Source organism: Exiguobacterium sp. K1 (genome assembly GCF_033721435.1).
In the GTDB taxonomy this organism is placed as follows: Bacteria; Bacillota; Bacilli; order Exiguobacteriales; family Exiguobacteriaceae; genus Exiguobacterium_A; species Exiguobacterium_A artemiae.
Genome location: NZ_JAOTIT010000004.1, coordinates 57672 through 115342, shown reverse-complemented (window position 1 = coordinate 115342; position 57671 = coordinate 57672). Strand labels below are relative to the sequence as shown.

Below are 57671 nucleotides of genomic sequence, written 5' to 3'. Positions count from 1 at the left end.
GGATTCAATTGCACCCGTTTGCCGGATGATGCCAAACACACCACCAACCAAAAAGATGTAAAAGATAATGGCGGCACCTGCCTCCATCCCTTTTGGAATGGCTTCAAACAAACCGAAGAGGTTAACGGGTGCAGATTCAACCGCACGATACGTCCCATCAATGACGACCGTTTGTCCGTCCTGCTTTTCGCGGTCAAACTGACCGGCCGGTAATGTATACGTCAAGATGACTGCAATCAGTAAAATTCCCATGATAATCGCGTACGTGTGAGGCATCTTGAAGAAGGAGCGCTCCGAAGCATCTGCCTGTGGTTTTCGTTCATTCATCCATTTGCCTCCTGACATACCTTTAATTTTTTAAGTCTCTTAAGTTTTTAAGTCTCTTAAGAGATAATGCCCTATTTATGGAAAAAATAACAGTCTATTTCGTCATTTAATTTTTTTGTAATATATTAAATCGATAAGAAAAACAAAAAAACCCGACCGCAGTCAGGTTTTTCGGATGTGATTTACGCGTTAAATGATTGAACGTCAAGCGGTTTCGCAAGCGCTGTTTGTGCAAATGCCACGAACTGCCCGAAATGTGCACTTGTATTGTGCGTTTCGATGGCTGCCTGATCTTCCCATTTCTCAATCATCATGAAGACATTTTCATCTTCCGTGCTTTGGAACAGGTCATAGCTGATGTTGCCCGCTTCCAAGCGTGATCCTTCGATCAACGTTTTAGTAGCTTCTAAAAACTCTTGACGTTTTGCTGGTTGTACTTCTAATTTTGCTTCAATGGCGATCATTGGAAAGCCTCCTCTAAAATTTCATTAACTCAAGTATCGTAGCACCTTCCTTTCCCATTCTCCATTAAGATGCTTGGACGATTAAGGAAGTTATATTTCGGGTAAAAAAATGTATCATTTTTACATCAGAGAGGAGTTCATTTTATGAACGTCGAGACTTTTTATTTTGAGGATGACGGCGAAATCCCCAACAATCCTAATTTACCTGTACTTATTTATCGACATGTTTTTGACGATCCTTCTTCTATTGAAGAGACGTTTCATACCCACAACTGGCAGAACAGCTGGGTGGACGGGATTTTTGATTTTCACCATTATCACAGTGTCGCCCACGAAGTCATCGGTATTCTCGAAGGACATGCGAGCATTCAATTAGGCGGACCGCTCGGAAAAACCTTTACGTTGACGGCCGGCGATGTCGTTATCCTTCCTGCCGGTACGGGCCACAGGGCTTTACACACAAGCCGGAAGTTTCAAGTCGTTGGTGCCTATCCTAAGGGACAGGACTACGATACCTTAACCGGTGATCCGTGTGAACGACCGGATAACCTGAAGCGGATTGCCCAGGTTGAACATCCCGAGACAGATCCTGTTTATGGCCAACATGGACCGTTACTCGAGCACTGGTAATGGCGTCTGCTTTCCTTTAATCGGAAAGCAGACGTTTTTTTCTGTTACATCAGTGGTAAACCCTACTATTGTGCTTTTTAAAGGAGGAATTGAGATGAATGAGACAGAACGGACCGTCATACTGGCGGCACTGAAACAAAAGACCGTCACGCTTCCGGATCAGACACATGTCCGGGCACTTGGTCAAGGAACATGGCGGATGGGAGAAGATCAAAGTAAACGCCAAGCTGAAATCGAAGCGTTGCATGTCGGACTCGACAGTGGGATGGAATTGATCGATACAGCGGAAATGTACGGGGAAGGAGCTTCCGAACAACTGATTCGCGAGGTACTGAAAGAACGACGTGACGATGTGTTTCTCGTCTCGAAAGTCTACCCGCATAATGCCGGCGGCGAAAAATTACGGGCTGCATGCGAACAGTCGCTCAAAAATCTCGGAACGGATTACCTTGATCTCTACCTCTTGCACTGGCGCGGCAGCATTCCGCTTCAGGAAACGGTCGACGGGTTGGAGCAGTTAAAGGCAGAAGGGAAAATCCGCCGCTGGGGAGTCTCAAACTTCGACGTCTCTGATATGAAGGAACTGTTGTCACTTCGTAACGGCGATCAGTGTGCCGTCAACCAGGTACTGTATCACCTCGGTTCACGCGGCATCGAATACGAATTGATGCCGCTGTTAAAACAACACGGCATTCCTGTCATGGCGTACTGCCCGCTCGCGGAAGGCGGCGATTTACGGGAACAACTGCTGGATCATCCGACCGTCGAACTTCTTGCAGAAGAACACGGCGTCAAACCGGCACAGATTTTACTCGCCTGGGCGATTCGCAGCGGTGATGTCATCGCGATCCCGAAAGCCGGACAGACCCAGCATGTTGAAGAAAACGGAAAAGCGGTGCTCGTCGAGTTGACCGATGAAGAGTATGCGGCACTGGATGAAGCTTTCCCGGCACCAACCAAAAAAGAACCACTCGATATCGTCTAAGGAGGAAACAGTCATGAACAAATCAGTCAAACTTGGAAAATCCAATTTAACAGTCAACCCCATCGGTCTTGGAACGAATGCCGTCGGTGGACACAACCTTTACCCGAACCTCGATGAGCAAGCCGGTCGTGATCTCGTCCGTGTCGCTTTGATGAACGGCATTAACTTCCTCGACACGGCTTATATTTATGGTCCGGAACGTTCGGAAGAATTGGTCGGCGAAGTGTGGAGCGAAACCGTGGAACGTGAAGAAGTCATTCTCGCGACAAAAGGAGCCCACCAACTGGTTGACGGAAAAGTTGTCATGAACAACTCACCCGAATTTTTGAAACAAGCGGTCGAAGACAGTCTGAAACGTCTGCGGACAGATTACATCGATTTGTATTACATTCACTTCCCGGATGAGACGACACCAAAAGATGAGGCTGTTGCGGCACTTGCTGAGCTGAAAGCCGAAGGGAAAATTCGGGCAATCGGTGTCTCAAACTTCTCGCTCGAGCAATTAAAAGAAGCCAATAAGGACGGTCATGTCGACGTCTATCAAGGCGAGTATAATCTCTTTAAGCGTGATGCCGAAAAAGAGATTTTACCGTACATCCGCGAACACGGTATTTCATTCGTCCCGTACTTCCCGCTTGCTGCCGGTCTGCTTGCCGGAAAATACGATGCCGAAACGAAATTTGATGATCTTCGGAAAAATGATCCACTGTTCCAGGAAGATGTCTTTAAAGATAATCTGGCAAAAGTCGACTTGTTGCGCCCGATTGCAGAGGCAAAAGATGCCGAAGTCGCGCATATCGTCCTCGCCTGGTATTTGGCACAGGACGGCATCGATGCCATCATTCCGGGGGCGAAACGGGCCGAACAGGTCACGGATACAATCCGGACACTCGATGTCGAACTAACGGAAGACGAAATTCGTCAAATCGATCAAATCTTCAGCTGAGACCAAAACACCACGCCAGAAGGACATGGCGTGGTGTTGCTTTGAGCAGATTAAGCGAAAATCTTCGGGAAGGCTCGTATGATAAAGAAACAGGAGGCGATTACTATGAAACATCATTTTCACCTGACAGCGGACTGGCCCGGCAACCGCAATGACGTCGGACAAATCGAGACCGGCGAATTAAAAACGAAGATTTCGATTCCGGACGCAATGGACGGTCCCGGTGTCGGTACCAATCCGGACGAAATGTTACTTGGCGCGGCAGCAACCTGTTACATCATCACACTTGCTGCGATGCTGGAACGGAATGACATTCCGAAAGTGTCCCTGACGATGGAATCGGAAGGAATCGTCGACGTCACGAACGGTGTCTTTACGTATGATGCGATCGTTCACCGCCCGACACTGATTCTGCCGGCAGAGACCACCGAAGCGAACCTGACAAAAGCACGCCGTCTGGCTGAAAAAGCAGAAGGATCGTGTATGATTACGCGGGCACTCGCGGGTAATGTGAAGGTTTCGTTAGAGGCGGTCGTGGAGTTGGAAGCCTGAGGATTCTTTTCGATGTATGCTGATACAGTACGACTTCATTTCTTTATTGAAATGAGGTCTTTTATTTTTGATTAGATTCTTGCTGCACAATTTTCAGTTCCTTCGTATACTGAACTTAGTTTGGAATTTACTGGAGGTCATCAGATGTCATCGTTTCAAGAAAAATTACGCAGTCAAAACACTGAATCTCATCCTTTTGAAAAAAGCTCTCCGATTCAGCCGGCAGATTATACCGCCGAATTACTGACACACTTAAATGAGCTCTTCTATAAATCGATTGTTGAACTTCAACGCAATCAACTGACCGGGGAAATGATTGAAACCACAAACCGTTGGCTCTCTGCATTAGATGAGCCGCTTTTGGTTGCGCCCTTGCATCGTGAATTAACATCTTCTACTACGACATCTGTATATTATGAAAAATCATTAAGAGCATGGGATTTAATTGCACCGGGACAGGAAAATCAGGAAAAACTGTTGCATCACTTGATCGATGAATTATCAACAGCCCAATCCGCCGACTGGATGGTCAGCTTTACACGCCATTCCGGAATCCAAGCACTCGTCCCTTCATTTCAAGAAGCGGAACGAATCAATAAACCGATTCGTATTTTAACTTCATTTTATATGAACATTACAGAAGCCAAGGCATTACGTACCCTGATGCAGTTTAAAAATATCGAGATTAAAATTTACGAACCGATCAAAAAAAATCAGGCTTTCCATCCAAAAGCTTATTTATTTACGCGGGAAACTAATTTACATAGTGCAATTATCGGTTCATCCAATTTATCAAAGTCTGCTTTAACCAACGGACTGGAGTGGAATGTTCGAATTCCCCATTCTCCTCTCACGTCTTTAGTTTCTCAAGCGCAAACTCTGTTTAATAATCTCTGGAACAGTAACGAAGCCATTCCCTGCACCTCGGTAATTTTAGATCAATATGAACAACACCATTTAGACGCTCCGAAAATCAAACAGTTTATCGTCAATGACCGCGTTGCAGAGCCTCCTGTTGAATACGAAGTAATTCAGCCAAATGAGATGCAGCTTCCGGCTTTGGAACAATTACACCGTTTACGGTTAAAACAACAAACAAAAGCCATGGTCATTGCAGCAACGGGAACAGGAAAAACTTATTTGGCTGCCTTTGATGTGAAACAGTTTGATGCCAAACGTGTTCTATTCGTTGCCCATCGTGGAAAACTGTTATCTCAAGCTGAAGAAACATTCAAAAAGATTTTCACAGATGGCGATGCTACTTTTGGTCGTTATCAAGCAAATCAAAAAGATCTTGATAAACAATTTATCTTTGCGACAATCCAAACGTTTTCAAAAGAAATTCATCTGGAGCAGTTCGATCCAAACACATTTGATTACATTATCATTGATGAGTTCCATCATGCCGCTTCAGAATCGTATCAAAAAATTCTCAACTACTTTACGCCACAGTTTTTACTCGGCATTACAGCAACGCCGGAACGAATGGACGGTCTCAACATCTTTAAGTTAGTGGACCACAATATCGCGTATGAAATTCGATTATATGATGCTCTGGCCCAAGACTTATTAACACCGTTCCATTACTTTGGTATTCAAGATGATGAAGCGATTGATTATGAAGCCATTCCACAAAAAAACGGTTTATACATTGAAAAAGATTTAGTGGAAGCACTCGAACGTTCATCTCGAACAGAGTATATTCTTGAGATGATGACTAAGTTTGGTCACAGCGGCGCAAATCAAGTCGGTCTCGGCTTTTGTGTCAATATTGATCATGCCGAATACATGGCTGCTGAGTTTAACAAGCACCAGATCGAGTCATTGGCTATCACAAGTAAACAAACGGAAGCAGAACGGGAATACGCCATTCAACGGCTGGAAGATGACCGGGATCCGCTATCGTTTATCTTTACCGTTGATCTTTTCAATGAAGGTGTCGATATCCCTAAAATCAACGTCATGCTGTTTTTACGTCCTACGGAATCGCCGACGATTTTTATCCAGCAACTCGGTCGCGGTCTACGGAAACATGAATCAAAAGAGTACGTCACCATTTTAGACTTTATCGGCAACAGTCAACGCGCTTTTGTGGCACCGCTTGTGTTATCCGGCCAACAATCTTTCCATTCGATTGACCGTTATCATGTCGCAAACGCGGTTCAAAACCATTTCCCGATTTTGCCTGAAGGTTCCTTGGCAATTTTGGATCGTGTGACAGAGTCCTTTATCATTGAACAAATGAAAAAAATCGAGTTTTCGGCCAGTAAACAGTTACGTGAAAGCTACCAGCGTCTGATAACTATGATTGGCGACACTCCATCCTTAAACGATTTGGTGACGCATCCGGACGCCCCCGCAATCGAAACGATTATTCAACAGTGGAAAAGTGTCCTGCGGTTAAAACAGCTGGAGAAAGTGGCGACTGATGAAGAACTGGCTCTGTTGCTTAATCCGGATACACGACGTGTGCTCCAACATATCGAAAGTTGGTTCCCGATTCGCGAACCGTTCAGCTTATTGATGATTCAATTACTTCTCAATCAACAAACGATTTCAGCTGATGATGTCATTCAAGCGACTGCCACTCGCTTTGCCGTTTCACCAGAGGTCTTGGCACATCGTTTATCTTTGATTCAGCATCTATTTAATCGCTGGTCTACGTCTTTAACACATGATCGGATTGTATTGCTTGTTGAATCTGTTGCCGGTGAATATACATTCTCGGAAGAAGTGACACGTATTTTAGCTTCGTCGCCAACACTAGTCGACTATTTGCAGGAGCTGATTCACGCTGGGCTTCACTCCTTTGAGCAACTTTCTGGAGGAGAAAACTGGTTGACCGGTTCTCAATCGTTTATTTCGAGAATGACGTACAGCCGGGCTGTCATCCAACGGTTATTACAATCTCCAAGCCAGGAAGGATCCTGGCGCGAAGGAGTCGCTCAAGCCGGGAATGATTATGTATTATTCGTCAACTTACACAAAAATGAATCGATTGAAGATCAATTAAATTACCAAGACTACTTTATCGATAAAGACCATTTCCACTGGCAATCGCAAAGTATCGCTACAGCAACCGGGAAATCTGGTGAACTTTACCACCAACATGAAGCACGCGGAATCAAAATTCATCTCTTTATTCGAAAAGCTGACAAGGAACAAGGTCGCTCCCTGCCCTTTACATACTTCGGTGAACTGATTCACAAAAGCAGTCACGGATCAAAACCGATTAATGTGGAGTGGATTTTAAAAGAACCTTTAACAAGCGAAGAATTTATTTCGTGGAAAAAGCTTTCATGATTTTTTTAACAGCCGGAATGTCTGCCGGAGCCCAGTCTAAAGAATCCAACTGTTTGACGGGTACCCATCGTAATTCGGCATGTTCCAGTGCTTGAGGTTCACCTGATACAACCGTCGATTGAAAAGTCGATAACTCAACAATTACTTTGTCGTATTCATACCGCGTCGTTTCGATGTGATTACCTACTTGAATCGTACAATTTAACTCTTCCAGAATTTCGCGGCGGAGAGACTCTTCCGGACGTTCACCCGGTTCGATTTTCCCGCCCGGAAACTCCCATAAGTTCGGTAATGACATGACAGGACTGCGAAGAGCACACAGAATTTCGTTTTTTGAATTATTCACTACTGCACCTACAACGGAAATTGTCTTTTTTGACATGCTGTTCATCCTCTCTTTAGTCAATCATTTATGTTTATCCTAAACTACGACTCATGAAAAAGGATCACTTCTTTCATGCGACTCCTACAGGAAAAAGCGCAGGAATCTGCGCTGTCAGAGACAAATAAGACCCGATGCTCGATTCCATGGAATTGAGCATTCTGGCTTATGTCTCGCCTGAGGAAAGCGCATGGAAAAGAGGTGACTCTTTTTTTACAAAAGTTATCCACACCAACAGCTATTTGCCTCAATCATTTTTTATTCAAATTATCCACATGTGGATAACTTTCCATATGCTATACTTTTACTACTTATCCACAACTAGAAATGAGGAAATCGTGTGCCACGTGAAATTTATCCGGTTGTCGTTAAAACGACAGCCCTTGAACAAATTAAAGACGGACAACCGCTTCTGTATAAAGAACTGTTCCAAAAAACCAACCATCTTAAAGAAGCCGGTGCCTTGCTCCGGTTGACAACAGAAGATAAAGAATACCTTGCAACCGGTTATTTTGGCAAGCAGGAAAAAGGGATCGGTTGGTTACTGACGACTGATGAACTGCAAGACATCGACGAAACCTTCTTCAAAGAAAAAATCGAGGCTGCCCTCGATCGTCGAAATGATTTTTTTGAGAATGATTTAATTGATACGTTCCGTGTGTTCAACGGTTCAGGAGACGGAATCGGCGGTCTGACGATCGATTGTTTTGATCACCATTATCTGATTACGTTTGAAAACGAAGGTATCTACTCGTTTAAAGCCGATATCATATCGGCGCTCGAATCACTTATCCATTTTAAGAGCATTTATGAAAAACGGGCTTTCCAGATTGATGGACAACCGGTCAAAGGTGACGATTTCTTAGCCGGTGAACGCGGTGATTTCCCGGAAGTCTTGCAGGAAAACGGAATCCCTCTGCTGTATCATCTCGATGCCGGCATGCGCACCGGTCTTGATATTCAGCAGCGTGAACTCCGTTCCGTCGTCAAAGAACATGCTGCAGACCGGCGTGTCCTGAATCTGTTTTCTGACACCGGTACGTTAACAGCGGCTGCCCTGCTCGGTGGTGCAACCGAGACGACAAGCGTTGATTTTTCAACACGGAGCCGTAACAAGACCATCGAACAATTGGAATTGCATCAACTCGATCCCGCAACACAGACCATTCTTGTGCAAGATGCTTTTGACTATATCAATCAAGCCGACAAAAAAACACGCTTTGATTTCGTCATCGTTCATCCGCCGATTCTTGTCAAAACACAGGCTCGTCATTTCCGGGCTGAGGTCGACTTACCCGCTTTGATTCAACAAACGATCCACATGACCCATCGTGGCGGTTTATTGCTGATCACGACAGACTGTCCTTTATTTGACCAAGACCGCTTCATGAAGATGGTCGATCAAGCATTTAAAAAATTACGTCAAACATACGAAATCATTTGGGAAAGTACTCCTTTAGAAGACTTCCCGGAACATGCTTCTTTAAAAGAAACAGCTTCAAAATCTATGTTGGTCCGTCGTAAATAAGCATATGATTCATGATTCTGCTGATGATTTTTTCATCAGCAGATTTTTTTTGGGATTAAAAGGAAAAGTAAAATGAATATCGAATCATTATTCTTAGGAAAATGAGCTTCCCTTTAAAGGACACTTATCTTTCCGAAATGTGACCGCTGATCAAAGGTTTGATAGGCAGCGTTCAATGCATCAAGCTGACGCGGCACCTGCTCTTCGATGACAAGATCGATGACTCCATCCGCGACGAGTTGTGCGACTTCCGCCAGATGCTGCTGTTGACGTATCATTTCTTCCTTTTTCCCTTTCAGTAATGGAAGAGCAACGAAAACAGCTTCGAGCGTCAGTGCTTTACTGTGCATCGGTGTCAAATCCTGTGTCGTCCGGGTGGCGATTGAAATAATTTTCCCGCGTTCCTTCGCAAGGATGAACGACTCCTGCAAATGACCTCCGCCGACGGTATCAACGATGACATCGAATCCATCATGACCAAGACGCGCTAATAATTGTTCGGCTGACTCATCCCGATACCGGTGCGGGCGAATGCCGTGTTCTTCTAACCACGTTGCCTTCTCATCACTTGAAGCACTCGCTGTCACGTCACATCCATAATGTTTAGCCAATTGTCCGACAAGGTGACCGACTCCCCCCGTCCCACCTGCTACATACAAGCGCATCCCCGGATGAACGGCTGCCCGTTCTTTCAGTACTTCCATCGCGGTCAAACTGATGACCGGCAGACAACCTGCTGTAGCAATGTCCAGATTCTCCGGTCTGAGTACAGCCATCTGTTCCGGAACCAACATTTGATCTGCCAGTGCTCCGGACCGGTTACCGAGTCCGCCGCCAAATGCGATGACGTGATCGCCGATAGAAAAAGACGTCACACTCTCTCCGATTTCAATGATCGTCCCCGTAACATCTCCCTGGAGAATTCCAGTTACAGGAGCTGCCGCCACATGACCAAAAAACATTTTGGTATCCAGTGGATTCAAGCTCGTTCCTTCCACGTTAATTTTCAAATCATATTTTCCTAATTGTTCGAGTGTGACGTCTTTTTCTGTTAACGTAGCGTCTTTTCCGTACTGTTCGACGACATATGCTTTCATAAAAAATCCCCCTTTTTTCAAATCAGCTTATCTTGTTTCAGAATACTCTAACATTCACACTTCATGCTATGATGAAGCTACCTTAACTCAGAAAGGACGTTTTTTCTTTGAAACATGATTTGATTCGTCGCTTGACTACATATGCGAAAATCGATACACAGTCTGACTATGCCAGTACGACCGTCCCGACAACCGACGGACAATGGACGCTCGCCCGTCTGCTTGTTGAAGAACTGAAGGAAATCGGCATGAGTGATGTGACCGTCGATGCAAACGGATATGTCATGGCGACTCTTCCTGCCAATACGAATGCGGACATTCCGACAATCGGATTTTTAGCCCACCTGGATACGGCGACTGATTTCACAGGAACAAACGTCAATCCGCAAATCGTCGAAGGATATGACGGGGAAGACCTGGTGCTTAACCCAACGATTCCTGTCATCCTGTCCCCAAAGGATTTCCCTGCACTTAAAAACTATGTCGGGCATACGTTGATGACGACAGATGGCACGACATTGCTCGGCGCAGACAATAAGGCCGGAATCGCCGAGATCATGACTGCGATGCATCATCTTCTCACGCACCCGGAAATCAAACATGGCCGGATTCGTGTCGCCTTCACACCTGATGAAGAAATCGGACGTGGTCCGCATCATTTTGACGTCGCTGCTTTTGATGCAAAATTTGCATATACGGTCGACGGCGGTCCGCTCGGTGAACTTGAATATGAAAGTTTCAACGCAGCTGCCGCCGAAATCGTTTTCCATGGTACGAACGTCCACCCGGGTACGGCAAAGGATAAGATGGTCAATTCGCAAAAACACGCGATGGCTTTCCAAAACCGGTTACCGGGCGATGAAGCACCTGAATTCACAGACGGTTTCGAAGGATTCTTCCATTTAATTTCGTTTGAAGGTTCGGTCGAAAAAACGACTGTCCATTACATTATCCGTGATTTCGACCGGACTAAATTCGAAGCCCGGAAACACTTTTTGACGGCTTTAGTCGAAGAATGGAACAAGAAATACGGGGCAGGCAGCGTCGAAATCAAACTGAACGATCAATATTACAACATGCGCGAGAAAATCGAGCCGCATATGGAAATCGTTGATATCGCACATGCGGCGATGGAATCACTCAGTATTACACCGATCATTAAGCCGATTCGCGGCGGTACGGACGGTTCGCAACTGTCGTACATGGGACTCCCGACACCGAACATCTTCACAGGTGGCGAAAACTACCACGGGAAGTTTGAATTCATCTCCGTCGACAACATGGTCAAAGCGACAGAAGTCGTAGTAGCGATTGCCGAGCGATTTGCTCAGTCAGCAAAATAAGACGGTATAACAAAAGCAGATTCTCGACATGAGAATCTGCTTTTGTTGTGCTCCATATTTTTTTGTTCAGACGATAGATAAACTTTATTAAAAAATTACAGTTCACTTATTTTTCTTCTGTTGTTGTTTGTTGATCCGGAATCGGTAATTGGACCATACTGCCTGATCCGCTGACCAACGGTGATTTTCCGTCCCACTTCTTGACGGCTTCGTACTGAATCATCTCTTCGGTTAATGTTTTCTGTAATTCTTTTTGGGCTTTCGCCAGCCCCTGCGCTTCGATTAAACGCGCATCCGCTGCTCCCTTTGCTTCTACGCGCAGGCGTTCTGCTTCTGCTTTCGCAATCGCAAGATCCGTCTTCTTTTTGTCGAGCTCTTGTGACGCTTTGACACGCGCATCAATCGCTTCCTGCGTTTTAGCATCCGGTTTCGGTGCTCCAAGTGCCACGTCTTCGATGATGAAACCAATCTTTTTGACGTCTTCGGCAAACTGTGTCTGAATGTTCGTCGAAACCGTTCCCGATTGCTCCCCGAATAATTCAAGGACCGTGACTTTCGAAATTTGTTCGCGTGATGCGTCATAGAGACGTTGTTTTAAGTAACCCGCTGCAATTTCATCAATCTCAATCGGACCAAACTTATTAAAGACTTCCGTCACCTGATCGGGTGAGACCGAAAAACTGTACGTAAAGTCGACGACGATATTCTTTCCGTCCTTTGTCGCCAGTGTCATATTATCGAGCGATTTCGTCTGTGTCCGGATCGGATATTCGGTGACACGTGTGATCGGCGACACGATGTGCCAGCCTTGCGACAGGGTCTCGTCCTGGACACCGCTTGACGGTTTATAGACGACCCCGACCTGTCCGGGTTCGATTTGTTCGACGATGAATGGTGTCATCGCAAGAAGTGCGACGACGATTACACCTGCGATGATCATTGACGGCCTGATACGTTTTTTCGGTTTGATTTCTCTCATTTTGAGTCTCCTTTATCAATTTTATCTTGGATATACTTATACAGTTCAATGGCCAGCAAGACGATCAGTGCAAAAAATAATAACGTAAAAAGTGTTGCCATGCCGTCCTCCTCCTTCATGAATGTTCTACCTACTCTTACGCTTCCTGTTGGAAAATGTTTCATTTTGTTTAAAACCACGGTTGCTAAATTTTGCAATCCGGTCTAAGATGTAAAGAACTTTGTCCTTGAAACGAGACGTATCATTTTGTGGTACACTCGTAACAGCACATCACACACTAGAAACGAGGGTTCATCTCTATATGATTACAGTACAAAACGTCGGTCTCCGCTTTGCGGACCGTAAATTATTCGAAGACGTCAACATCAAGTTCACACCGGGCAACTGCTACGGTCTCATCGGTGCAAACGGTGCCGGTAAATCAACATTCCTTAAAATTCTTGCCGGTGATATCGAAGCCCAGCAAGGAGACGTCATCATCACGCCGGGCGAACGCCTTGGTGTCCTTCGCCAGAACCACTATGAATATGAAGAGTTCCAAGTCATCGAAACCGTCATGATGGGTCATAAGCGTCTTTATGAAGTCATGAAAGAAAAAGATGCTATCTATATGAAAGAAAACTTCTCGGACGAAGACGGCATGCGTGCTGCCGAGCTCGAAGGTGAGTTCGCAGAAATGAACGGATGGGAAGCAGAGTCGGAAGCGGCGATGCTCTTACAAGGTCTCGGCATTAAAGAGAATCTGCATACGAAAACAATGGCTGAACTGACAGGCGGAGAGAAAGTTAAAGTCTTGCTTGCTCAAGCATTGTTCGGTAAACCAGACATTCTGTTACTCGATGAGCCTACCAACGGTCTTGACTTGAAAGCCGTTAAATGGCTTGAAGAATTCTTGATTGGGTTTGAAAATACGGTCATCGTCATTTCCCACGACCGTCACTTCCTCAACAATGTTTGTACGCATATGGCCGATCTCGATTACGGGAAAATCCAACTGTATATCGGAAACTATGATTTCTGGTACGAATCAAGTCAGCTTGCTTCACGTATGGCAGGCGACCAAAACAAGAAAAAAGAAGAAAAAATCAAAGAACTTCAAGCCTTCATCGCCCGTTTCAGCTCGAACGCTTCCAAAGCGAAACAAGCAACATCACGGAAAAAGTTGCTTGATAAAATCACACTTGATGACATCCGTCCGTCTTCACGCCGTTATCCGTTCGTCGGCTTCACGCCGGAACGTGAAATCGGAAACGATCTGTTGATCGTCGACGGCATTTCGAAAACAATCGATGGTGTCAAAGTTCTTGATAATGTCCGTTTCTCGTTAAACAAAACGGATAAAGCCGTCTTCATCAGCCAAAATGACATCGCGATCACGACACTCTTCAAAATCCTGATGGGTGAGATGGAAGCGGACAGCGGAACATTCAAATGGGGCGTCACGACATCACAGTCGTACCTACCAAAAGATAACTCTGCTTTCTTCGAAGGCTCGGATAAAACGATTCTCGATTGGTTGCGCCAGTATTCGCCGGCCGATGAGAGCGATACGTTCCTCCGTGGTTTCCTCGGCCGGATGCTCTTCTCCGGTGAAGAAGTCATGAAAAAAGCGTCTGTTTTATCCGGGGGAGAAAAAGTCCGTTGTATGTTATCCAAAGCGATGCTCAGCGGCTCAAACGTTCTTGTCCTCGACGATCCGACGAACCACTTGGATCTCGAATCGATCACAGCGCTTAACGATGGATTGATTGCTTACAAAGGTGCGATGCTCTTCAGCTCGCATGACCATCAGTTCGTCGAAACGATTGCAAACCGCATCATCGAATTGACACCAAACGGTATCGTCGATAAAGAAACGACATACGATGAATACCTCAACAATGAGTCTGTTCAACAACAGTTATCAGCGTTGTACGCAACAAACTAATTCCATCAACAAGAGACCGGTCCTAGCGGATCAGGTCTCTTGTTTTGTAAACTGAAGATATACAGACCAAACAAAGGAGGAAGTCATGTGCGGCATCGTGCCTGTGCAGCTCTAATCGAAGACGGTCAGATTCTGATGGTCCGGATTGAGACTAAAAAGCAAAGTTTTTGGACCTTACCGGGCGGCGGCCTCAACACCGGTGAAACATTCGAACAGGCCGTTGTTCGGGAAGTCGAGGAAGAGATTCACTTGAACGTCCGCGTCATCCGACCGTTGTATACGAAAACCGATTCGTTCGGAACAGAGGTATGCTTTCTCGTCGAACGTGTTGATGCCGCATCCCCTTTACTCGGACACGATCCGGAACGACCGCTTCATCAGCAGATCCTGACCGGGATGGACTGGCGTTCTCTTGCTGAGATGAAAGAGGATATACAAGTTTCCGAAGTATTGACTGCTTTGAATAAGACACCGTCTCTCCTTTTGTAAATGAAAGATTAACCAAGTGAAATGAAACTGTCCTGTTATGTTTACATCCTCTTCATAATCAACTGATTAAATGAGAAAGTAGCAAGATAACAAACAACTTGGAGGAACTTATCATGAAACGAACACTTATCGTCGGTCTATCCGCAGCTGTCCTGTCATCGAGCCTGATTCCAACATTCGCTGATGCCCATACATCCCGTGCAGCACGCGATATCAAGAAAGTTGAGTTTCTATCGATGGATGCACCCAATACAGTTAATGAAATGGTTAAAACCTACACAGAAGCGAAAGTGAAAGTCACGTACCAAAACGGAAAAACGGAAATCAAGCCGCTCGATTACAATCAATTGTTCTTATCACAGGATAAAATCGTCGAAAATAAAGGCGCCATGATTGCTGCCGGAACACCCATCGATGTCAACGGTGATCCGATCATCGACCGGAGCGTTCCCGATAAGCCGGAAGCCTTCGTCTCTGACGCACCGGATTCAAACAGTCTGCTTGAAGTCCATGGGAAAAAATATATGGTCTCACACTTTGAATATGATTCAATCAACAACGCTGGAAACGAGGTCAAGGGATTACCGGCCTCGATGACGTTGACAGAAGTCGTACAGGATAAAAAGACAGGGAAACTGGCTGTCAAAAAAGCAAGCAAAATCGATTTCAAGAACGTTAACGGTCTCTGGACACCATGTAACGGTTCAACGACACCATGGGGAACACATCTCGGTTCGGAGGAATATGAACCGGATGCCCGGGCTTTCGAGTCGGATCCGACCTCTTCTGCTTATAAAGAAGTCAATGCCTTCGCAGAACGTTACTTCGGAACAAAAGAAAAAGCGAATCCTTATTTCTACGGCTTCACACCGGAAATCTCGGTTGACCGCAAAGGAAAATCATCGGTCGTCAAGCACTACAGTACCGGTCGTTTCTCACACGAAATGATGCAGATTCTCCCGGATCAGAAAACGGCCATCTTTGGCGATGACGGTAACAACACGATGATGTTCATGTACGTCGCCGATAAAAAGAAAGACTTCTCACAAGGAACGCTCTACGCTGCCAAGTTTAATCAAACGAAAGCAACCGAAGGCGGTGCCGGCGATCTCGAATGGATCAAGCTCGGACATGCATCCGATAAAGAAGTGCAACGTCTCATCGACAAAGGAACAAAGTTTAGTGACATTTTTGAGACAGCCGATGTTCCAACACCAGGATTTAAAGCAGTCAAGACAGCTGCCAGCAAAAAGGTCGAGTATCTGAAGCTGAAACCAGGCAAGGAAAAAGAAGCGGCCTTCCTCGAATCCCGTCGTTACGGTGCTTTACTCGGGGCAACGTCTGAGTTCAACAAGATGGAAGGCATCACGGTGAACGCACAAGACAAAAAAGCCTATATCGCACTCTCTTATGTTTCCGGCAGTACGGAAAAACAAGATGGTGCCGTTCAGGATGATATTCAGCTGGAAAAACGCGAATCCGGTGCGACGTTTGAAATCGACCTCGGTCGCGCTAAAGGCATCAACAGCCGCTATGTCCCGACGAATATGCAAGCCCTCGTCATCGGTGAGGATTTAGCGAAGCCGGATGCCTACGGCAACACAGCGAATCCGAATCTTGTTTCAAATCCGGATAACCTGGCCTATTCCGCAACATCGAACACACTCTTCATCGGTGAAGACAGCTCGTTGCACACGAATAACTTCGTCTGGGCATACAACTTGAAAACGAAGAAGCTCTCACGGATTCTGTCCGTTCCGGTTGGGGCTGAAGCGACAGGACTCCGGTCACTCGATCGTGTCGGCGGATACAGCTATCTGCTCAGTAACTATCAGCATCCGGGTGAAGGATTAAACGGAAAGCAGATTACAGCCGTTGATCCGAAGAAACTCGAACAAGCGATGCAAGAAGGCATCGGCATTCAAAAAACAGGTGGTGTAGGTTACTTGTCCGGTCTCCCGACAGGTCAGAAATCGTATTCTCACCGGTAACTCACAATAAGAACTTAACAAAAAGCAGGCAGTGGATATTTTTCATCCGCTCCTTGCTTTTTTAGTCTTGCGATTCAAGACGGTTTTTCAATTATGTGCGCAACTGACCGGCTTCCTGCTCCACACGTCGGAGCAATTCCTGCACGATTTTTTCTGTTTCCCGTTCGCCGCCAAGCGAAAGCAGGCTTCGTCCGACGAAATTAGCGCCTTCGTTTTTCCCGGTATAAATCAGCTGACAACTTGTTTCGTCAAGCCGCTTTAACGTAAACGTCATTTCGAGTTTAAAGATTTTGGCCAGCGTAAAACCAATCGTATTTTGCTTAAAATCCGGTTGATTCGTATAGGCAAGATCCGTCACGATGTACGTCTCCAGCCGATTTCCTTGCATATACGTTTGCCGGTACGTCGAACCGACGACACCCGGTTTCCGTTCAATCACTTCATGCTGGACGACACCCGGAATCAGGCGTTGCAACCGGTCATGATCAAAGATATGCCAGGCTTTTTCGATTGGGACATCCAATCTTTTTTCTTCATGCCACGTTACCATCCGAACCCCTCCCTTTACTGAAAAATACCCTGATGTGTGCAGTTCTAACTTCTGGCTGCACCCATACAGGGTATTTGGCTTATTTTAATCGGTTTTTGCGAATCATTTTACCGTTTGACGTTCCAGTGCCGCACCGAGAAACTTCGCCAGTTCGAGCATACCGAACTTACCGGCCGCCGCTTCTGCATCCGAGTTGTAGTTCGTGTTCGTATTGACGTCATACGTGTAAATCGTCCCGTCCGCATCCTTGATGAACTCAATCCCGGCGACCGCAATCTGGTTCGCCTGCAGAAATGCTTCATACTTTTGAATGATCGGATCATCAAATCCGTCGACGACTTTAAACTTCATCGGTGTTTGTGGTGCTTCTTCCCCAACCGGGCAGAACAGGTCGTCAATGACACACGCATCTGCCGGGCACAATTCGAATCCTTCCGACGTATCGACTTGGACCGCGTAGACAAACTTCCCGCCGACGAATTCACAGCGTGTAATATACGGCTCCGGTGCCTGAATATATTCCTGGATCAATGTGATACCGTCGACCGGCTCATCAAACGTCGGACCGTCAAGATACGTCTCAAGTGCCTCAATCGAATGGAACAACTGGACACCAAGCCCTTTTCCGGCGCGGTTGTGTTTGGTGATGAACGAAGACACCCCGATATTTTTCGCCGCTTCGACGATTTGATCGCGTCCGACGGCAGCCGTCGTTTTCGGCACCCGGATTCCGGCTTTGCGAAGTGCCGTATACTGATTGATTTTACTGACTTCAAGACGCAGGGCACGTGTTCCGTTGAAGACGGTCCGGTCATGTTCTTCGAGCCATGCCAGGACCCCTTCCGTCAGTTCCGGTGCATAACGGTGACCGCGGGTATGCGACGATGCACTCATCCGGCTGTAAAAGACACCTTCCGGCGGCACTTCATCAAGCGGAACCTGCCCTTCGTCGAGGTGCCATTGTTCATACGGCAGTTCCAGTTCCTCCAGTCGTTTGATCAGATGATCCGTCCATTCCTGATTTTCGTGTAAGATATGAATTTTTGTCATTTGATTTGACCTACCTTTCGTTTTTCTTCGACGAGCGGCATGACGTCGCGCGCGAAGCGTTCCATTTCTTCCAGTTGCGGTGAGAATTGCAGGAGCAACAGGGTGACGCCGACTTCTTCAAACGCAAGAATCCGTTCGGCAATCTGTTCCGGTGTTCCGATTAAATCGGGACGGAGTCCGCGGTTTGAGACCGAATAGTCATTCCGCTTCACCTGTTGTTCGAGTTGCGATTTACTGACGAAGTCGTCATAACCGGCGTATCCGGCACTGTCTTCCTTCACATCCGTAATCCGTTGCCACTCGCGCACCGCTTCTTCTTCCGTATCCCGGCAGATGATATAAGCTGCCAGTCCAAAACTTTCAAGTGGTGCCTGTCCCGTCGCATGGCGGCGTTTTTTCATGTCTTCAATCTTGACGGACACTTCTTCGACCGTTCCGCCGTGCATGACATAGGCATCACAGTGGTTGACGATGGTTTGCTTGCCGGCTTCACTTTCTCCACCTGCATACAATTTGATGCCCGGGCGTTGCGCCGGTTTTGGATGTAGTTGTGTCTTCTCAAGCGTATAGTAGTTACCGTCGAAGCTGTACGGGGAAGCGTCTGCCCATAATCCTTTCATGATCGTGACAAACTCTTCCGTCCGGGCGTAACGTTCGTCGTGAGCCGTGAAGATACCGTTGTACTGCCGGGCTTCTTCTTCCCACCAAGCCGAGACGACGTTTAGCGTAAACCGTCCGTTGCTGAGCTGATCGATGTTCGCCGCCATCTTCGCGGTCGTCGCCGGATTATGGAATCCCGGACGGACGGCTGTCATGATTTCGAGACGCTCCGTTGTTGCGGCAATCGCCGCTGCTGTCGTCCAGGCTTCGAGACTTGGTGCTTCAAGCCCTTTGATGTCATTTAAGTTTAATTCCGCAATTAGTGTCGTCGAAAACCCGATTCGTTCTGCCGTTTGCGCGACCTGTTTCGCATAGTCGAACGTCGCCGGCATCTGTTCGTCTTCAACATTTCGTAACCATCCGCCAAAAATCGGTAACCAAAATCCATACTCCATCCGTTATGTCCCCCTTATAAAAAAATCGCTCTTCTCGAAAATCGAAAAGAGCGACGGATTGATCATGTCTGCTCTTATCTTCAAAGGAAAAATTCCTTTTAGGAAGTAGCACCTTCCGCTACGCGCGGGGTTGCTGAAGTGTCTTCGGGCCGTTCCCTCGACTTCTCTTGATAAGAATTATTGGAATTATCGTACACTTTTTAGCAGAGTAAAGCAACCATTAAACCTTGTTTTCCAATCGGAATTAAAAAAGGACGAGAGCTTGGCTCTCATCCTCTTCTCCCATTAATATGGTGCTACAAACGTTGATTGTTCACCAGGTGCTTCTTCTCCGCGGATTCGGTCGTAGAATTTCGCAAGCGTGACGCTGAAATAAGGTCCGACCCATAAGAAGGCGATTCCGATTGTAATTAAACCAAGCAGGAACCAGCCGATGAATGAAAGAACAAGCATGAAGGCTTCCATCTTATGTCCATCCATCATTTGTCGCGAACGTGTAATGGCGTCCAAAATACCGATTGACGGCTCATCGCGTAAAATGTAGAACGTCAAGAGGTATGAAAATGACTTGATGATTCCCGGGATGATCAGTAGTAAGAACCATAAACCAAGAAAAATACTTTGAACAATCGAAAGACCGACTGCTTTTAAGAAGATTTTGTACGGCTCAAACAAATCAACGATTTTCGCCTGTTCTTTCCGGGCGACAGACATCGCAAGCCATGTCCAGCCAATTGCTAGGGGTAGCAAAAGAATATTCAGTAAGAAACCGATCAAATCAATGGCTTGGATATCTTCATTCGCATCAGAAGAAAACATCGTTGGAATACCTTGAATGATGAGAAACAGTAAAAACATAAGTGCCATGAAGACCCAGCGACCACTGAGCGCTTCACGGGCGGATAATTTTAATTCTTTAATCATGAAGATCCTCCTCAAAATAAGTTCTATCTCTATTTACGGCTAATTAGGAGAGGAGTTTCATCTTTTTTCAGGATTTTCCTGTTTTCAACTGATTTAAGCGGGCTTTTTCAAGTTGGCGCTGGCATGCCGTATACAAAGAACGCCGCCCATCCAGCCGTTCCATCGCAAAGGGGATGTCATGTTTTTTCGCCTGGGCGATGACGTGTGCAGAAGCCGCATGAGATACCCGGCTTGTGACGACGACGATGGCATCGGTCTTTTTGGCAAGACCGGCGATTTTCTTCGCAGATTGAGCATCACCCGACAGATGAATCAGTTCGATTCCAGTTTTTTCGAAAAACGTCCGGTAGACCGGAGCTTGCTGTTCATTTCCGACAATGACGAGCCGCATGCCTTCGAACGATGCAAAATCGAGTGGTTCCTTATCAACGAAGTCAATCGGTTGTCCCGGTAGCGACGTCGTCACAAGCGGTGTCAACGGTTCGGATTTCTTTTCACGAATTCGGCGTGTCTTCCGTTCCTGTTTGACTTTCGACTTGCGTTTCATTTGTTTCAGATAGCGTTCCGATTTTTTGACGGCTGATCCGTGAGTCGGTTCAACTGACGAAGGTCCTGATGTGGTTGGACTGTTCGACGTTTCTAACAGTTGTACCGTCGGTTCTTCATATTGGAACGGATACTTCCAAGCAATCGTCAGTGTTTCCGGACGACCTTTCCACATGACGAGATCGACGAGCTGTCCTTCTTTCAGATGGAAGAATCGCATGTCTTCAACCGGTGTGGCGTAATAAAAGGACTTACCCGTCTCATCCTTTAATGGTCCTTCGACCGTCGATTCAATGATGCCATGATTTTTAACGATACATTTTTCAAAAACGATTCGTTCAGACAGTGGCTTCATCCGGTCAGTCGCGACAACAGCCATCACTTCAAGTGTCGTCCGGCGGGAGTCCTGATGTACGACTTGGACACGGATTTCCATTCCATGTTCAAGGTTCCATTGCCGGATTTCTGTTTCCGAGATATGACTGTTCGGCCATTCCCGTAAAGAACCACCTTTTAATTCACGCACAAACGTATAGGCGTAACGTTGTTCGATGACAAGATTGATCTGTGCAGGAGGAATGACAGATTGTTCGAATGTGACCTCTTCTTCTGGTTCGCTCCACGCGATGTCCGGTTTTGCGGAGGGTGTATAGTAACGCGACATCTGCACCCATTCATCGATTCCCCGGATTTCCTCGAGCAGTAAGTCCCATTCTTCCACCGTTTCGACTACTTTCATTTTACCGGCGACTAACGTCTTCGCCTGTTCTACGATTTGTTGCATCATCTTCGACAACCCCTTTGCTTTTTTTCCAATATAGCAAGGGGCTGTCGGTTAGGTTGCTCAAAAAAAGTACCAGGTTATTTTTTGGATATGGTCAGGATTTTATTTCGATTGACGGATCACCGAGCCGGTATTTTTCGACGGAAACAATCAGAATCGTGATGATGACAAGTAAAAACCAGGACGATAACTTCCCGAAGTCGACCAGCTCCCATCCATCCTGCTGATTCGGATACACCCATCCCTTAAAAAAGGTCACGATGTTTTCCGCCAGCCAGATGAACCAGGCAATCAAGCCAAACGAGAGGGTGAGCGGCATTCGGTAAACCGTTTCATCCAGACGGAAATAGACCCAGGACTTATAAAAGACAAGCGCGACAAGTCCCATCAAAATCCACCGGAAATCAAACAACCAATGATGGGTAAAAAAATTCGCGTACACGAGCAGACCGGTCGCTAGAGCAAACAGAGGCCGGGGAAACTGTGTGATGCGGAGATCAAACCGGCGGAAGGCCTGACAGATGTAACTGGCGACGCTCGCGTACATGAAACCGGCATAAAGCGGCACACCCAACACCTTACTGAAAGCATCTTCCGGATAACTCCAGGATCCGAATTGGACTTTGAATAACTCCAGTCCGAGTCCGATCACATGAAAAATCAAAATCAGCTTAAACTCTTCTTTCGTTTCATAACGCGTGACGAGTAAGACGATTTGAACGATGAGGCACCAGATCAATAGCAAATCGTAACGGGCAATCGGTTCCGCCGGCAGATAACGGGATGCAGCAAGTGCCAGGAAAATCGCGACCGGAAACACACAACAGATGGCCTCAAGATATGTAAAACGAAAAAAATGGCGGATTTTTTGCATGGACGGACCTCCTTTTTATTAGTATACGGATCAGAAGAACGGATTCCCTCCATCTCAAGATGGAAAATATCGGATTCGCTTTAGTTTCTTTCCTCAAACATGGTACAGTTAATGAATCAATTTTATTTTGAAGCGAGGTGTCTCCCATCCATGAAGCAGATCATTCAAACGTCTTGGCTGTTCCGTTCCGTTCTGAAATGGGCATTATTTTTATTCGGTCTTTTTTTACTCGCTGTCGGTTCATCGATGATGATCACGGCACAACTCGGCGTCTCGACTTGGGATGTTCTGCATCTCGGTCTGCAAAATAAAACGCCGTTTTCCGTCGGCACGATTATTCTTCTCGTCGGGCTGTTGTTGGTGTTCGTCAAATACTTGCTCGACCGGATTACACCGCAGGTCGGCACACTCGTCAACGCGATTTTTGTCGGCGTGTTCATGAATCTCGTTCTCGGTTCAGGCCTCCTGCCCTCTTTCTCCTCGCTTTGGCAGAATACACTATGGCTGATTGCCGGCATCTTCATCATCGGGATGGGCGCGGGACTGTACGTCGCTGTCGGCTACGGAGCCGGACCGCGGGACGGACTGACCCTGACGCTCGCCGAGCGGTTCGGTACATCCATCCGGATGATGCGGACGTTCATGGAAATCACCGCTTGCGGGATCGGTTGGTTGCTCGGGGGACCCGTGTTCTTCGGAACGATTTTATCGATTTTCCTGATTGGTCCGTTCCTGCAGTTTTGGTTAGGGCATTTCCGCCGGATGATTGCAGCGATTGATGCCGGTACGATTCCCCGCAAGCAACAAAAAATTAGTTAAGTCGTCTGACTCGATACCATTTCACCTGAAATGGTATCTTTTTTTGTGGATGAAGCATATTAGTTGCGGCATGAAAGCAGACACGTTATATTCGTTTACATATCAATCTTTGATACGTCAAGGATTTTTCGAACGAAGGGAAGGATGTGATGAACTTGAGTATTTCCTGTACTGAAAAAGGACGACTGATTTATGCACTCGTCTCCGTTAATAAGACGATTGCTCAAAAATTCGATCTCTGTACGGACGGCTTCAGCCAAACCCGGATGGACTTATTAGCGCAACTCGAGGTCGACACGACCATCAGTCAAAAAGAGTTGCAACAACGCGTCAATGTTGATAATGCAGCCGTGACACGACATTTAAAACACCTGGAAACGAAGGGCATGATTGAACGTGTCCGTTCCGCAACCGATAACCGTGTCATTCTCGTTTCGTTGACGGCAGAAGGCGCTACACGAATCACCCGGTTACGTCAGCAAAAAGATGAATTCCTCGAACAACTGCTTGAAGGATTCACGGCAGACGAACAGCACCAGCTGGCACAAATGATTCAACGCATTGAAACAAATGCCCTTACCTTACCTAAAACAACTGTTAATTAAAAAGGAGACTTTCAAATGACTACACAAACTGCAACTGACTTCATGGAAATCGTTAAAGGACGCCGCTCGATCCGCAACTACGACACAAACGTCAAAATCTCAAAAGAAGAAATGACACAAATTCTTGAAGAAGCGACGCTTGCTCCGTCTTCTGTCAACATGCAACCGTGGCGTTTCCTCGTCATCGACAGCGAAGAAGGAAAAGCAACACTCGCCCCGCTCGCTAAATTCAACCAGGTACAAGTCGAGACATCATCTGCTGTCATCGCTGTCTTTGGTGACATGAAAGCAATCGATCAACTTGAAAACATCTATGATACAGCCGTTGAAAAAGGACTGATGCCGCAAGAAGTCCGCGATCGTCAAGTACCTGCCATTCAAGGAATGTATGAAAATGTACCGGCAAGTGCACTGAAAGACAGCATTTTGATCGACTCAGGTCTCGTCTCGATGCAATTGATGCTCGTTGCCCGTGCACACGGTTACGATACAAATCCGATTGGCGGTTATGAAAAAGACCAAATCGCTGAAGCGTTCGGCATGGAAAAAAATCGTTACGTACCGGTTATGCTTCTTTCAATTGGGAAAGCCGTCGACGCTGGTTATCCGTCAGTTCGTCTGCCAATCAACGATATCGCAGACTGGAAATAAGCAGTACCCGTATCCATCCAAAAAATAGAGAACAAAGAAAAGGGAGATTATTACTATGACAACTCAAACAACTACAGACTTTATGGAAATCGTTAAAGGACGCCGCTCGATCCGCAACTATGACACAAACGTTAAAATCTCAAAAGAAGAAATGACACAAATTCTTGAAGAAGCAACACTCGCTCCATCTTCTGTCAACATGCAACCGTGGCGTTTCCTCGTCATCGACAGTGCAGAAGGAAAAGCGACGCTTGCTCCACTCGCTAAATTCAACCAAGTGCAAGTCGAGACATCATCTGCTGTCATCGCTGTCTTCGGAGACATGAATGCTGTCGATAGCATCGAAACAATCTACGACATGGCTGTTGAAAAAGGCTTAATGCCGCAAGAAGTCCGCGATCGCCAAGTACCTGCCATCAAAGGTTTCTACAGCCCGGAAGATACAGATACGCTTCGTGACAGCATCCTGATCGACTCAGGTCTCGTCTCGATGCAATTGATGCTCGTCGCCCGTGCACACGGTTACGATACAAACCCGATCGGCGGCTACGAAAAAGATCAAATCGCTGAAGCTTTCGGTATGGATAAAGACCGTTACCTTCCTGTCATGCTCCTTTCAATCGGAAAAGCAGTTGACGCCGGGTACCCATCTGTTCGTCTGCCGATCAACGACATCGCAGACTGGAAATAATCGTTTGAAAGCTCCGGATTCCTACTTCAGGAATCCGGTTTTTTTGTATACTGACAAAAAGGAGCTGATCCAACGATGTATGATGTGACGATTATCGGTGCCGGTGTCGCCGGAATCTTTCTGGCACACGAACTGATGGCACAAGGTCAGACGGTCCTGTTGATTGACGCCGGAAAGTCGCTTGAACAACGGACAACAAAGGAAGCCTATCTCGGCTTTGGCGGGCTCGGAAAATCGGAAGGAAAATACAACTATTCTGCCGGATTCGGTGGTGAACTCGCTGAGAAGCTGGGAACAGAGACGACGCTTCGTCTGATGCAACAAGTGGATGATATCCTTTGCCGTTACGGCGCGAATGAGGTCGATACCTATTCGACCTCCAATCCTGAGCTCGCAGCCCGGGCACGCGCTGTCGGTCTTGATACGATTGAAACGACGGTCCGTCACCTCGGGACCGGCTTATCGGAACGTGTCTTACAGCGCTTTGAAGCCGCCCTTCAGAAGCAGGTCACCTTTCGTTACGAGACGCTCATTGAACGGATTGAAAAACAATCAGATGGATTTCAGCTTACAACGGCCCGCGAAACGTTTTTAAGTCAGCGTGTTGTGTTCGCAACCGGACGTTCCGGTACTGACTGGATGCAGACGCAACTGCGGATGCTTGGACTCACTCAAGACAAAACACGCCTTGATCTCGGGATTCGGATCGAGCTGGAGGAAACCGCCTTCCGGACGCTGTTACAGGACACGTTTGAAACGAAGCTCGCCTATCCCTCAACCGCCGGAACGGCAGTCACGTACTGCATGAATCCAAAAGGACGAATCATCCGCAAACATCAGGAAGGTCTTGTCATGCCGGACGGTCAGAATTTCCGGGAACAAGCGTCCGGAACGACCAACTTGAACTTTACACTGTTTTTACCCCGTTATTTTGCAACACTTGCAGAAGCAAATCAGTTTGCTGCTTCCGTCATCGGACGGATCAATCAGGGAACAGACCGGATTGTCGTGCAACGACTCGGTGATTTGCGTGCAGCCTGTCCTACTTCCTCAACTGATCTTGCCGAAAACAAAATCAGACCGACTTTGGAAGCGACTGCCGGCCACCTGATGGAGGAAGTACCGGAAACCGATATTACCGTTCTGTTGGAATTCCTCAATCGGCTCGAGCTCCTTCTCGAAACACCGCTTTCTCCCGATACGCTGCTGTACGGGATGGACGGAAAGTTTTATGCCCCGGTGCTGTCGACGTCCCGAGTCTTCGAAACAGATACCAATGGGCTCTATGCAATCGGCGATTGCTCCGGCGTGACCCACTCATTGTCGCAAGCAGCTGCGAGCGGACTTTATCTCGGACAACACCTGACACAAAAAACAGCCGTCTTAAGAGAATAAGATCTCTTAAGACGGCTGCTTGCGCTTATTTTTTAAACGCTTCGTATACTTTCAGCTGTTTGCCTTTAACTTTTGTTGTCTTCATCGCCCGCAGGACGAGCGGACCTTTTCCGTTCAGGATTTCCACGTACGTGACCGTATCCTGAATCGTGATGATTCCGATATCCTGCGCAGTCATCCCTTCGATTTTCGCAATCGTTCCGACGAAATCAACGGCACGCAGTTTCTTTTTCTTGCCGCCGTTAAAGTACAGTTTCATGATATCGGCGTTGAGCTGCTCCGTTTTGGAAGCCCGGACATCAGCTGTCGTGATTTTCTCTTCAAACGCATCCGCTGTCCGGATCAATTCCCGCTCAGTCGGTGCTTGGCGTCTTTCAATGGCCTCACCGCGGTACTGTTCGACTTCACGGAGACGACGCATATCCGACTCCGTCACTAAGCTGATGGCTTTTCCGAGTGCTCCGGCACGTCCCGTCCGGCCTGTCCGGTGGACGTAACTTTCTTTTTCAACCGGCATATCGTACTGGATGACGTGTGTGATGTTTTCAATATCAATCCCGCGGGCTGCGACGTCTGTTGCGACGAGGTAACGGAACTCACCGGCCCGGAAGGCCTTCATGACGGCGAGACGCTCGTCCTGTTCCATTCCACCGTGAATTTTTTCGACCGGATAATCCATCGATGCCAGTCCTTGGGCGACGAAATCAACATGTTCTTTTGTCCGGCAGAAAATCATGCACCGGTCCGGGTTTTCAACGACGGTAACGTCTTTGAGAACGGCAAACTTCGTTTTATCCGTGACCTTGATATAGCTGTGTTCGATTTCTGCGATTTCCGTTGCCTTCGTCGTGATTTCGACTTGTTTCGGTGACTGCATGTAACGGTCACTCAACTGATGGATGTCTTGCGGGAACGTCGCTGAGAACAGCATCGTCGTCCGTTGTTTCGGTAATTGTTTTAAAATCGTATCGACTTGATCGAGGAAGCCCATGTTCAGCATTTCGTCCGCCTCGTCAAGGACAAGGTACTTCACTTTTTCAAGCGATAACGTGCCCCGCTCCAAGTGATCAAGCACTCGTCCCGGCGTTCCGACGACGATGTGTGTCTTCTGTTTCAGTTCTGCGACCTGTCCGCGGAACGGTTGTTTCCCGAAGACGGCCGTTGCTTTAATCCGTTTATAACGGCCGATGTTCATGACATCTTCCGTGACTTGCAGGGCCAGCTCGCGCGTCGGCGTCAAAATCAAGGCCTGCGGCTTGTTTTCTTCCCACTCGACGAGTTCGCAAAGGGGAATTCCGAACGATGCCGTCTTCCCGCTGCCGGTCCGTGATTTGACGATGATGTCTTTTTCCGACAAGGCGACCGGGATGACGGCTTGCTGGACATCGGTCGGTGTATGATAACCGAGCTGTTCGATTGCTTCTAGAATCGGTGTACTGAGTTGAAAATCAGTAAATGGTTTTTTGGACATAAGAATACCTCATTTGTTTTTATAGTTTATGTGTTGGTTCGATGAATGGATCAGACGTGACCTCTCATTATGCGCTACTTTCAGCAGGACGTCAAAAGAGCTTCCCGTCAGAGTGACAGGAAGCTCCACTTGCTTATTTTGCTGCGACTGTATCTTTTTTGATTTGTTTACTGCGGAGCTGACCACATGCAGCATCGATATCCGTACCGTGCTCAAGACGGACACCACAGTTGAGACCGTTCTTTTTCAACGTATCGTAGAACGTTGAAATATCTTCTGACGTACTGCGTTGGTATTGACCGTGCTCGTCGACCGGGTTATACGGAATTAAGTTGACATACGTCAAATGACGTTTGTCTTCGAACAATTTCGCAAGCTCGATCGCTTGGGCTTTCTGGTCGTTGACACCACGTAAAAGGATGTACTCGATCGTGATTTTCCGGTTCGTCGTCTTAACGTAGTAATCGATGGCAGGCATCAATTTCTCGAGCGGAATGGCACGGTTGATTTTCATGATTTGTGTCCGGAGTTCGTTGTTTGGCGCGTGTAACGAAATCGCCAGGTTAACTTGAAGTTTTAAATCTGCGAATTTGTAGATTTTATCTGCGAGTCCACTTGTCGATACCGTGATGTGACGCGCACCGATTGCAAGACCGTTGTGATCCTTGATGACGTTCAGGAAATCGACCATGTTGTCAAAGTTATCAAACGGCTCACCGATACCCATGACGACGACGTGGCTGACACGCTCTTCTTTACCGACAGCATCGAGGTGATGCTGAACGTTCATGATTTGCTCGACGATTTCTCCGGCCGAGAGATCACGGCTCTTCTTAATCAAGCCACTTGCGCAGAAGCTACAGCCGATGTTACAGCCGACTTGCGTCGTGACACAGACAGACAGACCGTACTTATGACGCATCAGAACCGTTTCGATCAGGCTGCCGTCATATAATTTGAAGAGGAACTTGATCGTTCCGTCTGCTGATTCTTGTTTAACGGCTTGCGTCATTGAATTAATCGCAAAACTCTGATCTAACAACTCAAGGCAATCCTTGTTGACATTCGTCATTTCTGCGAAAGTAGTGACACGTTTACGATACAACCAATCCCAGACTTGTTTTGCTCGGAACGGTTTGTGACCTTGATGCGATAACCATTCAGTCATCTGCTCAAGTGTTAATCCATAAATGGATGGTTTATTCATTAGTGAGACCTCATTTCTTTTTCCAGAACTATAACATTCCTTTATCTTAGTAAAAATCAGCCGCTTACGCAACGTTCAAATCCTAAATGTTCACTTTCTGTAAATTTTCACGTTCACTTTGGCTTGTTTTCCGGTCCGGTTGTGTCAAATCGACAAACTGCGCTTCCGGAAACTGACAAAGGCACCGAGATGGAATAAGAAACTGATAGTCGCCAACAGCAGGAGATGCAAAAAGAAGTGGTGGGTCCCTTCCAATAGTTGTTGTGTGTTGAACAAACTGAAAATCGATCCGTAACGCATCCATTCCGTTTTTTCACTGAGACCGGATCCGATCGTCAGGACGATCGACAGCACAAGCACACCGCCGGCAATCGAAAAGGCGCGTCGTTCATCATCAAACAGGGTCGCAATGCATAAGGTAAATCCACCGATGGCATACAGCAAGAATAGCGCGTTTACTTGAAAGCGGACGAGCGTCATCCCGTCAATCGAAACTCCGGAAACAAACCAGTCGGCCATCAGTAAAACGAACGTATTACATACTACAAGACATGTACTGGCAAGAAACATGACAATCATCGCTGATGCCGTATATTGATGACGCGTAATCGGCGCTGCCAGATATAAAATCAGTTCACCGTTATCAATCGGCCGTGCCAGCAAACGCGCAGCAAGTGACAATAAAAATAAAGACGCGATGATTTGAAAAATCAGCCCGTAATAATTGCCGCCCAGTAAATCAAGCACATTATCAAAACCGGTGATCTTATCGTACTGGAAAGCTTTCAAGACTTCCGGCGGCAGTGCCTGTAGTTTCGCTTCGAGTAACCCAGTCTTCATCATTGACGGGTAAAGTGCAGCAAGCATCAAGAGATACAGGCTTGTCCCGACCGCATAGGCTGTGATCGGTTTCCCGTTATGCTTGAGTAAAGACCAAACGATCGTCATCATGATGGTTCCTCCTCACTATAATAATGTAAGAAGACGTGTTCTAAATCATCTGCTGAAGTTTGAATCGCCTGGACATCGTATTCGGTTAACAGACGAATGATTTGATTTAATGTCCGTTCGTTGCCCGTAAAAAAGGAAACATGATTCTGAAACCGTTGACTTCCGATCTGAAGCGCAAACTGTTCAGCATGTGCCTCGATCCCAAATTCAATCGTGTACTGTTTTCGGCTCGACCGGACCAACTCATGAATGTCTGCTTCGATGATGATCCGCCCTTCTTTAATCAGCGCTGCCCGGTCACACGATTTTTCCATCTCCGGAAAATGGTGTGAACTCATTAAAATCGCTTTTCCGCGTTGTCGTTCCTTGTCGACCAGACTTAAAAAGCGTTCCTGCATCAACGGATCAAGTCCGCTCGTCGGTTCATCGAGCAGATAAACGGGAGCATCCTTCATGAAACAGCCGACCAATGCCAACTTTTGCTTCATCCCTTTCGACATCTTCCGAATCTTGGTTTTCGTTTCAAAAGGAAACTGCTCGAGTAACTCTGACTGACGTTCCGGTTTACTTTGATGGAGTTGTTGCATTAAATGCAGAATCTGTTCACCCGTAAAATCACCGGGCAGATTAATCTCCCCCGGTAAATAACCGACGATTCGTTTTACTTCCTGAGATTGCTTCCAACAGTCGTATCCACCGATCGTCGCATGACCGGAGTCTGCTTGAATCAATCCCATCAATTGTCGGATCGCCGTTGATTTCCCGGCACCGTTTGGTCCGATAAAACCGAACACCATGCCCGGTTCAACCGTAAAGCTGACATCAAATAAACCTCGTTTCGGCGCAAATTCTTTCGTCACGTGTTGTAAATGAATCATCCGAATCGCCTCACTTTATGGGGTGGTTGCTGTTAGTACCTTATACCCGTTTTGGTACTTCTTGGGACAAATCCACCCGATAAATCACGAATCGTTCGTCGTGATTTTTTTCAAAAAGTTCTTTCAGACGGACTTCTTCCACCTGTTCGAAAATCGTCTGATGTTCGAGATAATACCGGTATTCGTCCGCCGGATAATACAAAATCAAATCCAGCGGGCGGGGACGCCTTTCAACGGATGCCAAGATCTGATCAACGACCTTCATGAAGATTTGAACGGAAAACGGATTAAAGAAGTAACATTTCGTCACGTCATCCGGAATCGGATAGTTTTCCGCATACGTATGTTCAAAACGAATGCTGCCTTGACGTCGCTTCATTTTTTTCATATAAGCCGCTTGATTCCTCAAAGCGTCTTCATAAAACTGTCCGTTCATCTCGACACCGATGACGGAGCAATCAAACCGGTCATGCAGATAAAAGTTCAGCCGTCCTTTTCCACAGCCGAAATCAATGACTGTGTCCGTGTCATCGAAAGGATAGACGGCACACAACTCTTCCAGCGCTGCATAAGGCGTCGGTTCGTACCGGTTATAATGGCTGAACGCATTGTAAAGATGCTGCACATCAATCGTCTCGATACGCAACCGTTCTTCGTACTCTTTTTCATTCATGTTCGATTCCTTCTTTCAAGCATTGTTGGTTTCATCGTACTATACTATGAATGTACACATTTCATTCTATAAGGGGGATAATCCAATGATCGTCGTTACGAATCGGATTAAAGTCAAAAAAGGAATGGCCGCCGCAATGGCACCACGCTTCACCCGTCCAAGCGGTCTCGATACGATGGAAGGATTTGTTCGTGTTGAAGTACTCTTGACGCAAGGACTCGAAGAACATGATGAAATGAACGTCAACATGTACTGGGAAGACATGAAGCATTTTGAAGCCTGGCGCAACAGTGATGACTTCAAAGCTTCCCATAAACGTCCGGAACCAACGGACGGGAAACAGGAAGAATCACCAATGCTCGGCAGTCAAATCATCATCTCTGAAGTCGCTTCTGTCAAAGAACGGACTTCTTAATACTTCATTCTAAAACAGCTTTGTCTCCTATTTCTTTTTGGAGACAAAGCTGTTTTTCATCTCTTGCCCGCGTAACCCCTTACTATATTGATATGGGTTTAAATTGTATGTAATACCATTATTTGTTATCATAAGTCCAATACAGAAAGAGAGAGGACTTATCATGCTAAATTCATTATCCATTTTTGAACAGGCCATTCGAGCTTTGCCGATTGATCGACCACTGACCCGCCAAGATTTATGTGTGGACAGTTTTTTATTACAGCAGGAACAGGATTTATCCGTTTATTACTCCCCGATCGGTGAATATATCAACGCTTCCGCAAAAGTCGTTTTCATCGGGATTACTCCCGGTTTCGAACAGATGCGAATCGCTTATGAAGAAGCGGCTGATGCTTTTCATCATGGCGCGACAATTGAAGAAACGGCAAAGCTCGTCAAATACAGTGCCAGTTTCGCCGGTCCGATGCGCCGTAATTTGACGGCAATGCTCGATGAACTGGAATTAAACCGACTGTTGAAGATTCCTTCAACAGCAACGTTATTTCATACGAATCAGGAACTGTTACACACGACTTCGATTCTGAGACATCCCGTTTTTTACCGTGATAAAAATTATACGGGACATCAACCGAAGATTGACCGGACACCGCTCCTGCAACATTATGCCTATGAGCATTTTGCGGCGGAATTAAATCAGTTACCCCACCCTGTCATTCTCGTACCATTCGGACGCGTCGTCGAATCGACGGTCCGGACATTGCTTCATCAGGGACGAATCAAAAAACATACCGTGTTGTTCGGTTTTCCCCATCCTTCCGGTGCAAACGGACATCGAAAGCGACAGTTTGAAGAAAATAAAGATTATCTGATGAAGCAATTGAATTCTTACTTCAATACTTAACAAACATCCTTAATTTTTTTTCGGGAATGCGATAAAATTTTGTTATGAAAAGAATATGACTATTCTATCGATGAGGTAGAGGCGCGGTGTTAATGAGTATTTGGTCTGAGGATGACAACAAAGACGATCAAAGAAAGGTGAGACCGCCGAAGTATCGTCACGTGTCAGACATGACGATGCTGGTCGAACCGGGAAAGACCCGTTCGATTGCCATACGCGTACTGTATGGAGCACTCCAATTCGGCTAAGAAAGACGCATCCAGCAAGGGTGTCGGCTTTGTTGCCGGTGCCCTTGCTTTTTTCTGTGCAACGGGTCTCATCTTCTAAAAAAGGAGGAGAAACCACAACTATGGTCAATTATTCAGATTCTATCGTCGCACTCGTACCGGCGCTTGTCGCGATCGTTTTAGCGATCGTCACACGCAAAGTCGTCATCTCACTTGGTGTCGGGATTTTGATCGGTGCCTTATTGCTTCATCGCTTTAACCCGATTGATACCGCGGTTTATCTCGGAAAAAATATCTTCAGCCTGTTTTGGGCAGACGGTGCGTTAAATGAATGGAATGTCTTATTACTTGTTTTCTTACTGTTACTCGGTGTCTTGTCGACGCTGATTCAAACGTCCGGAGGTGCTCATGCTTTCGGAGAATGGGCGACGACACACGTCAAAACCGCGCGTGGTGCAAGACTCGCTGCCTTTGGATTAGGTATTCTCATCTTCATCGATGATTACTTCAACAGTCTCGCTGTCGGAAACGTCAGTCGTCCGTTAACGGACCGTCGTGGCGTCTCACGTGCGAAACTGGCGTATATCATCGACTCGACCGCTGCACCGGTCTGTGTCATCAGTCCGTTGTCGAGTTGGGGTGCCTTCATCATCTCAATTATTGCCGGTATCTTAACGACACATTCGATTACGGATTACTCGGCATTCAGTGCCTTCATGATGATTGTGCCGTTAAACTTTTATGCCATCTTCGCTTTGTTACTGACGCTCTATATCGCCTATACGGGAATTGCCGTCGGACCGATGCGGACACACGAATTGCGGGCTCTACAAGGCGAATTGTTTGATGCCAACAAAGGCACACCGATGGGAATGGCGGAGGAAGTCAAGGAACACGACGGCGGAAAAGTCCGCGATCTGGTTGTTCCGATTGTCGTCCTAGTCATCGCAACTGTCACAGCACTCCTTTGGACAGGTGCACAAGCCCTTGCAGCGGACGGCCGATCCTTTACATTAATCGGTGCCTTTGAAGCGACAGACGTGACACGTTCGCTTGTTTCCGGTGTCGTCATTAGTTTAGTCGTAGCATTCTTGATGATGATCGGCCGGAAGATTCCGGCACGCGATTACCGCATCAGCATCTGGGCGGGTATGAAATCGATGTGGCCTGCCGTCGTCATCCTGTTGTTCGCCTGGACGATCATCGCGGTCATCGGCGACATGAAGACCGGGGATTATCTTGCAAGTTTCGTCAGCAAATCGATTCCCGCTTCTTATCTGCCGTTCTTATTGTTCTTGATCGCCAGCATCATGGCATTCTCGACCGGAACGAGTTGGGGTACGTTCGGCATCATGTTACCGATTGGAGCCGATCTGATCATGGCAGTCGATCCGAGTCTGTTGTTGCCGACACTCGCTGCCGTTCTCGCCGGATCTGTCTTTGGCGATCACTGTTCACCGATTTCCGATACGACGATTCTCAGTTCGACCGGTGCCGGTTCACACCATATTGATCACGTGACGACCCAGTTGCCGTACGCTTTGATCGGTGCGGCAGTATCCGCTATCGGTTACCTCATTCTTGGTGTCACCGGTTCGTCCGTATTCGGCTTCATCGGTGCGCTGATCACCTTCGTGATTTTCGTTGTCATGCTGCATGTCCTGTCACGTCGCGGCGAAGTGCCGTCACAACTTCGTTCGGAATAAACGAAGCGTACAATACGATTACTCTATCTAAAAAGCCGGACCCGATGAATTCATCAGGTCCGGCTTTTGGTTGTCATGAAGTGAATATGATGACCGATCAGACCATCAAGGCGCAGACTTCGTTGGCAAAGGCAACCGGATCTTCAATCGGTAACCCTTCCATCAACAACGCCTGTTGATACATCAGATTCGTGTAACGTTCAAATTTCGGACGGTCTTCCGCATACGCTGTCTCAATCGCCCGGAAGACATCATGCGACGTATTCAACTCCAGAATTTTGACCGCTGTGACATCCTGATTATTCGGCATCGCCTTCAGGATTTTTTCCATCTCGATCGATACTGCCCCATCCGTCGCAAAGCAGACCGGATGTGACTTTAAGCGGGTTGAGGCTTTCACTTCTTTAACATGTCCCGCGAGTACTTCCTGCATCGCTTTAAACATTTCGGCTTGTGTTTCTGTCGTTTCCGGCTGCTCTGTCTGTTCGATTCCGAGATCACTGCTCGTGACGGACTTAAATTCTTTTCCGTCATAGTTGAGGAGCATTTGAATCGCAAACTCATCGATTTCTTCCGTGAAGTACAGGATATCAAATCCTTTGTCTTTGACAAGCTCGGATTGCGGCAGTTTATCCAACCGATCCGTGCTTTCACCTGACGCGTAATAGATATACTTCTGTTCTTCCGGCATCGCGACGACGTATTCTGCGAGCGTCACCAGCTTTTTCTCCTTCGCTGAATGGAACAGAACAAGATCTTTCACCGTATCTTTTTGCATGCCGTAGTCGTTGTAGATGCCGAACTTCAGCTGACGACCGAACGCTTGATAAAACGTCTCGTATTTTTCACGGTCATCACGCAGCAACGCTTCGAGTTGTGTCTTGATTTTGCTTTGGATGTTCTTCGCAATCAATTTCAACTGACGGTCGTGTTGCAGCATTTCACGCGAAATGTTGAGCGATAAGTCTTCCGAATCGACCATTCCTTTGACGAAACTGAAGTGATCCGGTAAGAGATCGCTGCATTTTTCCATGATTAAGACGCCGTTCGCATACAGTTCGAGTCCTTTCTCGAACTCTTTCGAATAATAATCAAATGACGGTTGCTCCGGAATGAACAAAATGGACTGATAACGGACGGCTCCGTCGGCACTGATATGAATGTGTTTGATCGGTGCGTCAAATCCGTATCGTTTTTCCTGATAGAAGTTGCGGTAATCTTCATCCGTCAGCTCCCGTTTGTTCTTGCGCCAGATCGGGACCATACTGTTGACCGTCTTCATGACTGTCACTGACTCTGTTTCATCTGCTCCTTCGACCGGACGCTGTTCCGTCTCCTCCATCTCGATCGGATAGCGGATGAAGTCGGAGTATTTCTTGATGATGCTCCGGAGACGGTAAGGTTCTAAGTATTCATCGTAGTTCTCGTCCTCTTCGTTTGCTTTGATGTGAAGGGTGATGTCTGTTCCGACCGTCTCTTTTTCGACCTCTTCGATCGTATAGCCGTCGACACCGTGCGACTCCCACTTGTAGGCGACGTCACTGCCGAACGGTTTCGTCACGACCGTCACTGTATCTGCGACCATAAAGGCGGAATAAAAACCGACACCGAACTGCCCGATGATGTCATGGCCGTCTTTCGATTCATTTTCCGCTTTAAAAGCGAGCGATCCGCTTTTGGCAATCGTTCCGAGGTTTTCTTCGAGCTCGTCTTTTGTCATCCCGATTCCCGTATCGCGCAAAATCAGCTGACGTGTTTCTTTATTCGGTTCAACCGTAATTTTATAGGCATCCTTGTCGAACGTGATCGTCTCGTCCGTCAACGCTTTATAATAAATCTTATCCATGGCGTCACTGGCATTCGAAATCAACTCACGTAAAAAGATTTCCTTATGCGTGTAGATGGAATGAATCATCATTTCGAGCAATCGTTTCGATTCGGCTTTAAATTGTTTCGTTTCCATTTTCGATACCCCCTGTTCATTTTTAGCACTCTATCAACAAGAGTGCTAATTCATTTCCATTATTACGGATACGAAAACGGCTGTCAATCCTCTGCCGGATAGAATGCTTCGAATTTTTCGCGGACATGTTGTCCGATCTCCCGCAGCCCGTTCGTCGAGCCATACGTCCCATGACTTCGTCCATTTTCATCGACACGGCTGCCGAGACCGAGGAACTGTTCGCCCGGTTTAAAATGAAGTCCGATGACAGGCAAATCAAGTCCAGCCGAATACCCGAATTCAACGATAGCATCCGGATAATCGGGTAAAGAGAAGGGATTTTCCCAGACGGTACTTGAATCCAGTTTCCGAAACCGGTCCGTATGCTCCCGGCCGAGTAAAATGATGCCGTGCAAAGAAAACAGCGGCAGTAATTTCATGAAAAAGGTTTGTCCAAAAACGGATTGCTCCAGTTCCTGCCGCATCGAAATCGTCCCCATGTACCGTTTCGTCGGAAGCGGGAAAAAATCGGTATGGATGACAGACTGGAGAGAGGAATCGTACAGTGACGCCCCCAGTCCGTTTAAGAATCCTTCCAGTTTTCCACCCTGCTCCTTTCCGAACCAGGTTTTGTAGACATCTTTTTGTTTAAAGTAGTCATTAAACTTACTGATGCTTTGTTCCAGGTTGTCGTCGGTCAGATACGTCTCCAAAGACATGTCCGGCTCAAGTAAAAAGAACGGTCCCGTCGAATCAAAACGCAAAGTACCGTCTTTGGTTAAAAACTGTCCGGCGGACGGATTCGTCGCGACCGTCAGCCAGCTTTTTTTCGCCGCATTCCCAAACCATAAGACCGGCGTCGTTCCCTCAATCAGTTCCTCTTTCATCCGTCCATTCTTCAACTCGATCTGATGCTGAACGGCTTCGGTTAAGAGTTTTTTTGCTGATTTCCGTTGTTCTGATGTCAGCGTTCTCATTCCTTTCGTGTTGCGCTTTCCTGTTTGAGTTATTCCCGTTCCTTAAAAACGTTAGACAGTTCGATGGGTTTAGCCCGATTGATGCAGGGAATGATTCGTAAGGTAAGCTACACCATCGGATATTATTTTTTAGGAGGAGATTTTTGATGAAACGACTTGAAAACAAAGTGGCCGTCATTACCGGCTCAGCGACAGGAATCGGGCAGGCAACGGCACTTGTCTTTGCCGAGCAGGGAGCGACAGTCGTCTGCGCGGACGTCGAGCTTGAAAAAGCACAAGCAACGGTTGAAAAAATTAAAGAAGCCGGCGGGAAAGCAGAGGCTGTTCATGTCGATGTCTCACAAGTAGACAGCGTGAAGCAACTCGCAGACCATCTACAATCTACATATGGAACGGTTGATGTTCTGTTCAACAATGCCGGGATTGATCAACAGGGCGGGAAGGTGCATGAATACCCGATCGAACTGTTTGATCAAATCATCGCCGTCGATTTACGCGGAACGTTCTTAACGAGTAAATTCGTCATTCCATTGATGCTGAAGAACGGCGGATCCATCATCAATACATCATCGATGTCGGGGCGTGCAGCTGACTTGAACCGTTCCGGCTACAATGCTGCAAAAGGCGGCATTGCCAACTTCACACGGGCGATGGCAATTGATTATGCCCGCGATGGCATCCGCGTCAACTCGCTTTCCCCAGGGACGATTGAAACACCGCTCATCGATACACTCGTCGGTGGAAAAGAAGAACAACAAGGTAAACAGTTCCGCGATGCCAACGCCTGGATTACTCCACTCGGCCGTCTCGGCAAACCGCGTGAGATGGCGACCGTCGCCCTGTTCCTTGCGTCAGATGACAGCTCTTACGTCACCGGTGAAGACATTACGGCCGACGGCGGCATCATGGCGTACACGTGGCCGGGCGAAATGTTAATCGACGACAAATGGAAAACAGATGCTGAATAACGGCTTTGATTTTCTGTTCAGCACGATTCCTGATTCAGGAATCGTGTTTTTTTGTTCATTTTCAAACGGTTTGAGCCTAAGAAATTCGGTGCGCTTAAATGTTTTGGCCATTCGTTCACCTCACGCAACTACCTGAAAACGGGAACAAGACAGTAAAGGAGGAGAAATTATGCTTACAGAACCGATTACTTATTTGCAACGCTGTTTACAAATTCCAAGCACTAATCCACACGACGGGGAAGAGAACGTCGCAACCTATGTCTATGAATTACTGACCTCTCATGGTGTCCAGACAGACTGGATTGAAGTCTCTCCGAAACGGATTTGTCTTGTCGCCACGGTCGAGGCCGGTGCTGCTGCCGTTCATCCGAAAACAATTGGCTTCTCCGGTCATCTCGATACGGTACCGGTTAAAATCAGTGAATGGACAAAAGATCCGTTCGGCGGTGTCATCGAGGACGGACGGATTTACGGACGTGGTGCCTCCGATATGAAGTCCGGTGTCATGGCGATGGTCAGTATGATGATCGAATTAAATCAACGTGATGACTTGCCGAACCGTCTAAAATTGTTGATTACATCCGATGAAGAAAACGGTATGACCGGCGCCCGTCATTTGACAGAACGTGGTGACGCCGATGATTTAGACGCGTTGCTGATTACAGAACCGACGAGCGGTTTTCTCGGTTATTCGCAAAAAGGGGTCGTCGGTGTCGAAGTATCCTGCACCGGAAAAAGTGCGCACAGCTCTTCACCACAGCTCGGTCAAAACGCCATCGATGATTTGTATCGTGTCATCCGTGAAATCAAATCCGGCCGGTTTACGATGACCGATCAAAGTCACCCGGATCTTGGTCCGGTCATCGCTTCCATCACGTCGATTACAGGCGGCGAAGGTCCGAACGTCATTCCGAGTAAAGCCGCGTTTTATATGGACATCCGAACGATTCCGGGATTTGGACGGGAGCAGGTCTTACAGGCACTGGAAGAAGTGAACCAACGTCTGTCTCAACAGGACGATAGCTTTTCGATGGAGGTGACAGTCATTAAGGATATTCCGTCCTGCGAAACAGACCGTGACGATCCGTTCTTACAGATTGTCGCAGATACGATGGAATCCATCCGGCAACAGCCGACAACACGCGTCGCGATTCCGGGCGGAACAGACGGTGCGATGTTCAGTCAGGCGGCCCGAAGCTTTCCGATTGCGGTCGCTTCGTTCCACGATTTCCGGCTGGCACATCAAATCGATGAGTCAATCCCGCTGTCAGAGTATGCGGAAACGATTGAGTTGTGTACGCGTCTTGCGCTGCACTCCTATACCTGAAAAATCCTCCATCTGTTCCCGGACAGATGGAGGATTTCTACATATAAACGCCGATTGAAGCCAGGGCCTGTCCGATATAACTTTGATCAGACGGCAGGACGTGTTTCCTTTCACCAGCAAGACGCCATTTAATCTGGACGTGTCCCAGTCGGTCGTACATCAGCTCAAATGTAAAGTCTCCTTTTTCGAACGAGACGATTCCCGGAAACTGTTCATGTACCTTCCGAAATTCATGCGCAAACCGATCATACTCCGGAAAGCTTACCGTCATCTGATGTACTTTTTCCGCTTGATACCAGACGTCAATTTGTAGAGCAGCGCGTGCCGGGTCGACTTCCATAATGTGCCATGCCAACGTTTCGTCATATCCTGCAAACGGGATGATATGTTTCAACGAAATCACCTCTTTTTGAATGAATGCCTGTTAGACAGGGAATGGTTTTATATCGAATCCGGTATAGTTTGTCCTCTTACGAAAGGAGACTTCCGATGAGTACATCACAAAAGACATTACCGACAGATCAAAGTGTCGATGACTTCTTAAGTCAGATTACACCTGTCACGAAACGAACGGACTGCGAACAGTTACGGCAGATTTTCGAAGAAATGACGGGACAGCCGGCCGTCATGTGGGGAGAAAACATCGTCGGATGTGGACAATACCATTACCGTTACGCGTCCGGTCACGAAGGTGACTCGTTTCTCGTCGGGTTTTCGCCGCGCAAGACAAATATCAGTCTCTATCTTGCGACAGGTGTCGAACGGGATCAGTATCTCGCGCGACTCGGCAAACACAAGAGCGGAAAAAGCTGTGTCTATATCACTAAACTAGCAGATATCGATCTGCTTGTCCTAAGGGAACTGATTGTCCATTCCGTCGCTTTTCTGGAAACGACGTATCCAAAATCCTGAGACCACTAAAAAAACGTCCCTTCTTCCGCTGATTTAGCGAAAGAAAGGACGTTTCGTTTACTGTTTCAATTAATGCCCGCTGTCTGCTGTGTCGAGCTGTCTGCTGTGTCGATGTGACGAATGTGTTTGAGATTGACCCCGATGATGACGACAGACAGTAAGACAAACGCGCTACCGACATAAAACGGCAGGTTGGCATTATAGATTTCAGCCAATTTACCGGCCATGAATGGCGCGATGGCTGCCCCGAGAAAACGTAAGAAACTGTATGCAGCGGATGCCGTCGAACGTTCGACCGGTGCTGCATCCATCACTGCCGTCGTAATCAACGTATTGTTATTCCCGAGCACTGCCCCGGCAAGAATAACACAGACGATGACGACAGCTGGTGTTTCGGTAAAGATCCCCATTAATAACAATAAGACGGCGAACAAGAGCAGCATCAGTACCATTGCTTTAATTGTGCCGAGCCATTGTTTTAATTTTGGTGCTGTTAACACGGATGTTAATGCAAGCAACATTCCCCAACCGAGAAAGACGAAGCCGAGTCCTTTTGCCGGTAATTTCATGACGAACGGTGCATAGGCCATGATCGTGAAGAATCCGACATTATATAAGGCGGCGACGATTCCGAGCGTCAGTAAAGACCGGTGTTTCATGGCCTGGAACGGTGCAATCAACGAAATCTTTTTCGCCGGTGTTGCAGTTGCGACCGGTTTTGGCATCAGGAATAACAAGACGAGGAACGCGATGACCATGATCGTCGCTACACCCATGAAAGGGGCACGCCATGTGATCGAACCAAGTGTTCCACCGAGCAGTGGACCGATTGAAATCCCGAGACCGACTGCCGCTTCATATAAGATGATCGCTTTCGCCGTTCCGCCGGATGACAGCGAGACGATTGCTGCAAGTGCTGTTGCAACGAACAGTGCATTCCCGAGTCCCCAACCGCCGCGTAACGCGACGAGTGTCCAGATGCTGTCGGCTTGTGATGCAAAACCGGCCACCGTAGCGATGACGGCAATCCCGAGCATCAATGTTCCTTTTTGACCGATCCGCGAAGAAATCGCACCGGTGATCAGCATCGCAAACGCCATGACGGCGTTATAGCTTGTAAATAAGAGCGTGACTTCACTTTTTGAGGCTTCGAGGTTTTCGGCAATCGTCGGTAAAACCGGGTTGACGAGCCCCATTCCCATGAATGCCGTGATACTGGCAAAAAATACCGCCCAAACAGCAATCGGTTGATGCAGTAAACCGTGTTTACTTTCCGCTAAGACTGTTTCAGGCGCAAGTGTTGTTGTTTTTTCAGCAAGTGCCATATGAATCCTTCTTTCTTAAATAAACTGTTTAAAGGAGTGACGGATGACGTCACCGCGACTGATGATTCCGACGAGCTTGCCGTCTTTGAGAATCGGTAATTTTTTAATTCGTTTTGCGCCGAGTGTCGCCGCAATTTCTTCCATTTCCGTTTCTGTCGTAGCTGTCACGACTTTCCGGCGTGCCATCTCCATGACCGGTCGCGTCAAGATGTGACGGACCCGTTCTTCGTAATTTTCGTCATCACCTTTGATGACATCGACATATAAAAACGTATCGACAATGATGTCTTTATGTTTGCCGATCGCCCGCATGATATCGCCGTCGCTGATATAGCCGACGACTTCCTGTTGATCGTTGACGACCGGAACCCCACTGATGCCGGACGTGATAAAACGTTCCACCACCGTGCGGATCGTATCCTGTTCGTTGACGGTAATGACTGTTTCTTTCATCGATTGATAAGCTTTCATCGGAATTCTCCTTCATCAGACGCTGTAATAGAATAAGTTCATCTCAATAAGTTTCACGATACAATTAAATAACATTTATGATTGTATAATACAACTATACCCCTGTCAAGAAGCCTGCCTTGGATTGACAGAGGACAGCTCGTGCGTAATGATGAGGGCAATGAATGCTAATGAGAGGTGACAACATGTCGAATCAATCCCTGGAAACAATCGAACTGGAACTGGCGATTCTCATTCGCCGTTTAACGACGGCAACGGCGGATAATCGGAACTTGGACCGTGCTTCCTATTTACTCTTGCGCCAGTTATCCGACTCCGGTCAAGTCGGTGTCAAAACCCTTGCCCGTGAGTTGCAACTTGATGTCTCGACCGTCAGCCGGCAAGCTGCTGCGCTCGATCAGAAAAAATTAGTCGAAAAAATAAAAGACCCGACAGACGGCCGTGCCTTCTTTTACAACATCACCGATTACGGTCAACAGGAGCTCGAGATTTACCGGACAGCCCGTCTGACGAGCATCGAACGGTTGTTAACCAACTGGCCGGATGAGGATACCGAGTCATTTGGCCGATTGCTGAAACAGTTTAATCAGGCATTACGGGAACGGTGAACTCCTTAGAATATGAAACAGAGGACGGATTTACATCCGCCCTCTGTTTTTTTGTTGCACTAGTTGTCGTCAGGTATTGTCGCCTGTTAACTGATCGTTACCTTTTGTTGAATCCGTTCGATTTGCTCCGGCGTCGTCCGGCAACACCCGCCAATCAACCGGGCACCTGCTGCATACCATTCCGGGGCAATGTCTTCAAACGCTGTACACACTGCTTCACCGGACCAGGTTTTGCTGACCGGATCATACTGTTCACCGGAATTCGGATAAACGATAATCGGGACATCTGTCAGTTGTTTCAACGCTGTGATGAAATCCGTCGCAATCGATGCCGGAAAACAGTTGGCACCGACCGCTGCCAGTTGCGGATGATCTCCTAACGCTTCGATACATTCGCTCAACGGTGTCCCTTCACTGATGTGTGTTGCGTCACGCAGGGAAAAGGCAAGCCAGGCCGACTGTTCCGGAAACTCCTCAAGCAGTCGGAACAGTACTTTCGCTTCCTGCAAGGACGGAATCGTCTCAAATGCTAACACGTCCGCCCCTGCTTCAATTAACGCTTCGAGCCGCGGACGATGGAATGCTTCGAGCTGTGCATCGTCGACTCCGTAATGACCGACATATTCAGATCCGTCCGATAAGTAGGCACCATAAGGACCAATTGATCCTGCAATCAGAGCGTGAGCCGCAGCCTGTCCGGTTTCCGCACGCGCCTGTTGTGCCAGATATACGGTTTGTTTGATCAGTTCAACCGCTTCATCCTCTTTAATTCCCCGACTGCCGAATCCGGTCACGCTTGCCTGATAACTAGCGGTGATGGCGCAATCTGCTCCAATCTTAAAATAATCCGCATGGACCCGGTGAATCTGTTCCGGTTCTTCAAGCAATACCCGTGCCGACCACAGCGGGTCGTCGAGATTACTCCCGTGACGTTCGAGTTCCGTTGCCAGTGCTCCGTCCAATAAAATATAAGGCTGTTTTTTTAATAGTTGCTCAACTGGATTGTTGTTCTTTGACATCTTCCTCACTCCGTTTCCATGATGTTTTAGTCAGATGATGAACGATGTAGCAGACCGCGATAAAAGGAACACCAAAATAAAGGGCAACCCGTTGCGTCGGATCAAAGGCGATTCCGATCAAAGAAGCCAGACACATCAAAAAGGATAAAATCGGTACAAACGGATACCAGGGCGTCCGGTAGACCAAATCGCTGACATCCTTTCCTTCTTGCAGATACCGTTTGCGGAACATGAACTGTGAGGCACTGATGCTCATCCAGACGACGACGACGGCCAGTCCCGAGATCGAGACAAGGGCAATGTAGACAGAATCCGGTGCATAGATGCTCGAAAACAGGGCCAGCAGACCACCGATCATACTGAAGAGAACGGCACGTGTCGGCACTCCGTTCGCATTTAATTTAGAAAAGAACGGCGTAATCATCCGTTGATCGGATAAAGACCAGAGCATCCGTGAGGCGGCATAAAGACCTGAGTTCGCTGCCGATAAAATCGCTGTCAGGATAACGAAGTTCATGATGTCTGCTGCAAACGGGAGACCGATCCGTTCGAACACGGCAACGAATGGACTTTCGAGTACTCCTTTTGAGTCGTTTGGTAAAAGAATCGCGAGCACAATGATCGTTCCGACAAAAAATAACACAAGCCGGAAGACGGTCGTTCGAATGGCCAGCGGTACCGTTCGTTTCGGATCAACGGCTTCACCTGCCGCAATCCCGATCAACTCTGTTCCGGAATAGGCAAAGTTGACGGCGAGCATGGTCATCAGAATGGCGAATGCTCCGTTTGGAAACAGTCCACCCTCCGTCAAAGGAGCAAGCAACGGAGCCTGCGATCCATCAGCAAGCGGTAAAAATCCGACAATGGCCGCTGTTCCCAGGACGATGAACACTAAAATCGTCAGCACCTTAACGGCGGAAAACCAAAATTCGACTTCTGCGAACAACCGAACCGTCAAGACGTTAATCCCTAAAATCATGACGACAAATAACGCGCTGAACAGCCAGACCGGAACGTCCGGAAACCAGCGTTGCATCAATAAACCGGCTGCCGTAAACTCTGAACCGAGCGCAACTGTCCATGTCAGCCAGTAGAGCCAGGCGACGGTATACCCTGTTCCGGACCCAAGATATTTTGTCGCGTAACTGTGAAAGGCACCGGTTTCCGGCATATGTACGCTTAACTCTCCTAAACAGAGCATGACGAGATAGACGGCCAGAGCTCCGACCAAGTACGATAAAATCGTTCCGACACGCCCCGCCTGCTCCAGCGTATAACCTGTACTTAAAAATAATCCCGTCCCGATGACACCGCCAAGTGACAGCATGACGATATGCCGGGATTCCATTTTCCGACGAAACGTTCCTTCTTTCATTGCTCCTCCACACTCCTCTTTCTCTCATAAAATAAAAAACGCACCCACATGCATGGGTGCGTCGGTCGACAATAAAAAGAAGCTTATCGATCGGGTGCAACACCCGCAGGAATTAGCACAGTATCTTTCGACCTGTTGCTGAGGCTTCAAAGGGCCAGTCCCTCCACCTCTCTGGATAAGAATGTAATTTTTCATAACAGTACCAACCCCGTTCTGAATTGTCAACACAATTCAGAATTTATCATACAAAAAAACGCCTTACACCAAATTGGTATAAGACGTCTATCGCTTATTTTTTCGCAAACAAATCGGCAGTCTTCAATGCCATCCGAACCGCTTTGCGGTTCAATGTGCCTTGTTGATGCTTCATTTCTTTTGTTTGATTGTTCAACTTGCCTTGAAGCGATTTGATTTTTTTATCTTTTTCAGCCATTTTTGCTTTATCGCGTTTTTGAGCAGCCACGATTTTTTGCTCTTCGGCCGGGAAGTATGATTCAAAACGTGAAACAGCTTCTTCAATGCTGATTCCTGTGATCGGTTTAACGACCGGGAGCAACTCTGCTTTTGCCATTTCGCGATCAAACGGAACGTTCTCCGGATAGTTCGTTTCTTTGTAGATGTGCTCTAAATCATTTGTGTTCAAGAAATCAACGAAGTTGTCGAAGTTACGTGCTTGAACACGTGTCGGGCTTTGGAAGTCAGCTGACTCAATCACATCCGACAAGCGTGTGCTGTCTGTGATGTCATTTGCCCAGATGTGTGTCAATTGGTGATAATCCGTTAATTCACGCATTCGTGCATCTTTCGGAATCAGGATACTTGGTGTTCCGGCAAGTGTTGCCGTGATGTTTCCGTGAAGACGTGCTCCGAAGCTGAAATCTGCTTCTTTCAAGAAGTCGATCCATGTCTGTGCGTTCAGGAAGAAGCGGACACGGTCATTCATGTAAGTCGGATCTGACATTTTAACCGGATAGTTCGTGACCGATAAGTCAGCAATCGGATGTGTCCCTGTGTACGTCAAACGCAACTCTTTCATCCATTGCGGGATGAAGTAGTGATTCGGATACTCTTCCATTCCGCGTGTGATGAAGTTAAGGACGTTTTGCGGTGCAAGACGTGACGAGTTAACCCCGATCATTGAATCTTTTGTGATGTTCGTTTCACGGATCTTCAAGTCACGACCGAACGCATACATCGATGGGCAACCGATGACTTTGTGGTCGATTCCTTCACGGAAACCAAGACGCGTCAGGTATTTTGATGTGATTTCGCCGCGAAGTCCAAGCATGCTTGAGCGCTCAAGAACTGCACTGACAAACGCTTTAACATCTTCATCGAACGAGAAACCGTCGTTTAAGTTCGCTTCAAACGGTGCACGTAAACCGACACCGATGACGACGACCGGAATCTTTAATTTTTTAATTAATTTTGTATATTTACGAAGTGTCGGAACGAATTCTTTACGGAATGCGTCAGCGAGTGGAATGACATACAAATCGAAGTTCGCGTTGATCTCATCTGCACGCTCTTCTTCATAATAGTAGTAATCAGGCGTGATTGTCGTACCTTCTGTCATCAAAGTGCGGAAAATACTGTATTGATAAATCAGGTTTCCGACATTTCCTCCGATTGAGTTATGTTTCATCAAGTATTCTGCGTCGAACTGTTCAAACGGTGTCATACCCGCACGGATAATAATACGTTTCATGTAAAATAATTCCCCTCTCACTTCTGTTCTCATAAAATATATTTTGGTTTTTTAACCATCTTGTCTTTTCAAGAATAGTTGAATGCAATTCAGCAAGTCAACGAATAGCTGAAAATTACACATTATTGTGGATTATTAAAAATATTAGGCTCAATACAACCTAACCTTTATTCCCGATATAACTACTAGTTAAACATCTTTTCTCGACATACGGTAAATTTCGAGGTTCGCATAAATCGCCGGCAACAATACTTGTATTGTATCGTCTTTCGAAAGAAGTGTTCCGAACAGGTGGGCGGATTCGACTTCACTGCCCTTCTCCATGTCACGTAACAAGGACGATTTCATCGTATCCGTCATTTGGGCAATCTGTTTCTGTTGAATCTGTTCAATGCCGTCACTGAACACGGCACCTTGGTGTTCCATTTCTTCCTTCGCTTCCGTTGCCAGGCGACGGATCATCCTCATGCCTTGTTCCTGCGAACGAATCGGACCGATTGCTGAGCGGAAGAGTGACGTCACACCGGAAAACGTCGTGATGAACAGATACTTATTCCACATGTCGCGGGTAATCGTATCTGAATAGTTGATCGGAGCCGCTGTTCCGGTCAAATGCTGCTTCAATTCTTCCAAGCGGTCTGTCCGCGTTCCCGGCAATGGACCAAATAACAGATGGTGGGACGGACTCGTCTGAAGGATACGCCCTTGTGCATCAAGCGTCGATTCAATAAAGCAGAGTCCACCCAGCACACGCTGTTCTCCAAAACGGTCCACTAACTGTTTCAAATGTGCCATGCCGTTTAAGAGCGGCAGGATGTATGTATGTTCCGAAACAAAAGGTGCGATATCGTGCAACACCTGTTCCAAATGATAGGCTTTTGTCGACAAGATGATCACATCAAAGGTCTCGTCTGCCCCTGCTTCAATTAAACGCGGCGTAAGATGGATATCACCATGCAGACTGTTAATTTCGAGTCCTGATGTTTTTAACTCCTGTAATCGCCGCTCCCGGACTAAAAATGTGACGTCTTCCCCTTTTTCCGCCAATCGTGCGCCGAAATAACCGCCGACGGCACCGGCACCGACCACTAAAATCTTCATTTAATCCCCTCCATCTGACTGATTCATCACTTTCTCTTATATGCTTTCATTCTTTAGCCTATCACATCAGAAAGCAGCGATTCAGGAAAGATGACAATTTAATTAAAGCGCTTGCATTTTAGTTTCCGTCGTTTATACTACTTGTATACAAGTATACTTATCAAACAAAGTAGGTGCTTTTTTATGTCTGATCTTTTATACCCGATTAAATGGTTATCAAAAGCATCCGCCGGTGATCGTGTCGCCCATGAACTGCGAATGCGGATCATTTCCGGCAAGATCGAGAGCGGTACCGTCCTATCCGAAAACAAACTGGCCGCTGATTTTTCCGTCAGCCGGTCTCCTGTCCGGGATGCCCTGAAAGTATTGGCGTCAGAACGGATTATCCGGTTGGAACGGATGGGTGCCGTCGTCGTCGGGCTGTCCAAAAAAGACATTCAGGAAATTTATGACGTCCGACTGTTAATCGAAACGTTCGTTTTTGAACGGATCGTCAAGATGGATCGTCAAGATCTGGTCCGTGAACTGAGCAAAGTTCTCGAGATGATGAAGATTGCCATCAAGTATAAGGATGCGGATGAATTTTCGTATCAAGACGTCCTGTTTCACGAAACGATCATCCGGTCGATTGATCACGGATATGTCAGCATGATGTGGCAGAATCTCAAGCCCGTCATGGAAAGCTTCATCTTATTGTCGATGCGTCAGCGTCTCGATGAGGACATCGAAGATTTCGAGCGGATTCTCGAGAACCATGCGCTCTACATCGAAGCGATTGAGACCGGCGACCGCAAACGAATGATTGCCTCGCTGCATCAGAACTTTGATGATGTGCAGGAAGTCGAAGATTTATGGAAATCGCAACAACTGATGACGAAGGGAGTCGAACCACATGACTGAACACATGTTAGGGATTGATATTGGGACGACGAGCACCAAAGCCGTACTCTTTACGACAAAAGGAGAAGTCGTCGGACAAACGAACGTCGGCTATCCGCTCCACACGCCGAATCGTTCGACGGCGGAACAGGATCCGGAAGAGATTTTTCATGCCGTCCTTGAAAGCATCCGGTTGATGACGAAACAACATCCGACGGAGCAACCAAAGTTTGTCGCCTTCAGCAGTGCCATGCACAGTCTGATCGCAATGGATGAACACGATCAACCGTTGACGGCCTGCATCACATGGGCCGACAGCCGGAGCGAAGTCTGGTCGAACCGGATCAAGGAGCAGTACGGGTACTCGATTTATCACCGCACCGGAACTCCGGTTCACCCTATGTCGCCGCTCAGTAAGATTTGTTGGCTCGTCGAAGAGCATCCGGACATTGCGGCACGGACGAAAAAATATATCGGAATCAAGGAATTTGTTTTCCAACGTCTGTTCGGACAATATGTCATCGACCATTCTCTCGCTTCAGCAACCGGCTTGTTCAATATCCATGAGCTTGACTGGGATACGGAAGCGTTGCAGGTCGCAGGCATCGATGCATCAAAACTGTCGCGCCCTGTTTCTACGACGACGTCCTTTACCGATTTGGCACCGGAATATGCCAAACAAATCGGATTAAACGCTTCGACACCGTTTTTAATCGGTGCAAGTGACGGCGTTCTGTCGAATCTCGGGGTGAACGCGATCCGCAAGGGCGAAATCGCGATTACAATCGGCACGAGCGGCGCGATCCGAACGATCATCGACCGTCCGCAAACGGACGAAAAAGGCCGGATTTTCTGTTATGCCTTAACCGAGAACCATTGGGTCATCGGTGGACCGGTCAACAACGGCGGTATGGTCTTACGCTGGATCCGCGACGAACTGGCCTCGGCGGAAGTCGAGACAGCGAAACGACTCGGAATCGATGCGTATGCTGTCTTGACGAAGATTGCCGAACGGGTCCGGCCGGGATCAGACGGTTTACTGTTCCATCCGTATCTGTCCGGCGAGCGGGCTCCGCTTTGGAATCCGGATGTCAGCGGTTCTTTCTTCGGATTGACGCTGTCGCACAAAAAAGAACATATGATTCGGGCCGCCCTGGAAGGTGTCATTTATAACTTATACACCGTCTTCCTTGCGCTCATCGAATGTATGGACGGTCCGGTCACACGGATACAGGCAACCGGGGGGTTTGCCCGTTCTGAAGTGTGGCGTCAAATGATGGCGGATATCTTCGAATCGGAAGTCGTCATTCCGGAAAGTTTTGAAAGTTCATGTCTTGGAGCCTGTATTCTCGGATTGTATGCGACAGGGGAAGTCGATTCGTTCGAGGTGGCAGCAGACATGATCGGCGATACACATCGCCATGTGCCAAATGAGGAAGCCATGCACGAATACCGTCAGTTACTGCCGATTTTCATCAGTTTGGCACGTGTTCTGGAAACGGATTATCGACGCATCGCTACGTATCAACGGGGTCTGATTCAAAAAGAAATTTAATTTAAGTTTTTGGGGGAAGTCACATGCCATTAGTCATTGTTGCCATCGGGATTATTCTGTTACTTGTTTTAATTATGGGGTTAAAATTAAACACGTTCGTTTCTTTAATCATCGTCTCGTTTGTCGTCGCTTTACTGCTTGGAATGCCGCTTGATCAAATCGTCACGACGATTGAAGCCGGTCTCGGCGGAACGCTTGGTCACCTCGCCTTAATCTTCGGACTCGGTGCCATGCTCGGGAAACTGATTGCCGATGCAGGCGGTGCGCAACGAATCGCGATGACGCTTGTCGCGAAGTTTGGGGAAAAGAACATTCAATGGGCTGTCGTTGTTGCTTCATTCATCATCGGGATCGCGTTATTCTTTGAAGTCGGACTGGTGCTATTGATTCCAATCGTCTTCGCGATCTCACGTCAGTTGCGTGTCTCGATCCTCTATCTCGGGATTCCGATGGTCGCGGCACTTTCCGTCACACACGGCTTCCTGCCGCCACACCCGGGCCCGACTGTCATCGCCGGCGAGTACGGTGCTGATCTCGGACAAGTTCTTTTATACGGTTTCATCGTAGCTGTGCCGACCGTCATCATCGCCGGTCCGATCTTTACGAAAATCGCAAAACGAATCGTTCCGGAATCCTTTAAAAAGACAGGCAACATTGCGTCACTCGGGGAACAAAAAGAATTTAATCTCGACGAGACACCAGGATTCGGCATCAGTGTTTTCACAGCAATGCTGCCAGTTCTCCTGATGTCGATTGCCACGATTTTAACGTTATTACAAAAAACGCTCGGTTGGGAAAGCAACACTGTTTTATCTGCCATTCAATTCATCGGAAACGCATCGACGGCGATGCTGATTTCCCTGCTTGTCGCCATCTATACGATGGGACTGGCGCGTCAGATTCCGATTAAAAGCGTTATGGATTCTTGTACGACAGCCATCACGCAAATCGGTATGATGCTGCTGATCATCGGCGGCGGCGGTGCTTTCAAGCAGGTCCTGATTGACGGTGGTGTCGGTAAATTCGTCGCTAAGATGTTTGAAGATACGACCTTATCACCGATTTTACTGGCGTGGATCATCGCAGCTATCTTACGGATTTCACTTGGTTCGGCAACCGTCGCTTCACTGACGACAGCCGGTCTCGTCATTCCGTTGCTCGGCCAATCGGATGTCAATCTGGCACTTGTCGTTCTCGCAACAGGAGCCGGCAGTTTGATCGCTTCACACGTCAACGACGCCGGATTCTGGATGTTTAAAGAGTATTTCGGATTAACCATGAAAGAAACTTTCGCGACGTGGACCTTGCTTGAGACAATCATTTCCGTCTTCGGACTTGGATTCGTCCTTCTGCTCAGTCTCGTCGTCTAAAAAAAGGAGTCGATCTTATATGCTACATTCAATCGGAGTCATCGGGCTCGGTGTCATGGGGCGCAACATCGCCTTGAACATGGCAAGCCGTCAGGAAGACGTCGCTGTCTATAACTACACACGTGATTTAACGGATGACTTAATGGCACATAACGAAGGATTGCCGGTTCATCCTTATTACGAGGTGGCTGATTTTGTTCAATCCCTAGCCCGTCCTCGAAAAATTTTCGTCATGGTCACGGCGGGAAGTGCAATTGATTCAGTCATCGAGTCACTGATTCCACACCTCGAAACAGGCGACATCATCATGGACGGTGGAAACTCGCATTTCCATGATACGGAACGCCGCTTCGATCAGTTGCAACAACACGGAATCGAATACATCGGTGTCGGTGTCTCCGGCGGTGAAGTCGGTGCACGGACCGGCCCTGCCATCATGCCGGGCGGTACAAAAGAAGCCTACGAACAAGTCGCGCCGATTTTGACGAAGATTGCGGCACAAGTGAACGGTGATCCATGTTGCGTCTACATCGGACCAAAAGGTGCCGGCCATTTCGTCAAGATGGTCCATAACGGGATCGAATACGCCGACATGCAGCTGATCGCGGAAGCGTACAGTTTTCTCCGGGTCCGTCTCGGCCTTGACGTGGAAGAAATCGCGGATGTCTTCGCGTCTTGGAATGAAGGCGAGCTGAAAAGTTATCTGATCGAGATTACAGCCGATATTCTCCGGAAAAAAGATGACGAGACCGGTCTTCCGTTGATCGATGTCATCTTGGATCAAGCCGGTCAAAAAGGGACAGGCAAATGGACGAGCATGCAATCGATTGATAACGGGATTGCTTCGTCCATCATTACAGAAGCCCTCTTCGCCCGCTATCTTTCTGCTGTCAAAGAAGAACGTGTCGCAGCTGCTTCCGTTCTCGGTGGACCGGAAGCACGTGAGACACTTGATAAAGACGTCTGGATCGAACGGATCCGCCAAGCGCTCTACATGGGGAAAATCGCCGCATACGCGCAAGGGTTCACACAGTACCGGACGTCATCCGAGCTGTATGACTGGAACTTGCGTCTCGAAGAAATCGCCTTGATTTTCCGTGGCGGCTGTATCATCCGGGCCGAGTTCCTCAATGTCATCAGTGAGGCGTTTGCGAAAGACGAGTCGCTTGCGAACTTAATGCTAGCACCGTACTTCGCGGATAAAGTACAAGCGTATCAAACGGCACTGCGTCAGGTGGTCGCTGAAAGTGCGTTATCCGGACTCGCTGCTCCGTGTCTCAGCACATCGCTGACCTATTACGACAGCTACCGGACGGCGAACTCCAATGCGAACATCCTGCAAGCCCAGCGTGATTATTTCGGAGCCCATACGTATGCCCGGACGGATCGTGAAGGAACGTTCCATACGGACTGGCAGTAACTTATACAGCTTCCATTTCCTGTTTCATTTAAGGAAATGGAAGTTCTTTTTTTGTTCACACTTTGTTTATCAGAATAGGAAATTGCAGGTTATGTCTTGACAAAACTAAGCGTCTATATGAAATTAGTATTAGATTAGAATTATTCTAGTGTGATAGATACAGTTGTTACTTTCTACTAGAACAGATTCTTAAATAGAACCCAACAGGAGGATTTTTATCATGTCTTTAATCGGAAGTGAAGTAAAACCATTTAGTGCATCAGCATTCCACAACGGAGAGTTCGTCGATCTTACAGATGCCAACCTTCGTGGAAAATGGAGTGTCGTTTGTTTCTACCCAGCAGACTTTACATTCGTTTGCCCGACTGAGCTCGAAGATCTTCAAAACCAATACGCAACACTCAAAGCGCTTGACGTTGAAGTGTACTCAGTTTCAACAGACACGCACTTTACACATAAAGCATGGCACGAAACTTCAGAAACAATCGGTAAAATCGAGTACGTCATGATTGGTGACCCGTCACACGTCATCTCACGTAACTTCGAAGTCTTAAACGAGCAAGACGGACTTGCAGACCGCGGAACGTTCATCATCGATCCGGACGGCGTCATCCAAACTGTTGAAATCAACGCAGGCGGAATCGGCCGTGACGCAAGCACACTCGTCAACAAAATCAAAGCAGCACAATATGTACGCAACAACCCAGGCGAAGTTTGCCCAGCGAAATGGGAAGAAGGTTCTGCAACACTTACACCGAGCCTTGACCTCGTCGGAAAAATTTAAGGAGCGGATTTGAGATGGCTTTAGCAGCAGATATTAAAGCACAACTCGCTCAATACCTCGATTTATTGGAAGGAGATCTTGTCCTCGCGGTCAGCGCCGGGACAGACTCCGTTTCTCTTGAGATGAGCGAGCTCGTCGAAGAAATCGCGAGCATGTCACCACGAATCAGCATCGAACAGGCGGCCTTGCCGCGGACACCAAGCTTCAGCGTCAACCGTGTCGGGGAAGAGAGCGGCATTACGTTTGCCGGGATTCCACTCGGTCACGAGTTCACGTCCCTCGTCTTGGCGTTACTCCAAGTCAGCGGTCGCGCGCCGAAAGTCGACGCCGCACTGATCGAACAGATCAAAGGCATCAAAGAAACGTATCATTTCGAATCGTACATCAGTCTCAGCTGCCACAACTGTCCGGATGTCGTTCAAGCCCTAAACGTCATGAGTGTCCTGAACCCGAATATCAGCCACACGATGATTGACGGCGGTGCCTTTAAACAAGAAGTCGAAGCAAAAGAAATCATGGCTGTCCCAACTGTCTTCGTCAACGGCGAAGCCTTCGGAAACGGTCGGATGTCCCTCGAAGAGATTCTCGCGAAACTCGGTACAGGTGTCGACGCTTCTGATTTTGCGGACAAAGACCCGTACGACGTTCTTGTCGTCGGTGGCGGTCCTGCCGGTGCCAGTGCTGCGATTTACGCGGCACGTAAAGGAATCCGGACGGGAATCGTCGCGGAACGCTTCGGTGGTCAGGTCATGGATACGATGAGTATCGAGAACTTCATCAGCATGAAGTATACGGAAGGTCCGAAACTCGTGGCGAGTCTTGAAGAACACGTCAAAGAGTACGGGATCGATGTCATGAACCTTCAACGGGCGACACGTCTTGAGAAAAAAGACTTCGTGGAACTGGAGCTTGAAAACGGTGCGGTCTTGAAAACGAAGAGTCTGATCCTTTCAACAGGAGCACGCTGGCGTAACATCGGTGTGCCTGGCGAACTTGAATTCAAGAACAAAGGGGTTGCGTACTGTCCTCACTGTGACGGTCCACTCTTCGAAGGAAAACGCGTTGCGGTTATCGGCGGCGGGAATTCTGGTGTCGAAGCGGCGATTGATTTGGCCGGTCTCGTCAAACATGTGACGGTGCTTGAATTTGCACCGGAACTGAAAGCGGACGCGGTCTTACAAGACCGTCTCGCGAGTCTTCCGAACGTCACGGTCGTTGCCAACGCCCAGACGAAGGAAATCACGGGTACGGATAAAGTGAACGGCATCACGTATGTCGAACGCGAAACAGGTGCTGAGCACCATGTCGAGCTCGAAGGCGTTTTCGTCCAGATCGGTCTTGTGCCAAACACAGACTGGCTCGGCGAAACGATCGAACGCAACAAGTTCGGTGAAATCCTCGTTGATCGTCATGGCGCAACGAACATCCCGGGTGTCTTTGCAGCCGGTGACTGTACGGACAGTGCATACAAACAGATCATCATCTCGATGGGATCAGGTGCTACCGCAGCACTCGGTGCTTTCGATTATATGATTCGTAACTGATGATGAAAACGTCTTGCTTCGGCAAGGCGTTTTTTGATTGTAAAATCTAGTATGAACAGAATCGCTACGAACAAAAGAGAATTTTTCCCGTGCTTTTCTCGGGCGAGGCGCAAGCCGCGGCTTTGGCGACCAACAGGTCTTAAAGCCGGGTCTCGCCTGCCTCTACCAGCGCGTAAACGCGCTTTTTCCCGTAGAAGTCACGGGACATCCTCTTTCGGGCGCATACTTTCATCATTAGAGGTCAAAGTTCAAACTGACCCCTATAAATTGTTTGAAATTGATACTTTTAGCTAGTCCAGATATCTGATAGATTGAGAGTATTCAAAATCTATCATAAAGAAGGTCTGACACATGCAAAAAGCAGCACCGTATTCAAGCACTCGTACCCGGCAACTCGTCATCACTTCAATGTCGATTGCACTTGTTTTTGTTGCTACATTTTTCATTAATATCAAACTGCCGATCGCGGCAAATGGCGGACTCGTCCACATGGGAACAGCGATGTTGTTCCTGATCGCAATTCTCTTCGGACCCCGGACAGCAATGATTGCCGGCGCGGTTGGAATGGGACTTTTCGATATCATGTCTGGTTGGGCACTTTGGGCGCCTTTCTCCTTTGTCGGTCGCGGTTTACAAGGATTCATCGTCGGTTGGATTGCTTGGACATATGGACGTAACGGAACAAAGCCCGGTGTCAATCTGCTTGCTATGATTGCATCGGTTCCCGCCATGCTCGCTGTCTATTATATCTGCGAAGGGATTTTGTACAGTAACTGGGTAGCTCCAGCATTATCGATTCCAGGTAACATCACACAAAACGTCGTCGGAATTCTTGTTGCGATTCCAGTCGGGATTGCCCTAAAGAAAACACGTTTCTTCCGTCAACGCGGCTGATGCACGACAAACAACCCCGCTCTCTTCAAGAGAACGGGGTTTTGTTATTTTATATAATGTGTTTAACGAATCGGCTGTGCTTCCGTCAATTCGAGTGTTTTTGTTGTTTCGGCGTGGATTTGATCAAAGAGTTCCGGATTCGCGACGAGTGACGTGCCGTACGACGGAATCAT

55 protein-coding genes and 3 riboswitches (2 of these 58 cut by a window edge) are annotated in these 57671 nt (G+C 47.5%); of the genes, 29 read left to right on the top strand and 26 right to left on the bottom strand.

Annotated features, from left to right (window positions below):
• Both N7U64_RS10295 and N7U64_RS10290 read right to left on the bottom strand, forming a co-directional pair.
• On the bottom strand, positions 1 to 327 hold the 5' end (the start) of the coding sequence (locus N7U64_RS10295; protein ID WP_318929730.1) for a YfcC family protein. 1080 nt of this gene lie to the left of the window's left edge; the window shows 327 of its 1407 coding nt (coding positions 1–327); it begins with the start codon at positions 325 to 327; its stop codon lies off the left edge, out of view.
• Between the two features lie 182 nt (positions 328 to 509).
• Positions 510 to 791, bottom strand: coding sequence for a putative quinol monooxygenase (locus N7U64_RS10290; protein ID WP_026827115.1), 282 nt, complete (start codon positions 789 to 791; stop codon positions 510 to 512).
• Positions 792 to 935: 144 nt separating this feature from the next.
• Here N7U64_RS10290 and N7U64_RS10285 point away from each other — a divergent pair, with 144 nt between their 5' ends.
• The 5 genes from N7U64_RS10285 (at position 936) to N7U64_RS10265 (ending at position 7207) form a co-directional block, all read left to right on the top strand.
• Complete coding sequence (locus tag N7U64_RS10285; RefSeq protein WP_318929729.1) at positions 936 to 1421, top strand: cupin domain-containing protein; 486 nt, start codon at positions 936 to 938, stop codon at positions 1419 to 1421.
• Positions 1422 to 1515: 94 nt separating this feature from the next.
• Entirely contained in the window at positions 1516 to 2406 is an 891-nt protein-coding gene (locus N7U64_RS10280; protein WP_318929728.1) for an aldo/keto reductase, read from the top strand.
• Between the two features lie 13 nt (positions 2407 to 2419).
• Positions 2420 to 3352: an aldo/keto reductase gene (locus N7U64_RS10275; protein WP_318929727.1), complete on the top strand. Its 933-nt coding sequence runs from the start codon at positions 2420 to 2422 to the stop codon at positions 3350 to 3352.
• 105 nt (positions 3353 to 3457) lie between these two features.
• Positions 3458 to 3904, top strand: a complete 447-nt coding sequence (locus tag N7U64_RS10270; protein WP_290828048.1) for an OsmC family protein — start codon at positions 3458 to 3460, stop codon at positions 3902 to 3904.
• Between the two features lie 144 nt (positions 3905 to 4048).
• Positions 4049 to 7207, top strand: a complete 3159-nt coding sequence (locus tag N7U64_RS10265) for a DUF3427 domain-containing protein (protein ID WP_318929726.1) — start codon at positions 4049 to 4051, stop codon at positions 7205 to 7207.
• Here the strand turns inward: N7U64_RS10265 and N7U64_RS10260 are convergent.
• Positions 7182 to 7589, bottom strand: a complete 408-nt coding sequence (locus tag N7U64_RS10260) for a (deoxy)nucleoside triphosphate pyrophosphohydrolase (protein WP_012371815.1) — start codon at positions 7587 to 7589, stop codon at positions 7182 to 7184. The two genes, N7U64_RS10265 and N7U64_RS10260, sit on opposite strands and share 26 nt — an antisense overlap.
• A gap of 340 nt (positions 7590 to 7929) precedes the next feature.
• Here N7U64_RS10260 and N7U64_RS10255 point away from each other — a divergent pair, with 340 nt between their 5' ends.
• Entirely contained in the window at positions 7930 to 9117 is a 1188-nt protein-coding gene (locus tag N7U64_RS10255; RefSeq protein ID WP_318929725.1) for a class I SAM-dependent rRNA methyltransferase, read from the top strand.
• A 113-nt stretch (positions 9118 to 9230) separates the two neighbouring features.
• On the opposite strand, the gene N7U64_RS10250 is transcribed toward N7U64_RS10255, so the two are convergent.
• A complete protein-coding gene (locus tag N7U64_RS10250; protein ID WP_318929724.1) occupies positions 9231 to 10214 on the bottom strand; it encodes a zinc-binding dehydrogenase in 984 nt (327 codons plus the stop codon).
• A 107-nt stretch (positions 10215 to 10321) separates the two neighbouring features.
• On the opposite strand from N7U64_RS10250, the gene pepT reads away from it, so the two are divergent.
• Positions 10322 to 11557 carry a peptidase T gene (gene pepT, locus N7U64_RS10245; RefSeq protein ID WP_318929723.1) on the top strand — a complete coding sequence of 412 codons (1236 nt, stop codon included), beginning with the start codon at positions 10322 to 10324 and terminating at the stop codon, positions 11555 to 11557.
• A gap of 106 nt (positions 11558 to 11663) precedes the next feature.
• On the opposite strand, the gene N7U64_RS10240 is transcribed toward pepT, so the two are convergent.
• Positions 11664 to 12536: a prohibitin family protein gene (locus N7U64_RS10240; RefSeq protein ID WP_131973529.1), complete on the bottom strand. Its 873-nt coding sequence runs from the start codon at positions 12534 to 12536 to the stop codon at positions 11664 to 11666.
• Between the two features lie 301 nt (positions 12537 to 12837).
• Between N7U64_RS10240 and N7U64_RS10235 the strand changes: the two genes are divergently transcribed.
• From N7U64_RS10235 to N7U64_RS10225, 3 genes are all read left to right on the top strand, one after another.
• The gene (locus tag N7U64_RS10235; RefSeq protein WP_290828041.1) at positions 12838 to 14463 is read left to right on the top strand and encodes an ABC-F family ATP-binding cassette domain-containing protein; all 1626 of its coding nucleotides are present in this window, start codon (positions 12838 to 12840) and stop codon (positions 14461 to 14463) included.
• A gap of 87 nt (positions 14464 to 14550) precedes the next feature.
• The gene (locus N7U64_RS10230; RefSeq protein ID WP_318929722.1) at positions 14551 to 14952 is read left to right on the top strand and encodes an NUDIX domain-containing protein; all 402 of its coding nucleotides are present in this window, start codon (positions 14551 to 14553) and stop codon (positions 14950 to 14952) included.
• Positions 14953 to 15065: 113 nt separating this feature from the next.
• Positions 15066 to 16943 (top strand): alkaline phosphatase PhoX, encoded by a 1878-nt coding sequence (locus N7U64_RS10225; RefSeq protein WP_318929721.1) that lies wholly within the window; start codon positions 15066 to 15068, stop codon positions 16941 to 16943.
• 91 nt (positions 16944 to 17034) lie between these two features.
• On the opposite strand, the gene N7U64_RS10220 is transcribed toward N7U64_RS10225, so the two are convergent.
• The 6 genes from N7U64_RS10220 to N7U64_RS10195 form a co-directional block, all read right to left on the bottom strand.
• Positions 17035 to 17493, bottom strand: a complete 459-nt coding sequence (locus tag N7U64_RS10220) for a hypothetical protein (RefSeq protein WP_026827102.1) — start codon at positions 17491 to 17493, stop codon at positions 17035 to 17037.
• Between the two features lie 102 nt (positions 17494 to 17595).
• Entirely contained in the window at positions 17596 to 18543 is a 948-nt protein-coding gene (locus N7U64_RS10215; protein WP_318929720.1) for an alpha-L-glutamate ligase, read from the bottom strand.
• Positions 18540 to 19598, bottom strand: coding sequence for an LLM class flavin-dependent oxidoreductase (locus N7U64_RS10210; protein WP_318929719.1), 1059 nt, complete (start codon positions 19596 to 19598; stop codon positions 18540 to 18542). Before N7U64_RS10210 ends, N7U64_RS10215 begins: the two co-directional genes overlap by 4 nt.
• A gap of 71 nt (positions 19599 to 19669) precedes the next feature.
• A riboswitch (SAM riboswitch) is annotated at positions 19670 to 19775 on the bottom strand.
• A 108-nt stretch (positions 19776 to 19883) separates the two neighbouring features.
• Positions 19884 to 20522, bottom strand: coding sequence for a DUF975 family protein (locus N7U64_RS10205; RefSeq protein WP_214850078.1), 639 nt, complete (start codon positions 20520 to 20522; stop codon positions 19884 to 19886).
• Positions 20523 to 20589: 67 nt separating this feature from the next.
• Complete coding sequence (locus N7U64_RS10200; RefSeq protein WP_318929718.1) at positions 20590 to 21855, bottom strand: DUF2325 domain-containing protein; 1266 nt, start codon at positions 21853 to 21855, stop codon at positions 20590 to 20592.
• A 91-nt stretch (positions 21856 to 21946) separates the two neighbouring features.
• Positions 21947 to 22726 (bottom strand): DUF817 domain-containing protein, encoded by a 780-nt coding sequence (locus tag N7U64_RS10195; protein WP_012371828.1) that lies wholly within the window; start codon positions 22724 to 22726, stop codon positions 21947 to 21949.
• 150 nt (positions 22727 to 22876) lie between these two features.
• On the opposite strand from N7U64_RS10195, the gene N7U64_RS10190 reads away from it, so the two are divergent.
• From N7U64_RS10190 to N7U64_RS10170, 5 genes are all read left to right on the top strand, one after another.
• Positions 22877 to 23545 carry a membrane protein gene (locus tag N7U64_RS10190; protein WP_318929717.1) on the top strand — a complete coding sequence of 223 codons (669 nt, stop codon included), beginning with the start codon at positions 22877 to 22879 and terminating at the stop codon, positions 23543 to 23545.
• Between the two features lie 149 nt (positions 23546 to 23694).
• Positions 23695 to 24150, top strand: a complete 456-nt coding sequence (locus N7U64_RS10185; RefSeq protein ID WP_290828028.1) for a MarR family winged helix-turn-helix transcriptional regulator — start codon at positions 23695 to 23697, stop codon at positions 24148 to 24150.
• A 15-nt stretch (positions 24151 to 24165) separates the two neighbouring features.
• On the top strand, positions 24166 to 24801 hold the full coding sequence (locus N7U64_RS10180; RefSeq protein ID WP_318929716.1) for a nitroreductase family protein: 636 nt from the start codon (positions 24166 to 24168) through the stop codon (positions 24799 to 24801).
• 55 nt (positions 24802 to 24856) lie between these two features.
• Positions 24857 to 25492: a nitroreductase family protein gene (locus N7U64_RS10175; RefSeq protein ID WP_318929715.1), complete on the top strand. Its 636-nt coding sequence runs from the start codon at positions 24857 to 24859 to the stop codon at positions 25490 to 25492.
• 75 nt (positions 25493 to 25567) lie between these two features.
• A complete protein-coding gene (locus N7U64_RS10170) occupies positions 25568 to 26887 on the top strand; it encodes an NAD(P)/FAD-dependent oxidoreductase (protein ID WP_318929714.1) in 1320 nt (439 codons plus the stop codon).
• 25 nt (positions 26888 to 26912) lie between these two features.
• Here the strand turns inward: N7U64_RS10170 and N7U64_RS10165 are convergent, their stop codons facing one another.
• From N7U64_RS10165 to N7U64_RS10145, 5 genes are all read right to left on the bottom strand, one after another.
• The gene (locus tag N7U64_RS10165; protein ID WP_012371834.1) at positions 26913 to 28358 is read right to left on the bottom strand and encodes a DEAD/DEAH box helicase; all 1446 of its coding nucleotides are present in this window, start codon (positions 28356 to 28358) and stop codon (positions 26913 to 26915) included.
• Between the two features lie 133 nt (positions 28359 to 28491).
• A complete protein-coding gene (gene rlmN / locus N7U64_RS10160) occupies positions 28492 to 29565 on the bottom strand; it encodes a 23S rRNA (adenine(2503)-C(2))-methyltransferase RlmN (RefSeq protein WP_290828021.1) in 1074 nt (357 codons plus the stop codon).
• A gap of 144 nt (positions 29566 to 29709) precedes the next feature.
• A complete protein-coding gene (locus N7U64_RS10155) occupies positions 29710 to 30516 on the bottom strand; it encodes an ABC transporter permease subunit (protein WP_318929713.1) in 807 nt (268 codons plus the stop codon).
• Positions 30513 to 31394, bottom strand: a complete 882-nt coding sequence (locus N7U64_RS10150) for an ABC transporter ATP-binding protein (RefSeq protein WP_318929712.1) — start codon at positions 31392 to 31394, stop codon at positions 30513 to 30515. The genes N7U64_RS10155 and N7U64_RS10150 overlap by 4 nt, the downstream gene beginning before the upstream one ends.
• 40 nt (positions 31395 to 31434) lie before the next feature.
• Positions 31435 to 32067 (bottom strand): methyltransferase, encoded by a 633-nt coding sequence (locus N7U64_RS10145; protein WP_318929711.1) that lies wholly within the window; start codon positions 32065 to 32067, stop codon positions 31435 to 31437.
• Between the two features lie 85 nt (positions 32068 to 32152).
• On the opposite strand from N7U64_RS10145, the gene N7U64_RS10140 reads away from it, so the two are divergent.
• The 3 genes from N7U64_RS10140 (at position 32153) to N7U64_RS10130 (ending at position 35319) form a co-directional block, all read left to right on the top strand.
• Positions 32153 to 32482, top strand: a complete 330-nt coding sequence (locus tag N7U64_RS10140; RefSeq protein WP_290828014.1) for a heme oxygenase — start codon at positions 32153 to 32155, stop codon at positions 32480 to 32482.
• Between the two features lie 163 nt (positions 32483 to 32645).
• The gene (locus N7U64_RS10135) at positions 32646 to 33386 is read left to right on the top strand and encodes a uracil-DNA glycosylase family protein (protein ID WP_318929710.1); all 741 of its coding nucleotides are present in this window, start codon (positions 32646 to 32648) and stop codon (positions 33384 to 33386) included.
• 68 nt (positions 33387 to 33454) lie between these two features.
• Positions 33455 to 33630, top strand: a riboswitch (Lysine riboswitch).
• Between the two features lie 105 nt (positions 33631 to 33735).
• Positions 33736 to 35319, top strand: a complete 1584-nt coding sequence (locus N7U64_RS10130) for a Na+/H+ antiporter NhaC family protein (protein ID WP_318929709.1) — start codon at positions 33736 to 33738, stop codon at positions 35317 to 35319.
• Positions 35320 to 35416: 97 nt separating this feature from the next.
• On the opposite strand, the gene htpG is transcribed toward N7U64_RS10130, so the two are convergent.
• Positions 35417 to 37282 carry a molecular chaperone HtpG gene (htpG, locus tag N7U64_RS10125; RefSeq protein WP_318929708.1) on the bottom strand — a complete coding sequence of 622 codons (1866 nt, stop codon included), beginning with the start codon at positions 37280 to 37282 and terminating at the stop codon, positions 35417 to 35419.
• 83 nt (positions 37283 to 37365) lie between these two features.
• Positions 37366 to 38238 carry a hypothetical protein gene (locus tag N7U64_RS10120; RefSeq protein WP_318929707.1) on the bottom strand — a complete coding sequence of 291 codons (873 nt, stop codon included), beginning with the start codon at positions 38236 to 38238 and terminating at the stop codon, positions 37366 to 37368.
• Positions 38239 to 38384: 146 nt separating this feature from the next.
• Here N7U64_RS10120 and N7U64_RS10115 point away from each other — a divergent pair, with 146 nt between their 5' ends.
• Together N7U64_RS10115 and N7U64_RS10110 are read left to right on the top strand one after the other, a co-directional pair.
• A complete protein-coding gene (locus N7U64_RS10115; RefSeq protein ID WP_318929706.1) occupies positions 38385 to 39206 on the top strand; it encodes an SDR family oxidoreductase in 822 nt (273 codons plus the stop codon).
• A 169-nt stretch (positions 39207 to 39375) separates the two neighbouring features.
• Positions 39376 to 40533 carry an ArgE/DapE family deacylase gene (locus tag N7U64_RS10110; RefSeq protein ID WP_318929705.1) on the top strand — a complete coding sequence of 386 codons (1158 nt, stop codon included), beginning with the start codon at positions 39376 to 39378 and terminating at the stop codon, positions 40531 to 40533.
• 37 nt (positions 40534 to 40570) lie between these two features.
• Here N7U64_RS10110 and N7U64_RS10105 read toward each other — a convergent pair whose 3' ends face one another.
• On the bottom strand, positions 40571 to 40936 hold the full coding sequence (locus N7U64_RS10105; protein WP_318929704.1) for a hypothetical protein: 366 nt from the start codon (positions 40934 to 40936) through the stop codon (positions 40571 to 40573).
• Between the two features lie 86 nt (positions 40937 to 41022).
• Between N7U64_RS10105 and N7U64_RS10100 the strand changes: the two genes are divergently transcribed.
• Positions 41023 to 41445, top strand: a complete 423-nt coding sequence (locus N7U64_RS10100; RefSeq protein WP_318929703.1) for a DUF1801 domain-containing protein — start codon at positions 41023 to 41025, stop codon at positions 41443 to 41445.
• 65 nt (positions 41446 to 41510) lie between these two features.
• Here the strand turns inward: N7U64_RS10100 and N7U64_RS10095 are convergent, their stop codons facing one another.
• Entirely contained in the window at positions 41511 to 42770 is a 1260-nt protein-coding gene (locus N7U64_RS10095; protein WP_318929702.1) for an MFS transporter, read from the bottom strand.
• Between the two features lie 15 nt (positions 42771 to 42785).
• A complete protein-coding gene (locus N7U64_RS10090) occupies positions 42786 to 43241 on the bottom strand; it encodes a CBS domain-containing protein (RefSeq protein WP_131973548.1) in 456 nt (151 codons plus the stop codon).
• Positions 43242 to 43426: 185 nt separating this feature from the next.
• Here N7U64_RS10090 and N7U64_RS10085 point away from each other — a divergent pair, with 185 nt between their 5' ends.
• The gene (locus tag N7U64_RS10085) at positions 43427 to 43849 is read left to right on the top strand and encodes a MarR family winged helix-turn-helix transcriptional regulator (RefSeq protein WP_318929701.1); all 423 of its coding nucleotides are present in this window, start codon (positions 43427 to 43429) and stop codon (positions 43847 to 43849) included.
• A gap of 86 nt (positions 43850 to 43935) precedes the next feature.
• Here the strand turns inward: N7U64_RS10085 and mmuM are convergent, their stop codons facing one another.
• The 4 genes from mmuM to N7U64_RS10065 form a co-directional block, all read right to left on the bottom strand.
• On the bottom strand, positions 43936 to 44868 hold the full coding sequence (gene mmuM, locus N7U64_RS10080; RefSeq protein WP_318929700.1) for a homocysteine S-methyltransferase: 933 nt from the start codon (positions 44866 to 44868) through the stop codon (positions 43936 to 43938).
• Positions 44843 to 46243 (bottom strand): S-methylmethionine permease, encoded by a 1401-nt coding sequence (gene mmuP / locus N7U64_RS10075; protein WP_318929699.1) that lies wholly within the window; start codon positions 46241 to 46243, stop codon positions 44843 to 44845. Before mmuP ends, mmuM begins: the two co-directional genes overlap by 26 nt.
• Positions 46244 to 46323: 80 nt before the next feature.
• Positions 46324 to 46425: riboswitch (SAM riboswitch) on the bottom strand.
• Positions 46426 to 46532: 107 nt separating this feature from the next.
• Complete coding sequence (locus N7U64_RS10070; protein ID WP_214850104.1) at positions 46533 to 47951, bottom strand: polysaccharide pyruvyl transferase family protein; 1419 nt, start codon at positions 47949 to 47951, stop codon at positions 46533 to 46535.
• A 189-nt stretch (positions 47952 to 48140) separates the two neighbouring features.
• The gene (locus N7U64_RS10065; protein WP_318929698.1) at positions 48141 to 49052 is read right to left on the bottom strand and encodes a ketopantoate reductase family protein; all 912 of its coding nucleotides are present in this window, start codon (positions 49050 to 49052) and stop codon (positions 48141 to 48143) included.
• Between the two features lie 183 nt (positions 49053 to 49235).
• Between N7U64_RS10065 and N7U64_RS10060 the strand changes: the two genes are divergently transcribed.
• The 7 genes from N7U64_RS10060 (at position 49236) to N7U64_RS10030 (ending at position 57498) form a co-directional block, all read left to right on the top strand.
• Complete coding sequence (locus N7U64_RS10060; protein ID WP_012371856.1) at positions 49236 to 49952, top strand: GntR family transcriptional regulator; 717 nt, start codon at positions 49236 to 49238, stop codon at positions 49950 to 49952.
• Positions 49945 to 51486 (top strand): gluconokinase, encoded by a 1542-nt coding sequence (gene gntK / locus N7U64_RS10055; protein WP_318929697.1) that lies wholly within the window; start codon positions 49945 to 49947, stop codon positions 51484 to 51486. Before N7U64_RS10060 ends, gntK begins: the two co-directional genes overlap by 8 nt.
• Before the next feature lie 23 nt (positions 51487 to 51509).
• The gene (locus N7U64_RS10050) at positions 51510 to 52856 is read left to right on the top strand and encodes a GntP family permease (RefSeq protein WP_290827982.1); all 1347 of its coding nucleotides are present in this window, start codon (positions 51510 to 51512) and stop codon (positions 52854 to 52856) included.
• Positions 52857 to 52875: 19 nt separating this feature from the next.
• Positions 52876 to 54276 (top strand): decarboxylating NADP(+)-dependent phosphogluconate dehydrogenase, encoded by a 1401-nt coding sequence (gene gnd / locus N7U64_RS10045; RefSeq protein WP_318929696.1) that lies wholly within the window; start codon positions 52876 to 52878, stop codon positions 54274 to 54276.
• A 220-nt stretch (positions 54277 to 54496) separates the two neighbouring features.
• Entirely contained in the window at positions 54497 to 55060 is a 564-nt protein-coding gene (gene ahpC, locus N7U64_RS10040; protein WP_012371860.1) for an alkyl hydroperoxide reductase subunit C, read from the top strand.
• A gap of 14 nt (positions 55061 to 55074) precedes the next feature.
• The gene (gene ahpF, locus N7U64_RS10035) at positions 55075 to 56604 is read left to right on the top strand and encodes an alkyl hydroperoxide reductase subunit F (protein WP_318929695.1); all 1530 of its coding nucleotides are present in this window, start codon (positions 55075 to 55077) and stop codon (positions 56602 to 56604) included.
• Between the two features lie 351 nt (positions 56605 to 56955).
• Positions 56956 to 57498, top strand: a complete 543-nt coding sequence (locus N7U64_RS10030; protein ID WP_012371862.1) for an ECF transporter S component — start codon at positions 56956 to 56958, stop codon at positions 57496 to 57498.
• Between the two features lie 62 nt (positions 57499 to 57560).
• On the opposite strand, the gene N7U64_RS10025 is transcribed toward N7U64_RS10030, so the two are convergent.
• Positions 57561 to 57671: the final stretch of a malate:quinone oxidoreductase gene (locus N7U64_RS10025; RefSeq protein ID WP_318929694.1), read on the bottom strand. It continues 1383 nt past the right edge of the window; the window shows 111 of its 1494 coding nt (coding positions 1384–1494); its start codon lies off the right edge, out of view — the gene reads right to left on this strand; its stop codon occupies positions 57561 to 57563.

Bases quoted from the DNA above. Each gene is read 5' to 3' on its own strand.
- N7U64_RS10290 (WP_026827115.1), bottom strand. From the start codon at position 791: ATGATCGCCATTGAAGCAAAATTAGAAGTACAACCAGCAAAACGTCAA.
- N7U64_RS10285 (WP_318929729.1), top strand. From the start codon at position 936: ATGAACGTCGAGACTTTTTATTTTGAGGATGACGGCGAAATCCCCAAC.
- N7U64_RS10280 (WP_318929728.1), top strand. From the start codon at position 1,516: ATGAATGAGACAGAACGGACCGTCATACTGGCGGCACTGAAACAAAAG.
- N7U64_RS10275 (WP_318929727.1), top strand. From the start codon at position 2,420: ATGAACAAATCAGTCAAACTTGGAAAATCCAATTTAACAGTCAACCCC.
- N7U64_RS10270 (WP_290828048.1), top strand. From the start codon at position 3,458: ATGAAACATCATTTTCACCTGACAGCGGACTGGCCCGGCAACCGCAAT.
- N7U64_RS10265 (WP_318929726.1), top strand. From the start codon at position 4,049: ATGTCATCGTTTCAAGAAAAATTACGCAGTCAAAACACTGAATCTCAT.
- N7U64_RS10260 (WP_012371815.1), bottom strand. From the start codon at position 7,589: ATGTCAAAAAAGACAATTTCCGTTGTAGGTGCAGTAGTGAATAATTCA.
- N7U64_RS10250 (WP_318929724.1), bottom strand. From the start codon at position 10,214: ATGAAAGCATATGTCGTCGAACAGTACGGAAAAGACGCTACGTTAACA.
- N7U64_RS10240 (WP_131973529.1), bottom strand. From the start codon at position 12,536: ATGAGAGAAATCAAACCGAAAAAACGTATCAGGCCGTCAATGATCATC.
- N7U64_RS10235 (WP_290828041.1), top strand. From the start codon at position 12,838: ATGATTACAGTACAAAACGTCGGTCTCCGCTTTGCGGACCGTAAATTA.
- N7U64_RS10225 (WP_318929721.1), top strand. From the start codon at position 15,066: ATGAAACGAACACTTATCGTCGGTCTATCCGCAGCTGTCCTGTCATCG.
- N7U64_RS10220 (WP_026827102.1), bottom strand. From the start codon at position 17,493: ATGGTAACGTGGCATGAAGAAAAAAGATTGGATGTCCCAATCGAAAAA.
- N7U64_RS10215 (WP_318929720.1), bottom strand. From the start codon at position 18,543: ATGACAAAAATTCATATCTTACACGAAAATCAGGAATGGACGGATCAT.
- N7U64_RS10210 (WP_318929719.1), bottom strand. From the start codon at position 19,598: ATGGAGTATGGATTTTGGTTACCGATTTTTGGCGGATGGTTACGAAAT.
- N7U64_RS10205 (WP_214850078.1), bottom strand. From the start codon at position 20,522: ATGATTAAAGAATTAAAATTATCCGCCCGTGAAGCGCTCAGTGGTCGC.
- N7U64_RS10200 (WP_318929718.1), bottom strand. From the start codon at position 21,855: ATGATGCAACAAATCGTAGAACAGGCGAAGACGTTAGTCGCCGGTAAA.
- N7U64_RS10195 (WP_012371828.1), bottom strand. From the start codon at position 22,726: ATGCAAAAAATCCGCCATTTTTTTCGTTTTACATATCTTGAGGCCATC.
- N7U64_RS10190 (WP_318929717.1), top strand. From the start codon at position 22,877: ATGAAGCAGATCATTCAAACGTCTTGGCTGTTCCGTTCCGTTCTGAAA.
- N7U64_RS10185 (WP_290828028.1), top strand. From the start codon at position 23,695: ATGAACTTGAGTATTTCCTGTACTGAAAAAGGACGACTGATTTATGCA.
- N7U64_RS10180 (WP_318929716.1), top strand. From the start codon at position 24,166: ATGACTACACAAACTGCAACTGACTTCATGGAAATCGTTAAAGGACGC.
- N7U64_RS10175 (WP_318929715.1), top strand. From the start codon at position 24,857: ATGACAACTCAAACAACTACAGACTTTATGGAAATCGTTAAAGGACGC.
- N7U64_RS10170 (WP_318929714.1), top strand. From the start codon at position 25,568: ATGTATGATGTGACGATTATCGGTGCCGGTGTCGCCGGAATCTTTCTG.
- N7U64_RS10165 (WP_012371834.1), bottom strand. From the start codon at position 28,358: ATGTCCAAAAAACCATTTACTGATTTTCAACTCAGTACACCGATTCTA.
- rlmN (WP_290828021.1), bottom strand. From the start codon at position 29,565: ATGAATAAACCATCCATTTATGGATTAACACTTGAGCAGATGACTGAA.
- N7U64_RS10155 (WP_318929713.1), bottom strand. From the start codon at position 30,516: ATGATGACGATCGTTTGGTCTTTACTCAAGCATAACGGGAAACCGATC.
- N7U64_RS10150 (WP_318929712.1), bottom strand. From the start codon at position 31,394: ATGATTCATTTACAACACGTGACGAAAGAATTTGCGCCGAAACGAGGT.
- N7U64_RS10145 (WP_318929711.1), bottom strand. From the start codon at position 32,067: ATGAATGAAAAAGAGTACGAAGAACGGTTGCGTATCGAGACGATTGAT.
- N7U64_RS10140 (WP_290828014.1), top strand. From the start codon at position 32,153: ATGATCGTCGTTACGAATCGGATTAAAGTCAAAAAAGGAATGGCCGCC.
- N7U64_RS10135 (WP_318929710.1), top strand. From the start codon at position 32,646: ATGCTAAATTCATTATCCATTTTTGAACAGGCCATTCGAGCTTTGCCG.
- N7U64_RS10130 (WP_318929709.1), top strand. From the start codon at position 33,736: ATGGTCAATTATTCAGATTCTATCGTCGCACTCGTACCGGCGCTTGTC.
- htpG (WP_318929708.1), bottom strand. From the start codon at position 37,282: ATGGAAACGAAACAATTTAAAGCCGAATCGAAACGATTGCTCGAAATG.
- N7U64_RS10120 (WP_318929707.1), bottom strand. From the start codon at position 38,238: ATGAGAACGCTGACATCAGAACAACGGAAATCAGCAAAAAAACTCTTA.
- N7U64_RS10115 (WP_318929706.1), top strand. From the start codon at position 38,385: ATGAAACGACTTGAAAACAAAGTGGCCGTCATTACCGGCTCAGCGACA.
- N7U64_RS10110 (WP_318929705.1), top strand. From the start codon at position 39,376: ATGCTTACAGAACCGATTACTTATTTGCAACGCTGTTTACAAATTCCA.
- N7U64_RS10100 (WP_318929703.1), top strand. From the start codon at position 41,023: ATGAGTACATCACAAAAGACATTACCGACAGATCAAAGTGTCGATGAC.
- N7U64_RS10095 (WP_318929702.1), bottom strand. From the start codon at position 42,770: ATGGCACTTGCTGAAAAAACAACAACACTTGCGCCTGAAACAGTCTTA.
- N7U64_RS10090 (WP_131973548.1), bottom strand. From the start codon at position 43,241: ATGAAAGCTTATCAATCGATGAAAGAAACAGTCATTACCGTCAACGAA.
- N7U64_RS10085 (WP_318929701.1), top strand. From the start codon at position 43,427: ATGTCGAATCAATCCCTGGAAACAATCGAACTGGAACTGGCGATTCTC.
- mmuM (WP_318929700.1), bottom strand. From the start codon at position 44,868: ATGTCAAAGAACAACAATCCAGTTGAGCAACTATTAAAAAAACAGCCT.
- mmuP (WP_318929699.1), bottom strand. From the start codon at position 46,243: ATGAAAGAAGGAACGTTTCGTCGGAAAATGGAATCCCGGCATATCGTC.
- N7U64_RS10070 (WP_214850104.1), bottom strand. From the start codon at position 47,951: ATGAAACGTATTATTATCCGTGCGGGTATGACACCGTTTGAACAGTTC.
- N7U64_RS10065 (WP_318929698.1), bottom strand. From the start codon at position 49,052: ATGAAGATTTTAGTGGTCGGTGCCGGTGCCGTCGGCGGTTATTTCGGC.
- N7U64_RS10060 (WP_012371856.1), top strand. From the start codon at position 49,236: ATGTCTGATCTTTTATACCCGATTAAATGGTTATCAAAAGCATCCGCC.
- gntK (WP_318929697.1), top strand. From the start codon at position 49,945: ATGACTGAACACATGTTAGGGATTGATATTGGGACGACGAGCACCAAA.
- N7U64_RS10050 (WP_290827982.1), top strand. From the start codon at position 51,510: ATGCCATTAGTCATTGTTGCCATCGGGATTATTCTGTTACTTGTTTTA.
- gnd (WP_318929696.1), top strand. From the start codon at position 52,876: ATGCTACATTCAATCGGAGTCATCGGGCTCGGTGTCATGGGGCGCAAC.
- ahpC (WP_012371860.1), top strand. From the start codon at position 54,497: ATGTCTTTAATCGGAAGTGAAGTAAAACCATTTAGTGCATCAGCATTC.
- ahpF (WP_318929695.1), top strand. From the start codon at position 55,075: ATGGCTTTAGCAGCAGATATTAAAGCACAACTCGCTCAATACCTCGAT.
- N7U64_RS10030 (WP_012371862.1), top strand. From the start codon at position 56,956: ATGCAAAAAGCAGCACCGTATTCAAGCACTCGTACCCGGCAACTCGTC.